The organism is Kitasatospora sp. NBC_00070, from assembly GCF_045041205.1.
Lineage (GTDB): Bacteria > Actinomycetota > Actinomycetes > Streptomycetales > Streptomycetaceae > Kitasatospora.
On the sequence record NZ_CP108247.1, the window covers coordinates 4,437,009 to 4,494,679 of the forward strand.

At 72.1% G+C, this 57,671-nt stretch carries 47 protein-coding genes, 2 tRNA genes and 1 riboswitch (2 of these 50 cut by a window edge); of the genes, 32 read left to right on the forward strand and 17 right to left on the reverse strand.

Going from position 1 to position 57,671, the window contains the following annotated elements; translation table 11 throughout:
* The 3 genes from OHV05_RS20525 to OHV05_RS20535 form a co-directional block, all read right to left on the reverse strand.
* Positions 1-276, reverse strand: the 5' portion of a protein-coding gene (locus OHV05_RS20525) for a MarR family winged helix-turn-helix transcriptional regulator (protein WP_405021504.1). It extends 216 nt beyond the left edge of the window; 276 of the gene's 492 nt are visible here — the first part of the coding sequence; it begins with the start codon at positions 274-276; its stop codon lies off the left edge, out of view.
* Between the two features lie 91 nt (positions 277-367).
* Positions 368-1,078 (reverse strand): TetR family transcriptional regulator, encoded by a 711-nt coding sequence (locus OHV05_RS20530; protein WP_403044326.1) that lies wholly within the window; start codon positions 1,076-1,078, stop codon positions 368-370.
* A gap of 26 nt (positions 1,079-1,104) precedes the next feature.
* Complete coding sequence (locus tag OHV05_RS20535; protein WP_405018976.1) at positions 1,105-2,067, reverse strand: acyl-CoA desaturase; 963 nt, start codon at positions 2,065-2,067, stop codon at positions 1,105-1,107.
* A 180-nt stretch (positions 2,068-2,247) separates the two neighbouring features.
* Here OHV05_RS20535 and OHV05_RS20540 point away from each other — a divergent pair.
* The 6 genes from OHV05_RS20540 (at position 2,248) to OHV05_RS20565 (ending at position 7,039) form a co-directional block, all read left to right on the forward strand.
* A tRNA-Gln gene (locus OHV05_RS20540) sits at positions 2,248-2,318 on the forward strand.
* Positions 2,319-2,466: 148 nt separating this feature from the next.
* Positions 2,467-3,909: a bifunctional UDP-N-acetylglucosamine diphosphorylase/glucosamine-1-phosphate N-acetyltransferase GlmU gene (gene glmU / locus OHV05_RS20545; protein ID WP_405018977.1), complete on the forward strand. Its 1,443-nt coding sequence runs from the start codon at positions 2,467-2,469 to the stop codon at positions 3,907-3,909.
* Positions 3,910-4,111: 202 nt separating this feature from the next.
* Positions 4,112-5,089 (forward strand): ribose-phosphate diphosphokinase, encoded by a 978-nt coding sequence (locus OHV05_RS20550; protein ID WP_403044484.1) that lies wholly within the window; start codon positions 4,112-4,114, stop codon positions 5,087-5,089.
* A gap of 258 nt (positions 5,090-5,347) precedes the next feature.
* Positions 5,348-5,932, forward strand: coding sequence for a 50S ribosomal protein L25/general stress protein Ctc (locus OHV05_RS20555; protein WP_405018978.1), 585 nt, complete (start codon positions 5,348-5,350; stop codon positions 5,930-5,932).
* 101 nt (positions 5,933-6,033) lie between these two features.
* Positions 6,034-6,609, forward strand: coding sequence for an aminoacyl-tRNA hydrolase (gene pth, locus OHV05_RS20560; protein ID WP_403044489.1), 576 nt, complete (start codon positions 6,034-6,036; stop codon positions 6,607-6,609).
* A gap of 181 nt (positions 6,610-6,790) precedes the next feature.
* On the forward strand, positions 6,791-7,039 hold the full coding sequence (locus tag OHV05_RS20565; RefSeq protein ID WP_405018979.1) for a hypothetical protein: 249 nt from the start codon (positions 6,791-6,793) through the stop codon (positions 7,037-7,039).
* A gap of 65 nt (positions 7,040-7,104) precedes the next feature.
* Here OHV05_RS20565 and ppc read toward each other — a convergent pair whose 3' ends face one another.
* Positions 7,105-9,900: a phosphoenolpyruvate carboxylase gene (gene ppc / locus OHV05_RS20570; RefSeq protein WP_405018980.1), complete on the reverse strand. Its 2,796-nt coding sequence runs from the start codon at positions 9,898-9,900 to the stop codon at positions 7,105-7,107.
* A gap of 322 nt (positions 9,901-10,222) precedes the next feature.
* Here ppc and OHV05_RS20575 point away from each other — a divergent pair, with 322 nt between their 5' ends.
* A complete protein-coding gene (locus OHV05_RS20575) occupies positions 10,223-11,497 on the forward strand; it encodes a sensor histidine kinase (RefSeq protein ID WP_405018981.1) in 1,275 nt (424 codons plus the stop codon).
* On the opposite strand, the gene OHV05_RS20580 is transcribed toward OHV05_RS20575, so the two are convergent.
* The 3 genes from OHV05_RS20580 to OHV05_RS20590 all read right to left on the reverse strand — a co-directional run bounded on the left by OHV05_RS20580 (position 11,409) and on the right by OHV05_RS20590 (position 13,633).
* Positions 11,409-12,509 (reverse strand): acyltransferase family protein, encoded by a 1,101-nt coding sequence (locus OHV05_RS20580; protein ID WP_405018982.1) that lies wholly within the window; start codon positions 12,507-12,509, stop codon positions 11,409-11,411. The genes OHV05_RS20575 and OHV05_RS20580 overlap by 89 nt on opposite strands.
* A gap of 118 nt (positions 12,510-12,627) precedes the next feature.
* The gene (locus OHV05_RS20585) at positions 12,628-13,140 is read right to left on the reverse strand and encodes an SUKH-3 domain-containing protein (protein WP_403044627.1); all 513 of its coding nucleotides are present in this window, start codon (positions 13,138-13,140) and stop codon (positions 12,628-12,630) included.
* A gap of 31 nt (positions 13,141-13,171) precedes the next feature.
* Positions 13,172-13,633: a YwqJ-related putative deaminase gene (locus OHV05_RS20590; RefSeq protein ID WP_403044504.1), complete on the reverse strand. Its 462-nt coding sequence runs from the start codon at positions 13,631-13,633 to the stop codon at positions 13,172-13,174.
* Positions 13,634-13,937: 304 nt separating this feature from the next.
* On the opposite strand from OHV05_RS20590, the gene OHV05_RS20595 reads away from it, so the two are divergent.
* The 8 genes from OHV05_RS20595 (at position 13,938) to OHV05_RS20630 (ending at position 24,464) form a co-directional block, all read left to right on the forward strand.
* Positions 13,938-15,116, forward strand: a complete 1,179-nt coding sequence (locus tag OHV05_RS20595; protein ID WP_403044507.1) for a Gfo/Idh/MocA family protein — start codon at positions 13,938-13,940, stop codon at positions 15,114-15,116.
* Entirely contained in the window at positions 15,113-16,090 is a 978-nt protein-coding gene (locus tag OHV05_RS20600; RefSeq protein WP_405018983.1) for an NAD-dependent epimerase/dehydratase family protein, read from the forward strand. The genes OHV05_RS20595 and OHV05_RS20600 overlap by 4 nt, the downstream gene beginning before the upstream one ends.
* Before the next feature lie 71 nt (positions 16,091-16,161).
* Complete coding sequence (locus tag OHV05_RS20605) at positions 16,162-17,292, forward strand: DegT/DnrJ/EryC1/StrS family aminotransferase (protein WP_405018984.1); 1,131 nt, start codon at positions 16,162-16,164, stop codon at positions 17,290-17,292.
* Complete coding sequence (locus OHV05_RS20610; protein WP_405018985.1) at positions 17,289-18,770, forward strand: MBL fold metallo-hydrolase; 1,482 nt, start codon at positions 17,289-17,291, stop codon at positions 18,768-18,770. The genes OHV05_RS20605 and OHV05_RS20610 overlap by 4 nt, the downstream gene beginning before the upstream one ends.
* The gene (locus OHV05_RS20615) at positions 18,767-19,867 is read left to right on the forward strand and encodes a DegT/DnrJ/EryC1/StrS family aminotransferase (RefSeq protein ID WP_405018986.1); all 1,101 of its coding nucleotides are present in this window, start codon (positions 18,767-18,769) and stop codon (positions 19,865-19,867) included. The genes OHV05_RS20610 and OHV05_RS20615 overlap by 4 nt, the downstream gene beginning before the upstream one ends.
* Before the next feature lie 135 nt (positions 19,868-20,002).
* Positions 20,003-21,031: an SMI1/KNR4 family protein gene (locus tag OHV05_RS20620; RefSeq protein ID WP_405018987.1), complete on the forward strand. Its 1,029-nt coding sequence runs from the start codon at positions 20,003-20,005 to the stop codon at positions 21,029-21,031.
* Positions 21,025-23,106 (forward strand): SUKH-4 family immunity protein, encoded by a 2,082-nt coding sequence (locus OHV05_RS20625; RefSeq protein WP_405018988.1) that lies wholly within the window; start codon positions 21,025-21,027, stop codon positions 23,104-23,106. Before OHV05_RS20620 ends, OHV05_RS20625 begins: the two co-directional genes overlap by 7 nt.
* A gap of 212 nt (positions 23,107-23,318) precedes the next feature.
* Entirely contained in the window at positions 23,319-24,464 is a 1,146-nt protein-coding gene (locus tag OHV05_RS20630) for a hypothetical protein (RefSeq protein WP_405018989.1), read from the forward strand.
* An 83-nt stretch (positions 24,465-24,547) separates the two neighbouring features.
* Here OHV05_RS20630 and OHV05_RS20635 read toward each other — a convergent pair whose 3' ends face one another.
* Positions 24,548-25,861, reverse strand: a complete 1,314-nt coding sequence (locus OHV05_RS20635) for a nucleotide sugar dehydrogenase (RefSeq protein ID WP_405018990.1) — start codon at positions 25,859-25,861, stop codon at positions 24,548-24,550.
* A gap of 577 nt (positions 25,862-26,438) precedes the next feature.
* Here OHV05_RS20635 and mfd point away from each other — a divergent pair.
* Positions 26,439-30,053, forward strand: coding sequence for a transcription-repair coupling factor (gene mfd, locus OHV05_RS20640; RefSeq protein WP_405018991.1), 3,615 nt, complete (start codon positions 26,439-26,441; stop codon positions 30,051-30,053).
* A gap of 34 nt (positions 30,054-30,087) precedes the next feature.
* Here mfd and OHV05_RS20645 read toward each other — a convergent pair whose 3' ends face one another.
* Positions 30,088-31,080: an ALF repeat-containing protein gene (locus OHV05_RS20645; RefSeq protein WP_405018992.1), complete on the reverse strand. Its 993-nt coding sequence runs from the start codon at positions 31,078-31,080 to the stop codon at positions 30,088-30,090.
* 208 nt (positions 31,081-31,288) lie between these two features.
* Here OHV05_RS20645 and OHV05_RS20650 point away from each other — a divergent pair, with 208 nt between their 5' ends.
* Together OHV05_RS20650 and OHV05_RS20655 are read left to right on the forward strand one after the other, a co-directional pair.
* On the forward strand, positions 31,289-31,927 hold the full coding sequence (locus OHV05_RS20650; protein ID WP_405018993.1) for a hypothetical protein: 639 nt from the start codon (positions 31,289-31,291) through the stop codon (positions 31,925-31,927).
* A 28-nt stretch (positions 31,928-31,955) separates the two neighbouring features.
* Positions 31,956-32,942: a MazG family protein gene (locus tag OHV05_RS20655; protein WP_405018994.1), complete on the forward strand. Its 987-nt coding sequence runs from the start codon at positions 31,956-31,958 to the stop codon at positions 32,940-32,942.
* Between the two features lie 227 nt (positions 32,943-33,169).
* On the opposite strand, the gene OHV05_RS20660 is transcribed toward OHV05_RS20655, so the two are convergent.
* Positions 33,170-33,577 carry an SDR family NAD(P)-dependent oxidoreductase gene (locus OHV05_RS20660; protein WP_405018995.1) on the reverse strand — a complete coding sequence of 136 codons (408 nt, stop codon included), beginning with the start codon at positions 33,575-33,577 and terminating at the stop codon, positions 33,170-33,172.
* 160 nt (positions 33,578-33,737) lie between these two features.
* Here OHV05_RS20660 and OHV05_RS20665 point away from each other — a divergent pair, with 160 nt between their 5' ends.
* The 7 genes from OHV05_RS20665 (at position 33,738) to OHV05_RS20695 (ending at position 41,554) form a co-directional block, all read left to right on the forward strand.
* Positions 33,738-34,997 carry a cytochrome P450 gene (locus tag OHV05_RS20665; protein WP_403044542.1) on the forward strand — a complete coding sequence of 420 codons (1,260 nt, stop codon included), beginning with the start codon at positions 33,738-33,740 and terminating at the stop codon, positions 34,995-34,997.
* A gap of 211 nt (positions 34,998-35,208) precedes the next feature.
* A riboswitch (cyclic di-AMP (ydaO/yuaA leader) is annotated at positions 35,209-35,359 on the forward strand.
* 5 nt (positions 35,360-35,364) lie between these two features.
* Complete coding sequence (locus OHV05_RS20670) at positions 35,365-36,078, forward strand: transglycosylase family protein (protein ID WP_403044545.1); 714 nt, start codon at positions 35,365-35,367, stop codon at positions 36,076-36,078.
* A 205-nt stretch (positions 36,079-36,283) separates the two neighbouring features.
* Positions 36,284-37,570 (forward strand): phosphopyruvate hydratase, encoded by a 1,287-nt coding sequence (gene eno, locus OHV05_RS20675; RefSeq protein WP_403044548.1) that lies wholly within the window; start codon positions 36,284-36,286, stop codon positions 37,568-37,570.
* A 126-nt stretch (positions 37,571-37,696) separates the two neighbouring features.
* The gene (locus OHV05_RS20680; RefSeq protein ID WP_405018996.1) at positions 37,697-38,137 is read left to right on the forward strand and encodes a septum formation initiator family protein; all 441 of its coding nucleotides are present in this window, start codon (positions 37,697-37,699) and stop codon (positions 38,135-38,137) included.
* Positions 38,134-38,787 carry a DUF501 domain-containing protein gene (locus OHV05_RS20685; RefSeq protein WP_405018997.1) on the forward strand — a complete coding sequence of 218 codons (654 nt, stop codon included), beginning with the start codon at positions 38,134-38,136 and terminating at the stop codon, positions 38,785-38,787. The genes OHV05_RS20680 and OHV05_RS20685 overlap by 4 nt, the downstream gene beginning before the upstream one ends.
* The gene (locus OHV05_RS20690; protein WP_405018998.1) at positions 38,784-39,725 is read left to right on the forward strand and encodes an exopolyphosphatase; all 942 of its coding nucleotides are present in this window, start codon (positions 38,784-38,786) and stop codon (positions 39,723-39,725) included. Before OHV05_RS20685 ends, OHV05_RS20690 begins: the two co-directional genes overlap by 4 nt.
* A 452-nt stretch (positions 39,726-40,177) precedes the next feature.
* Positions 40,178-41,554 (forward strand): NAD(P)/FAD-dependent oxidoreductase, encoded by a 1,377-nt coding sequence (locus tag OHV05_RS20695; RefSeq protein WP_405018999.1) that lies wholly within the window; start codon positions 40,178-40,180, stop codon positions 41,552-41,554.
* Positions 41,555-41,816: 262 nt separating this feature from the next.
* Here OHV05_RS20695 and OHV05_RS20700 read toward each other — a convergent pair whose 3' ends face one another.
* Together OHV05_RS20700 and OHV05_RS20705 are read right to left on the reverse strand one after the other, a co-directional pair.
* Positions 41,817-44,378 (reverse strand): ABC transporter permease, encoded by a 2,562-nt coding sequence (locus tag OHV05_RS20700; protein WP_405019000.1) that lies wholly within the window; start codon positions 44,376-44,378, stop codon positions 41,817-41,819.
* 47 nt (positions 44,379-44,425) lie between these two features.
* Positions 44,426-45,199, reverse strand: coding sequence for an ABC transporter ATP-binding protein (locus OHV05_RS20705; protein ID WP_405019001.1), 774 nt, complete (start codon positions 45,197-45,199; stop codon positions 44,426-44,428).
* 345 nt (positions 45,200-45,544) lie between these two features.
* Here OHV05_RS20705 and OHV05_RS20710 point away from each other — a divergent pair.
* The 3 genes from OHV05_RS20710 (at position 45,545) to OHV05_RS20720 (ending at position 47,065) form a co-directional block, all read left to right on the forward strand.
* Positions 45,545-45,629: transfer RNA gene (locus OHV05_RS20710), tRNA-Leu, on the forward strand.
* 133 nt (positions 45,630-45,762) lie between these two features.
* The gene (locus OHV05_RS20715) at positions 45,763-46,638 is read left to right on the forward strand and encodes a Bax inhibitor-1/YccA family protein (RefSeq protein WP_405019002.1); all 876 of its coding nucleotides are present in this window, start codon (positions 45,763-45,765) and stop codon (positions 46,636-46,638) included.
* A 109-nt stretch (positions 46,639-46,747) separates the two neighbouring features.
* A complete protein-coding gene (locus tag OHV05_RS20720; RefSeq protein ID WP_405019003.1) occupies positions 46,748-47,065 on the forward strand; it encodes a hypothetical protein in 318 nt (105 codons plus the stop codon).
* 92 nt (positions 47,066-47,157) lie between these two features.
* On the opposite strand, the gene OHV05_RS20725 is transcribed toward OHV05_RS20720, so the two are convergent.
* The 3 genes from OHV05_RS20725 to OHV05_RS20735 form a co-directional block, all read right to left on the reverse strand.
* Positions 47,158-48,123, reverse strand: a complete 966-nt coding sequence (locus OHV05_RS20725; RefSeq protein WP_405019004.1) for a hypothetical protein — start codon at positions 48,121-48,123, stop codon at positions 47,158-47,160.
* 280 nt (positions 48,124-48,403) lie between these two features.
* A complete protein-coding gene (locus tag OHV05_RS20730) occupies positions 48,404-49,624 on the reverse strand; it encodes an acetyl-CoA C-acetyltransferase (protein ID WP_405019005.1) in 1,221 nt (406 codons plus the stop codon).
* Positions 49,625-49,710: 86 nt separating this feature from the next.
* Positions 49,711-50,781: an SGNH/GDSL hydrolase family protein gene (locus tag OHV05_RS20735; protein WP_405019006.1), complete on the reverse strand. Its 1,071-nt coding sequence runs from the start codon at positions 50,779-50,781 to the stop codon at positions 49,711-49,713.
* Positions 50,782-51,009: 228 nt separating this feature from the next.
* Between OHV05_RS20735 and OHV05_RS20740 the strand changes: the two genes are divergently transcribed.
* The 4 genes from OHV05_RS20740 to OHV05_RS20755 all read left to right on the forward strand — a co-directional run bounded on the left by OHV05_RS20740 (position 51,010) and on the right by OHV05_RS20755 (position 56,077).
* Positions 51,010-52,410 (forward strand): cystathionine beta-synthase, encoded by a 1,401-nt coding sequence (locus tag OHV05_RS20740; RefSeq protein WP_405019007.1) that lies wholly within the window; start codon positions 51,010-51,012, stop codon positions 52,408-52,410.
* Positions 52,411-52,845: 435 nt separating this feature from the next.
* Positions 52,846-53,181: a hypothetical protein gene (locus OHV05_RS20745; protein WP_403044583.1), complete on the forward strand. Its 336-nt coding sequence runs from the start codon at positions 52,846-52,848 to the stop codon at positions 53,179-53,181.
* Between the two features lie 174 nt (positions 53,182-53,355).
* On the forward strand, positions 53,356-54,612 hold the full coding sequence (locus OHV05_RS20750) for an Ig-like domain-containing protein (protein WP_405019008.1): 1,257 nt from the start codon (positions 53,356-53,358) through the stop codon (positions 54,610-54,612).
* 202 nt (positions 54,613-54,814) lie between these two features.
* Positions 54,815-56,077, forward strand: coding sequence for a hypothetical protein (locus tag OHV05_RS20755; protein WP_405019009.1), 1,263 nt, complete (start codon positions 54,815-54,817; stop codon positions 56,075-56,077).
* A 53-nt stretch (positions 56,078-56,130) separates the two neighbouring features.
* Here the strand turns inward: OHV05_RS20755 and msrA are convergent, their stop codons facing one another.
* Both msrA and OHV05_RS20765 read right to left on the reverse strand, forming a co-directional pair.
* Positions 56,131-56,796 carry a peptide-methionine (S)-S-oxide reductase MsrA gene (gene msrA / locus OHV05_RS20760; protein WP_405019010.1) on the reverse strand — a complete coding sequence of 222 codons (666 nt, stop codon included), beginning with the start codon at positions 56,794-56,796 and terminating at the stop codon, positions 56,131-56,133.
* 86 nt (positions 56,797-56,882) lie between these two features.
* Positions 56,883-57,671, reverse strand: partial view of a hypothetical protein gene (locus OHV05_RS20765; protein WP_405019011.1) — the 3' portion only. The gene runs 258 nt beyond the window's last position; only the last 789 of its 1,047 coding nucleotides appear in the window; the start codon falls outside the window, past its right edge; it ends in the stop codon at positions 56,883-56,885.

A 57,671-nucleotide genomic window follows, 5' to 3' on the forward strand; every position in this document is an offset into this window, starting at 1 on the left:
CCGGTCGATCCGGTTGGTCATGGTGCCGGAGGTGACCAGGGTCTGGGTGAGCAGCTGGCCGGGGGAGAGCTGGTAGGGGGAGCCGGCCCGGCGCAGGGCGGTCAGCACGTCGAACTCCCACGGCTCCAGGCCGTGCTCGGCGAAGGCGGTGCGGCGGGCGCGGTCCAGGTGCCTGGCGAGCCGGCTGACCCGGCTGAGCACCTCAAGCGGTCGCACGTCGAGGTCGGGGCGCTCACGGCGCCATGCAGCGACCAGCCGGTCGACCTCGTCCTCCATGTGGATCAGTGTAGCCACGGGTGTGTCGATATGAAGCCTCTTGACGTCAAGACTTCCTCGGTGAACACCGCGGGCACAGCTGCCGCGAGGGTCAGAGCTGCCGGTCGCCGACCAGTTTGGGGTGCCGCTCCATGCCCTCCAGGCCGTGCCAGGCCAGGTTCACCAGGTGGGCGGCCACCTCGGCCTTGCCCGGGCGGCGGACCTCCAGCCACCACTGGCCGGTGAGCGCGACCATGCCGACCAGCATCTGTGAGTACATCGGCGCCAGCCGGGCGTCGAAGCCGCGGGACTTGAACTCCAGGCCGAGGATGTCCTCGACCTGGGTGGCGATGTCGCTGATCAGCGAGGCGAAGCTGCCGGTGGACTGCGCCACCGGGGAGTCCCGGACCAGGATCTTGAAGCCGTCGGTCGAGGTGTCGATGTAGTCCATCAGTGCGAAGGCGGCCTGCTCCAGCAGCTCGCGGGAGTGTCCCCCCGTGAGCGCGCCGGTGACCATGTCGAGGAGGAGCTGCATCTCCCGGTCGACCACGACCGCGTACAGCCCCTCCTTGCCCCCGAAGTGCTCGTAGACCACCGGCTTGGAGACCCCGGCCCGCTCGGCGATCTCCTCCACCGAGGTGCCGTCGTAGCCGCGCTCGGCGAACACCGTCCGGCCGATGTCGAGGAGTTGTTCGCGGCGCTGCTTGCCGGTCATCCTGACCCGGCCCGCCTTGGTGGTCCGGGCGGGAGCGGCCGACCGGGTACGGGCGGTCTCCGCTCGTGTGGTCCGGCCGTCCGTGGTGTCTCCGTTGCTCCCGTTCACCCTTACATCATGCTGCAGGCGTCGGGTCATGCGGTGCGGCGGGCCGCGATCCGCTCCGCGTCCGGCCACCGCACATCCGTCGCCCAGCCCGCCAGTTCGAACCAGCGGATCAGCCGGGCGGAGGAGTCGATCTGGCCGCGCAGCACCCCGTGCCGGGCCGAGGTGGGGTCGGCGTGGTGCAGGTTGTGCCAGGACTCGCCACAGGACAGCACCGCCAGCCACCAGACGTTGCCGGACCTGTCACGGGACTTGAACGGCCGGGAGCCGATCGCGTGGCAGATCGAGTTGATCGACCAGGTGACGTGGTGCAGCAGGGCCACCCGGACCAGCGAGCCCCAGAAGAAGGCGGTCAGCGCGCCCTGCCAGGACATCGAGACCAGACCGCCGACCAGCGGCGGGATCAGCATCGAGACCAGGGTCCAGACCCAGAACAGCCGGGAGACGGTCCGCAGCGCCGGGTCCTTCACCAGGTCGGGCGCGTACTTGACCTGGGAGGTCTGCTCCTCGTCGAAGAGCCAGCCCATGTGGGCCCACCAGAGGCCCTTGAGCAGCGCGGGCACCGACTCGCCGTAACGCCACGGCGAGTGCGGGTCGCCCTCCTTGTCGCTGAACCGGTGGTGCTTGCGGTGGTCGGCCACCCAGCGCACCAGCGGGCCCTCGATCGCCAGGCTGCCGGCGATCGCCAGCGCGATCACCAGCGGGCGCTTGGCCTTGAACGAGCCGTGCGTGAAGTAGCGGTGGAACCCGACCGTGATGCCGTGGCAGGCGACGAAGTACATCACCGTGGCGATCGCCAGGTCGGTCCAGCCGAGGCCCCAGCCCCAGGCCACCGGCACGACGGCCAGCAGCGCCAGGAAGGGCACCCCGATGAAGAGGCCGAGCGTGATCCGCTCGGCGAGGCCCTGCTTCTCGCCACCTCGGGTGGCGGAGAGCTGGGTGGCGGCGATGGCATCAGCCTCTGGGGGCGCTTCGCTGGCCTGGATCGTCATGGGGTTCCTTGAGGGAAGGGGCTACCTACGTAGCCGTAACCTACGGCATCGTAAGTTCTGCCGCCCCGGTTGGGAAGACGTGTCGGCCACGGCTAGGGGCCCCTAAGGGTGGTGGATGTCAGAGCCCTTACCCCGTAGGCTGTGGACCGCATGCCGGGCGACCGGCACGGTGCAGCTCCTTCCCGGATCGTCTAAGGGCAGGACAGCTGGTTTTGGTCCAGCTTATGGGGGTTCGAATCCTCCTCCGGGAGCGTCCGCGACAGCCCCCGGACCGCGACGGCGGTCCGGGGGCTGCCTGCTGTCCGGGCTAAGCTCGGGGCAGCCCGGGAGCGCGGCCGTGCGGAGTGCCGGCCTTCGGGCGTCCCTCCCCTCCCTGCGCCGAACCGAGGAGCCTCCCGCGTGAGTGCCAACACCCCTGCTGCCGTGATCGTGCTCGCCGCCGGCGGCGGGACTCGGATGAAGTCCAAGAGCCTGCCCAAGGTGCTGCACCCGATCTGCGGCCGCACCCTGGTCGGTCACGCGGTGTCCGCCGCCCAGGAGTTGACGCCGGATCGGCTGCTGGTGGTGGTCGGTCACCAGCGCGAGCTGGTGCAGGCCCATCTGGCCGAGTGCCACCCCGACGTACGGACCGCCGTGCAGCTGGAGCAGAAGGGCACCGGTCACGCGGTGCGCATCGCGCTGGCGGCACTGGCCGCCGAGGGCGGCGAGCCGGACGGCACGGTGGTGATCACCACCGGCGACGCCCCGCTGCTGACCGGCGGCACGCTGGCCGCGCTGGTCGCCGCGCACGTCGAGCAGGGCAACGGGGTCACCGTGCTGACCGCCGTGGTGCCGGACTCCACCGGCTACGGCCGGATCCTGCGGGACGACGCGGAGGCGGTCGCGGCGATCGTCGAGGAGAAGGACGCCACCCCGGCGCAGCGCGCGATCGCCGAGATCAACTCCGGGGTCTTCGCCTTCGACGCCAAGCTGCTGGCCGAGGCGCTGGCCAAGGTCACCACCGACAACTCGCAGGGCGAGGAGTACCTCACCGACACGCTCGGCATCCTCCGGACGGCGGGTCACCGGGTGGGCGCCGTGGTGGCCGCCGACTACCGGGACATCCTGGGGATCAACGACCGGGTCCAGCTGGCCGAGGCCCGCCGGATCCTGAACTCCCGGCTGACCGAGCGGGCGATGCGCGCGGGCGTCACCGTGGTCGACCCGGCCACCACCTGGATCGACGTCCAGGTCAGCTACGAGCCGGACGCGGTGCTGCTGCCGAACACCCAGCTGCACGGCACCACCCACTTGGGCGAGGGCTGCCAGGTCGGTCCGAACTCGACCCTGACCGACACCCTGGTCGGCGCGGGCGCCACTGTGAGCAACACCACGGCGATCGGCGCCGAGATCGGCGAGCTGGCCGGCGTCGGCCCGTACGCCTACCTGCGCCCGGGCGCCAAGCTGGGCCGGAAGGCCAAGGCCGGCACCTACGTGGAGATCAAGAACTCCGAGCTCGGCGAGGGCGCCAAGGTGCCGCACCTGTCGTACATCGGGGACGCCACCATCGGCGAGCACAGCAACGTCGGCGCGGCCTCCGTGACGGTCAACTACGACGGTGTGAACAAGCACCGGACCACCATCGGGGCCCACTGCCGCACGGGTTCGGACAACATGTTCATCGCCCCGGTGACGGTCGGTGACGGTGCTTACACCGCGGCCGGTTCGGTGATCGTCAGCGACGTGCCGGCCGGTGCGCTCGGGGTCTCCCGGGCCCAGCAGCGCAACATCCCCGGCTGGGTGGAGCGCAAGCGGCCCGGCACCGACTCGGCGCGTGCGGCGGCCGAGGCGAACGGGGCCTGAACGGTCCCCTGGGGATCTTGGGGAGTGGGCCCGGGGCGGACGCTTCGCGGCCCAGCGCGTAACCTGGAGTACATACGTGCGCCACTGGGCTCCCTGGCCCGTGTCTGGGCGTACTCCCCATCCCCGTTGACCACCGATCCCGGCCGAGCCGGGGTGCGGCGCGGCGGGTTCATGTGCGTCAGCAACACGAGGAGACGGTGCAGTGAGCGGGATCACGACGTCGGGTGAGAAGAAGCTCAAGCTCTTCTCCGGCCGTGCCCACCCCGAGCTGGCGGCCGAAGTCGCCGCGGCGCTCGGGACCGAACTGGTGCCCACCAAGGCGCTGGACTTCGCCAACGGTGAGATCTACGTCCGCTTCCTGGACTCCGCCCGTGGTGCGGACTGCTTCGTGATGCAGAGCCACACGGCTCCGATCAACCAGTGGATCATGGAACAGCTCATCATGATCGACGCGTTGAAGCGGGCCTCGGCCCGCAGCATCACGGCGATCCTGCCGTTCTACGGCTACGCCCGGCAGGACAAGAAGCACCTGGGCCGCGAGCCCATCTCGGCCCGTCTGGTGGCCGACCTGCTGGCTGCGGCCGGCGCCGACCGGATCATGGCGGTGGACCTGCACACCGCGCAGATCCAGGGCTTCTTCTCCGGCCCGGTGGACCACCTGTTCGCGCTGCCGCTGCTGGCGGACTACGTGGGCCGGAAGGTCGACCGGTCGAAGCTGACCATCGTCTCGCCGGACGCCGGCCGGGTGAAGGTCGCCGACCAGTGGTCGGACCGCCTCGGTGCGCCGCTGGCGATCATCCACAAGCGCCGGGACATGACCCAGGCCAACACCATCCTGTCCGCCGAGGTGGTCGGTGACGTCAAGGGCCGGGTCTGCGTCCTGGTCGACGACATGATCGACACGGCCGGCACCATCTGCGCCGCGGCCGACGCGCTCTTCGACAACGGCGCCGCCGACGTCATCGTGGCCGCCACCCACGGTGTGCTGTCCGGCCCGGCCGCCGACCGCCTGAAGAACTCCCGGGTCAGCGAGTTCGTGTTCACCAACACCCTGCCGACCCCGCAGGAGCTCCAGCTGGACAAGGTGACCACGCTCTCGATCGCCCCGTCGATCGCCGCCGCGATCCGCGAGGTCTTCGAGGACGGCTCGGTCACCAGCCTCTTCGAGGGTGTGCACTGACCCCGCGTCAGCTGTGATCCGGCCCCGGTGCTCAGTCGAGCGCCGGGGCCGATTTCGTGGTTGACGAGCCGTACGGTTAGACTCGTGAGACTGCTCGGCGAGGGATGCTGTGCGCCCATTCGGTGCCGTCTCCGTGATCGACGCGCTGCTGAAAAACCTTCAGCCGTCGTCTGCCGTCGAGCGAACCCCCAGGTATTTGAGGGTGTGGCTTCGGCGGTTTTCGCTTGTCTGCACCCGTTTTCCCCAAGAGGAGCAGACGTGTCCGAGATCCGCCTTGCCGCCGAGTCCCGCACCGAGTTCGGCAAGGGTGCCGCCCGTCGCGCCCGTCGCGCCGGCTTCGTCCCCGGCGTCGTCTACGGCCACGGCCAGACCCCGGTTCACCTGAACCTGCCCAGCCACGCCCTGATGATGGCGCTGAAGACCTCGAACGCCCTGCTGGTCGTGCCGATCGACGGCAAGGACGAGTACGTGCTGCCGAAGGCCATCCAGCGTGAGGCCATCAAGCGCACCATCGAGCACGTCGACCTGCTGCTCGTGAAGCGCGGCGAGAAGGTCACCGTCGAGATCCCGATCCTCACCGAGGGCGAGCTCGCTGCCGGTGGCAACCTGCTCGAGCACGTGCTGAACTCCCTCCCGGTCGAGGCCGAGGCCACCCACCTGCCCGAGTCGGTCACCGTCTCGGTCCAGGGCCTCGAGGCCGGCGCCTCCGTCCTGGCCAAGGACATCACCCTGCCGGCCGGCACCACCCTGGCCGTCGACGGCGACACCGTCGTCCTCCAGGTCATCGGCGCCCAGGCCTCGCAGGCCGACGCCGACGCCGAGGCCGCCGCGGCCCAGGCCTGAGCCTCACCCGTTGCCTGACCGCTGCCCCGGTCACTCCGTTCGGAGTGACCGGGGCAGCGGTGTGTCCGGGATGATGGCGGTATCCGAAGAAGGAGCGGTACATGAACGACTACGACGGTCCGTGGCTGGTCGTCGGCCTCGGCAACCCGGGCGACGAGTACGCCCGGAACCGGCACAACATCGGCTTCATGGTGGTCGACCTGCTGGCCCAGCGGATCGGTGCCAGGTTCAAGACCCACAAGAGCCGGGCCGGGATCGCCGAGGGACGGATCAGCGGGAAGCGGGTCGTGCTGGCGAAGCCGATGACCTTCATGAACCTCTCCGGCGGCCCGACCACCGCGCTGCGCGACTTCTACAAGGCGCCCACCTCGGCGATCGTCGCGGTGCACGACGAGCTGGACCTCGACTACGCCACCCTGCGACTCAAGCTCGGCGGCGGCGACAACGGCCACAACGGCCTGAAGTCGATCACCAAGTCGCTCGGCCCCGACTACCACCGGCTGCGCTGCGGGATCGGCCGCCCACCCGGCCGGATGGACGTCGCGGACTTCGTGCTCAAGGACTTCTCCTCGACCGAGCGCAAGGAGCTGGAGTGGTTCGTGGACCGCTCGGCCGACGCGGTGGAGGCCCTGCTCGCGGAGGGGCTGGAGCGGGCCCAGGGCACCTACAACTCCTGACGGTCCGTCAAGACGCCGCGCTGGGTTTGCACAACGGTCGTGCAACGCTTGCCCGATCGTTCCGGAAACCGTGTGGGAACGACCGGTCCGATCGGATAGCGTCAGTCGGGTACGCAGGGTTGAGGGGTTGGATCTGGGGGTAGGGACCGTGATTCGGTCACAGCGCGTCCGTGTCGGACGTGTGCTGGGTGGTACGACGCTGGTGCTGGCGGCCACGGTGTTCGGGGCGACGGCCGCGCAGGCGGCCGACCCGACGGGGCGGCCCGCCGGGTCGCCGGAGCCGGCCGCCGCGCAGTTCCCCGCCCCGGAGGCGGGTGAGCTGGGCACCTCGTCCGGGCTGTACGCCGTGGGCGGCGGCCTGGTGGTGGTCGCGGGCGGGGCGGCGATGTGGCTGCGCCGCCGGAAGTCCGGCCGGGTGACGGTGCACTGAGCGGGCGTCGGCAGACGACGGAGGGGCGGTCCTTGCGGACCGCCCCTCCCCGCGTTCCGGCCGGGTCAGCCGGTGTTGCGCAGACCGGCGGCGATGCCGTTGACGGTCAGCAGCAGCGCCCGGGCCCGCAGCGGGTCCTCCTCGCGGCCCTGGGCGACCAGCTCGCGCTGGCGGCGGAGCAGCGCCACCTGGAGGTAGGAGATCGGGTCGAGGTAGGCGTCGCGGACCGTGAAGGTCTGCTTCAACACCTCGTTGTGCTCCAGGAGTTCGCTCTCGCCGGTGAGCCGGAGCACCTCCTTGAGGGTCAGCTCGTGCTCGGCCACGATCTGGTCGAACACGTGGTGCAGCTCGGCCGGGACCAGCTGCTCGACGTAGTGCCGGGCGATCCGCAGGTCGGTCTTGGCCAGCGTCATCGCGACGTTGGACAGGAAGTTCTGGAAGAAGTGCCACTGGCCGTGCATCTCGGCCAGCACGTCACCCAGACCGGCCGCCCGGGCCGCCGCCAGGCCGGAGCCGACGCCGTACCAGCCGGGCACGATCTGCCGGGACTGGGTCCAGCCGAAGACCCACGGGATCGCCCGCAGACCGTCCAGGCCGGCGCCGGAGTCCGGGCGGCGGGACGGGCGGGAGCCCAGGTGCAGCGAGGCCAGCTGGTCCACCGGGGTGGCCGCGAAGAAGTACTTCGGCAGGTCCTCCTGCTCGACCAGCGCGCGGTACGAGGTGTGCGCGGCCTCGGAGACCTGGTCCATCACCTGGTCCCAGCGGGCCAGCTCCTCGGGCGCCTGGCGCGGGGCGGTGTGCAGCGCGGAGGCGGCCAGCGTGGCCGAGATGGTCAGCTCCAGGTTCTCCCGGGCCAGCGAGGGGAGCAGGTACTTGTCCGAGATCACCTCGCCCTGCTCGGTGACCTTGATCTCGCCCTCCAGGGTGCCCCAGGGCTGGGCCAGGATCGCCTCGTGCGAGGGGCCGCCGCCGCGGCCGACGGTGCCGCCGCGGCCGTGGAACAGCCGCAGCCGGATGCCGTACCGGTGGGCCACGTCGCGCAGCCGGCGCTGGGCCCGGTGGATCTCCCACTGCGAGGTGGTGATGCCGCCGAACTTGGACGAGTCCGAGTAACCGAGCATCACCTCCTGGATGTCGCCGCGGAGCGAGACCAGCAGGCGGTAGGACGGGTCGGAGAGCATCTCGTCCAGGATCCGGTCGGCCTCCTGGAGCTCGTCGGTGGTCTCCAGCAGCGGCACGATGCCGATGGTGGCGATGCCCGCGTGCAGGTCGATCAGGCCGGCCTCACGGGCCAGGACGGTGGCCGCGAAGACGTCGTCGGCGCCCTGGCACATCGAGATGATGTAGCTCTCGACGATCTCGTCGCCGAACCGCTCGAAGCCCTCCCGGATGGTGTTGAAGACACCGAGGGTCTTGGTGCCCGCCGCGTCCAGCGGGGCCGGGGTGGGCGCCAGCGGGCGGCGCGAGCGCAGCTCCTTGGCGAGCAGCTTCTGCCGGTACTCGCGCGGCATGTCCGCGTAGCGCCACGCCTCCTCGCCGAGCCGGTCGAAGAGCTGGCCGAGCGCGTGGTGGTGCGCCTCGGCGTGCTCGCGGACGTCCATGGTGGCGAGCTGGAGGCCGAACGCCTCCACGGTGCGGATCGCCCGGGCCAGCCGGCCATCGGCGATCAGCTCGCCCCGGTGGGCGCGCAGCGAGTCCTGAATGAGCTTCAGGTCGGCGACCAGCTCGCGGGTGCCCAGGTAGTCCCGGCCGGGGACGTGCGGGGTGCCGGCGGCGAGCCGCTCGCGGGTGTTCTCCAGCTTGAGCCGGACGCAGGTGGCCTTCAGCCGGTACGGCTCCTCGGCGTTCATCCGCTTGTAGCGCGGGCTCAGCTCGGGCAGCAGCTTGAGGTCGGCCTCCAGCGAGGCGAGCAGCTCCTCCGAGGCGCCGGCCAGCCGGACCGAGGTGGAGAGCGAGTTGCGCAGGTCGTCGACGGCGGCCAGGGCGTCCTTGATGCCGTACTCGTGCTGCAGGTTGAGCACGTCCCAGGTGACCTGCGGGGTGACGTTCGGGTTGCCGTCCCGGTCGCCGCCGATCCAGGTGCCGAAGGTCAGCGGTCGGACGCCCTCGGGCAGGCTCAGCCCGACCCGGGCCAGCTCCTCGTGCAGCTCCTCCAGCACCTCCGGGACGGCCTCGCGGTACAGCTCGTCCAGGTAGTAGACGGCGTTCCGGGCCTCGTCGGTGGGCTCCGGGCGGGCGATCCGCAGCTCGTCGGTCTGCCAGAGCAGGTCGATCACCTCGGCGAGGCGGCGGTCGGCCTGCCGCTTGGCCGAGGAGTGCCGGACCGGGTCGGTGGTGGAGAGCCCCGAGGCGGCGTGCTCGCGGTGGATCCGCTCCAGCAGCTCGCCGATCCGGCGCAGCTTGTTGAGCACGCTGCGGCGGGCGGCCTCGGTCGGGTGCGCGGTGAAGACCGGACGGACCGCCAGGTGCGCCAGCGTGTCGGCCAGGTGCTTCGGGTCGGCGTCGGCCAGCTGGTCGGCGGTCTGCGCCAGCAGCGAGCCGTGCTTGGCCCGGCGGGTGGCGAACTCGCGGCCGCGGTGCACCTGCTCGGTGACGTTCGCCAGGTGGAAGTAGGTGGAGAAGGCCCGGACCAGCTTGGCCGCCGTCTCCAGGTCGATACCGGAGAGCAGCTCGGCGGTCGCCTCGCCGTCGGTCCGGCTGAGCAGGCGGACCTGCTCGACCAGGCCGAGCAGCTCGGCGCCCTCCTGGCGGACCAGGGTCTCGCCGAGCAGGTCGCCGAGGCGGCGGATGTCCGCGCGGAGCGCGGCGTTGTCGGCGATCGGCGTGGGGCTCTCCGCCGGAGTGGGGACCGGAGCGGTCACGGCTGGCTCCCTGTGGTGGTGGGGTTCGGCAACGGCTCTCGCCGCCTGGGTAGAGGCGGTGTGTGCGGACCGCGCTGTCCGACGCGACCAGCATAGGTGGCACCCGGTGCCGTCTCGGCGAGGTAACCGCATCGCGGACAGTCTTTAGGGGTCCACTGCCCGCAGGGCTCGGGCACTGTGTTCCGAGCCCCTGGGTAGTCGACCGCTGAGCGCCTGCCGACAGTGCGGCCCCGATCCCCTGGACCGTAGCCCCGGAACGCCTGCCGACAGTGCGGCGAAATGGCCCGTCGTGACGGCGGGCCGCTCGCATAGGCTGGCCTCCATGAGCAACTCGCCGGACGGGGGCGGGCCGGGCCGATCACTCTGGTGGTGGGGGCGGCGCCGCAGCGTGGTGCTGGATGTCGGACTGGCCGGGCTGGCCGGGTTGGAGTGTGCGTTCGGGGCGTTCTCGACCGTTCGGGTGCAGTTGGAGTGGGCGCTGCCGGTCGCGGTGCTGGCGGCGGTGCTGGGGGCGCTCTCGGGCGCGAGCCTGGTGGTGCGCCGCAGGTGGCCCGCCGTACCGGTGGTGGTGGCGCTGCTGTTCGTGCCGGGGTCGTTCGGCGTGGTGCTGCTGATGGTGTCGCTGTACACCCTGGCGGCGACCTGGGAGTGGCCGAGCCGGCGGTGGCGGGTGGTGGCGCTCTGGGCGGTGGCGTTCGTCGAGACCACCGTGGTGGTGCTGTTCTACATGTTCCTGCCGGAGGGCCGGACGGCCGATCAGCAGCTGCCGCCGACCTGGGTGTTCGTGGTGATGGCGGTGCTGATCGCGATCGGGGTGACCGTCCCGCCGGTGGTGACCGGGCTGTACCTGGGGGCGCGCCGTCGGCTGGTGGAGAGCCTGAAGGACCGGGCGCACGGCCTGGAGACCGAGCTCGACCTGCTGGCCGAGCAGGCGCAGGAGCGGGCCCGCCGGGCCCGGTTGGAGGAGCGCACCCGGATCGCCCGGGAGATGCACGATGTGGTGGCGCACCGGGTGAGCCTGATGGTGGTGCACGCCGGGGCGCTGGAGCGGGTGATCCCGAAGGACCCGGCGAAGGCGCAGCAGAGCGCCAAGCTGATGGGCGAGGTGGGCCGGCAGGCGCTGAACGAGCTGCGCGAGATCCTCGGGGTGCTGCGGATGTCCGAGGAGCCGGCGGCCGGCCCGGCCGGGCTGGCGGAGCTGACCCGGTTGGTGCAGCAGTCGGAGGCGGCCGGGATGCTGGTCACCCTGACGGTCAGCGGGGCCCGGCGGCCGTACGCGCGGGAGGCCGAGCAGACCGCGTACCGGGTGGTGCAGGAGGGGCTGACGAACGCTCACAAGCATGCCGGCGGGGCCCGGGTCTCGGTCCTGCTGGCGTTCGTGCCGAACGGTGTCCGGGTGGCGGTGCTGAACGACTGCCCGGGCGGTGGCGAGCGGGCGGCGGGTCTGCCGAGCGGGGGCAACGGGCTGGTCGGGATGCGCGAGCGGGTGCTCGCGCTGGGCGGCAGTTTCAGTGCCGGACCGGAGCCGGACGGGGGGTTCCGGGTGGAGGCGGTACTGCCGTCCCGGCTCGCGGTGCAGGACGGTCCGCTGGCGTAGCGTCAGGCGCCGGTGCCCGCAGCAGCAGCCGGCCGACCGGCGGCTGCACCAGCGGGCCGAACAGCCGGACGCTGACCGGCAGGCTGAGCAGCACCGCGAGCCCGAGTGCGAACCCGCCGTAGACCGGCAGCGCCGTCCAGGAGTGCTGGAGCGAGCGGGCGTGGTAGACGCCGCTGGCCTGCAGCAGTTTGAGCGGCAGGCCGTGCAGCAGGTAGACGTACAGCGAGGCGGCGCCGAGCGAGGTCCAGCGCTGCCGGCCGGCCGGCAGCAGGGCCAGGAAGGAGGCGGCGGCGACCAGCGAGAGCAGGCCGAGGGCGGCCTTGACGGCCAGCCAGACCGGGTAGCCGACGCCGAGCTGGGCGGCGGTCTCGGTGTACTCGACCCAGGCGGTGTTCAGCAGCTTGGGGTAGGCCAGCCAGATCGCGGCGAACGCGGACAGCAGGCCGAACGGGGCCAGCGCGCGGACCGTCCGGTGCCGGAGCAGCTCGAAGTGCCGGGGCCGGAGCACCAGGCCGAGCACGAACCAGGGCAGGAAGCCCAGGGTGCGGCCGAGCGCGAGTTCGGCCGGGTAGGCGTGCACCGCACCGGAACCGGCCGCGACCAGCACGGCGATCGGCAGCGGGTGGCGCAGCGCCGTCCAGAGCGGCACGCTGAGCCGCCAGATCAGCAGCGACAGCAGGAACCAGGTGAGCCAGCGCGGCTCCAGCAGCCGGATCGGCTGGAGGTCCTGCTCCAGGGCCATCCCGACCAGGTTGTAGAGGAGTTGGAAGACCAGGTAGGGCACCACGAGCTGGGAGATCAGCCGCCCGCCGTCGACCTGGGGGCGGCCGGTCCTGGGCCGGGAGAAGTAGCCGCAGAGCACGATGAAGACCGGCATCGAGAACGCCGCGATGGTCAGCACCACCGCGCCGACCGTGCGGTTCTTCTCCAGCAGCGGCATCCAGGTGTGGGCGCAGACCACCAGTGCGACCGCCGCGAACTTGGCGTTGTCGAAGAGCGGTTGGCGTTCCAACGCGAATCCTCCTGCTGTTCCCCGCGAAAGCTCCACAATCGGGCTGGGGGTCAGTGTGGACTCAACGGGTGCTCGGCGGCAGTGGATTGGCGAAAGTGTCACGTGCCGGAGAGAGCCGTCACACCGTCGGCGCGGGCAGCCGTTCGGGTTGCAGGCCGAGCACCAGGGTGGCCACCGCCTGGTCGACCGAACGTCCCAGGTACCACTCGCCGGTGTGGTCCAGGCTGTACACCCGGCCGTCCTCGTCGAGGGCCAGCAGGGCCTGGCCGTACGCCTCCTCGCCGAGCGGGGCGACCCGGCTGCCCAGCGCCCGGCCGAGGTCGGCCAGGGTGCGGGGCTGGTGCAGCCCGCAGCGCGGGTCGAGCAGGAAGGGTGTCCGGGCGATCTCCCGGCCGGCGCCGGTCAGTTCGACGGCCAGCCCGCCGAACTCGGCCCAGGCCTCGATCGCGGCCGGGAAGACCGCGTGCTGGACCCCGTCCGGAGCGCCGTGCGCGACCAGGGCGTCGGCCCACTCCTCGGCCTGCCGGATCTGCCACCGGCCCGGGTGCCAGCCGGCCTGCTTGAGCGCGGCGGCGACGTCGGCCGGGAAGCGTGGCTGGGTGCGGAGGGCGGAGTTCAGTGCGGGCTCCAGTCGTACGGGGTCGGGGTGGGAGGGGACGTGGTCAGGAGGCTGCGGGGCCGACCGCGACGCTGGCCACCTGGAGGTGGCCGAGCAGTGGCTCGCAGGAGCGGCAGGGCGGTGCGTGGGTGCCGTGCGCCGGGTCGCCCTCCTCCCGGATCCGGACGGTGGTCAGCCGGGAGCCCTTCAGCGCCTTGCGGGCGTCCGGCAGGGTGAGCGGCTTGCGGGCGGACCGCTTGGACCGGGTGGTGTCCACCTCGGTCAGGTACCGGGACAGCAGCTCCGCCTCGGGGCAGCGGCCGACGAACCGCTCGCGCTGCTCGGCGGGCAGCCCGGCCAGGAAGTCGGCGACCAGCGGGTGCAGCTCCGGCACCAGGTCGGGCTTGTGCCCGGCCAGGGTGTGCACGGTGCCGTTCTTCAGGGAGAGCGCGGCCGCCACGGCGGGGAGCAGGCTGTCCCGGTGGTGGCGCAGCGCCGGAAGGGGCGACGGGTCGGTCTGCTCCATGGCGGCTGCTCCTCACCTGTGTCGACGGTCCGGCGGACGGTGCTGTCCGACGGTAGGGGTCAAGCGTGCCAAACGCCGCAGACATTGCCGAAACCGGGGGCTGATCGGGTGGCTGACCCGCCGTCCGCTGATCAGGCTTCACCATTCCCCCACGTTTTCCCGATTCGGCCCCCGCCCGCTGACGCCAGCCGATACCGTTCCGGCAGCAGGGCCGGGTCGACCGTGGGGGAGCGGGCGGAGTCGGCCGAATGCGGGGCAGCCGACGGCGAAGGGGCCGCCGGTACCGAGCAAGGGGGGTCTTGCGATGACGTCGTCCGGAGCGGTCTCGTCCGACGCAGTGGCGCACGAGGCACCGGGTGAGCACGTACCGACACCCGGGGTGCCCGAGCCCAGGGTGGCCGAGCGGATCGGCATGGCCGTGGTCGGCGCCGGGTACTGGGGGCCGAACCTGGTCCGGAACGCGCAGCAGACGGCCGCGCTGCGGCTGCACTGGCTCTGCGACCTGGACGAGGCCAAGTCCCGCCGGGTGCTGGGGGAGTACAGCACGGTCGGCTCCACCACCTCCTTCGAACAGGTGTTGGCCGACCCGCGGGTGCGGGCGGTGGCGATCGCCACCCCGGCGGCCGGGCACTACAAGCTGGTGCGGGCCGCGCTGGAGGCCGGCAAGCACGTCCTGGTGGAGAAGCCGATCACCACCTCCGCCGAGGAGGCCGCCGAGCTCTGCGAGCTGGCCGAGGCCCGCGGGCTGGTGCTGATGTGCGATCACACCTTCTGCTACACGCCGGTGGTGCGCCGGATCAGGGAGCTGGTGCACGGCGGCGAGCTGGGCGACATCCAGTTCTTCGACTCGGTCCGGATCAACCTCGGGCTGGTGCAGCCCGACGTGGACGTGCTCTGGGACCTGGCCCCGCACGACCTGTCGATCCTGGACTTCGTGCTGCCGCCGGGCGTCGAGCCGGTCGGGGTGAGCGCCCAGGGGGCCGACCCGATCGGGGCCGGCCGGGCCTGCGTGGCGTACCTGACGGTGCGGCTGAGCAACGGCGCGCTGGCGCACTGCCACGTCAACTGGCTCTCCCCGACCAAGGTCCGGACCACCATGATCGGCGGCTCCCGGCGCACCCTGGTCTGGGACGACCTCAACCCGCAGGCCCGCCTCGCGGTGCACGACCGGGGCGTGGACCTCACCCCGCCGGACGAGCTGACCGACGCGATCCGGCACCAGGCGCTGATCTCCTACCGGGTCGGCGAGATGGTCGCCCCCGCGCTGGTCGAGCAGGAGGCGCTGCGGAACGTGATGGCTGAGTTCGCCGCCGCGATCACCGAGGGCCGGGCCCCGCTCACCGACGGCCGGTCCGGGCTACGGGTGCTGCGACTGCTGCACGCCGCCTCGCGCAGCCTCGAACTCGGCGGCGCCACCGTGCCGGTGGAGACCACCGGCGACGTAGAACTGATCACTGCTCAGGAGAGGGCCACCGCCCGATGAACGCTGTCCCGATCGAGGGTTCCCGCTGTCTGGTCACCGGTGGTGCCGGGACCATCGGCTCGACCGTCGTCGACCAACTGCTGGTGGGCGGGGCCCGCGAGGTGGTCGTGCTCGACAACTTCGTCCGGGGCCGGATGGCCAACCTGGCGCACGCCGAGTCGATCGCCGCGCCCGGGCAACTCCGGGTGGTGGACGGCGACATCCGCGACCGCGCGTTGCTCCGCGAGCTGCTCGGCAGCGACACCGACCTGCTGTTCCACCTGGCCGCGATCCGGATCACCCAGTGCGCCGCCGAACCCCGGCTGGCCCTGGAGATCATGGTGGACGGCACCTTCGACGTGGTGGAGGCCGCCGCCGAGTGCGGGGTGAAGAAGGTGGTCGCCTCCTCCACCGCCTCGGTCTACGGCCTGGCCGACACCTTCCCGACGCCGGAGACCCAGCACCCGTACCACAACGACACGCTGTACGGCGCCGCCAAGGTCTTCAACGAGGGCCTGCTGCGCAGCTTCCACGCGATGTACGGGCTGGACTACGTGGCCCTGCGCTACTTCAACGTGTACGGCCCCCGGATGGACGTGCACGGCCGCTACACCGAGGTGTTCATCCGCTGGATGGAGCGGATCAACGGCGGGGAGCCGCCGCTGATCTTCGGCGACGGCGCGCAGACCATGGACTTCGTGCACACCGAGGACATCGCGCGGGCCAACCTGCTGGCCGCCGCCGCCCCGGTCACCGACCGGGTCTACAACATCGCCACCTCCACCGAGGTCTCGCTGCGCGGCCTGGCCGACGCGTTGCTGCGTGCGATGGACTCCGAGCTGGACGTCGAGCACGGCCCGGCCCGGGGCACCGCCGGCGGCGTGGTCCGCAGGCTGGCCGACATCTCGGCCGCCGAGCGCGAGCTCGGCTGGAAGCCGGAGCTGGGCCTCGACGAGGGCCTGCGCCAGCTGGTCACCTGGTGGCGCGAGCAGTAGCACCGCCGTCCGTCGTAGACCCCGGGGCAGCGGGCCCCGGGGTTCCGTACCGCGCACCCGGGAGCAGCCCCGTGTCCACCATCCCTGTCATGGTCCCCTGGCTCGGCGAGGAGGAGGCCCAGGCCGCCGCCGAGGCCGTCCGCTCCGGCTGGGTGGCCCAGGGCCCCCGGGTCGCCGAGTTCGAGCGGGCCTTCGCCGAGTACCTCGGGGTGCCGCACGCCGTCGCGGTCTCCTCCTGCACCACCGCGCTGCACCTGGCGCTGATCGGCGCCGGGGTCGGCCCGGGGGACGAGGTGGTGGTGCCCTCGCTCTCCTTCGTCGCCACCGCCAACGCGGTCACCTACGTGGGTGCCGTCCCGGTCTTCGCGGACGTCGAGCTCGCCACCGGCAACCTGACCGCCGGGACGGTGGCGCCGCTGCTCACCGAGCGGACCAGGGCGGTGATCGCGGTGGACCAGGGCGGCGTGCCGGTCGACCTGACCGCGATCGAGGCACTGGCCGGGCCGCGCGGCATCACCGTGATCGAGGACGCCGCCTGCGGGGCCGGGTCGCTGCTGCGCGGCCGCCCGGTGGGCAGCGGGGCCGCGATCGCCGCGTACTCGTTCCACCCGCGCAAGCTGCTGACCACCGGCGAGGGCGGCATGGTGACCTGTCAGGACGGTGAACTCGCGGCCCGGCTGCGGCGGTTGCGCGAGCACGGGATGAGCGTCTCGGCTGCCGACCGGCACGCCGCCAGTGGCGGCGCCGGAGTGGTCGAGACGTACGACGAGATCGGCTACAACTACCGGATGACCGACATCCAGGCCGCGATCGGCCTGGTGCAGCTCGGCAAGCTGCCCGCGATGGTCGCCCGGCGCCGCGAACTCGCGGACCGCTACCGGTCGTTGCTCGGTCCGCTGGGCGAGCGGCTGGTGGCCGACCCGGCGCACGGCACCGGCAACTTCCAGGCCTGCTGGCTGCTGCTGCCCGAGGACGCGCCGGACCGCACCGAGGTGCTCACCCGGCTGGCCGCGGCCGGGGTGTCCGCCCGGCGCGGCATCATGGCGGCCCACCTGGAGGCGCCGTACAAGGACGCGGCCCGGGTGCCGCTGCCCAACACCGAGCTGCTGACCGGGCGTTCGCTGATCCTGCCGCTCTTCCACACGCTCGCCGAGCAGCAGCAGGACACCGTGGTCGGTGCGCTCCGGGCGATCCTCGGTTGACCGAGATCAGGCATCTCGGTCACGCGGGATTCGTGGTCGGGCACGCCGGTCTGCGGATCCTGATCGACCCCTGGTTCCACCCCGCCTTCCTGGACGCCTGGTTCCCCTACCCCGACAACCGGGCGCTGCTGCCCGAGGTGGTCGAGGGCCGGTACGACTTCCTGTACGTCTCGCACACCCACGAGGACCACTTCGACGAGCGGCTGCTCGGCCAGCTCTCCCGGGACGTCACGGTGCTGGTGCCGAGGTTCCGTTCGCACGGGCTGCGCAGACGGCTGAACCGGCTCGGCTTCGGCCGGCAGGTGCTGCTCGGCCACCGGGAGACGCACCTGCTCGGGCCGGACGCGACCGCCACCATGCTGCTGGACACCAGCCACAAGGAGGACAGCGGCCTGCTGCTCGACCTCGGCGGCTACCGCTTCCTCGACCTGAACGACTGCAACACCCCGATGTCCGAACTCCCGGACGACATCGACCTGCTGGCCGCGCAGTACTCCGGCGCGATGTGGTACCCGAACGCCTACGACTACCCGCCCGAGGCGATGGCCGCCAAGACCGCCGCCGTCCGGGCCGACCTGCTGGACACCCTGGTCCGCAAGGTGAAGCTGACCGGTGCCCGGGCCTACCTGCCCTCGGCCGGTCCTGCCTGCTTCCTCGACCCGGAGCTGGACCGGTTCAACGACCGGGCGGCCACCATCTTCCCGCACTGGGAGGACGTCGCCGGGGCCTTCGCGGACGCCTGCCCCGACACCGAGGTGCTCCGGACCGCCCCCGGTGACCTGGTCGACTCCCCGTCCGAGCCCGGTGGTTGGGCCACCGACCCGGCCGGGTACCTGGCCGCGTACCGGGAGCGCCGCCGGGACGAGTGGGAGGACTACCACCGGGGTCCGGCCCCGACCGTGGACGCCGCCGAGGTGGCCGAGCACTTCGCCAGGCTCCAGCAGCTGAACCGGCCGCTGCTCGCCGACTACCGGCGCGACCTGCGGCTGGAGACCGACGGCACGGTCTGCGCCCTGCCGCTGGGTGAACTGGCCGAGCGGGTCGAGCTGGAGGACGAACCGGTCGACCCCGCCTACACCATCCGGGTACCGGCCCGGGCGCTGCGCGCGGTGCTGGACGGCCGGGCCGGCTGGGAGGAGGCGCTGCTCTCCATGCGGCTCAGCCTGCACCGCGACCCGGACGTCTTCGACCTGACCCTGCTCAGCCTGCTCCGCTACGGCCACCAGCCCGCCCAGACCCGGCAGTTGGTCCGGGAGCGGACCGCCGCCGCCGAACAGCTGGTGGAGCGGGACGGCCTGCGGTTCCAGCGCCACTGCCCCCATGCGGGCGAGGACCTGGTGCACGCCGTGATCGCGGACGGCGTGATCGAGTGCCCCCGGCACCACTGGAAGTGGGACGCCCGGACCGGCCGCTGCCTGGCCGGCGGCTCCCTGCCCCTGCTCGTCGAACACCTCTCCCTGGAAGGGCCCGTCGGATGAACCCGATTCCGCTCGTCGACCTGCAAGCCGCCCACGCCGAGGTCGCCGAGGAGGTCCGGGCCGGTTTCGACCGGGTGCTGACCTCCGGTGCCTACATCAAGGGCCCGGACGTGACCGCCTTCGAAGCCGAGTACGCGGCCTTCTCCGGCGTCGCCCACGCGGTCGGCACCGCGAACGGCACCGACGCGATCGAGATGGCCCTGCGCGCCCTCGAACTCCCGCCCGGCGCCCGGGTGGTGCTGCCCGCCAACACCTTCGTGGCGACCGCCGAGGCGGTGGTCAGGGCCGGGCTGTACCCGGTGCTGGTGGACGTCGACCCGGACGCGCTGCTGATCGACCCGGCCCGGGCCGCCGAGGCCGCCGCCGACGCGTACCTGCCGGTGCACCTGAACGGCCAGCTCGCGCCGATGGAGCAGATCCTGGAGCTGGCCGAGGGCCGTCCGGTGATCGAGGACGGCGCCCAGTCCCAGGGCGCCACCCGGCACGGCCGTCCGTCCGGCTCCTGGGGACTGCTCGGCGCCACCAGCTTCTACCCCGGGAAGAACCTCGGCGCCTACGGCGACGCGGGCGCGGTGGTCACCGACTCGGCCGAACTCGCCTCGCTGGTACGGGAGATCGGTGACCACGGGTCCAGCCAGAAGTACGTCCACGAGCGGTTCGGCTTCAACTCCCGGCTGGACACCCTGCAGGCCGTGGTGCTCCGGGCCAAGCTCCGCCACCTGCCCGGCTGGAACGTCGCCCGCCGGGCCGCCGCCGTCCGCTACCACCACCTGCTGGCCGGGCTGCCGGGCCTGACCCTCCCGGTCACCCTGCCCGGGAACGAGCACGTCTGGCACCTCTACGCGGTCCGGGTGCCCCGGGGGCGGGACGAGGTGCTCGGCGCGCTGCACGCGGCCGGCATCGGCGCGGGCATCCACTACCCCGTCCCGGTCCACCTCCAGCCGGCGTTCCAGTACCTCGGCCACCCCGAGGGCAGCTTCCCGGTCACCGAGCGCGCCGCCCGGGAGATCCTCACGCTTCCGTTGCACCCGCACCTGACCGAGGACCAGCAGACCTTCATCGCCGAGACGCTGGCCAAGGCCCTGGCCAGGATCTGACCGGACGGGATCTGACGGAGCAGCAGTGGCCCGGGTGGTCCGCGTCCGGACTGCCCGGGCCGGGGCCACCCGTGCCCCGTCGCACCCCCTAGGCTGTCTGCAGCAATCGTCGCAGCAGCCAGTGGGGGCACCCAGATGACGACAGGTCGGCCCGGTACTGCCGCCGCGCCCAACGGGGCGTACGCGGGGCAGGTGGTGCAGTTTCCCGATCCGGTCCGGGCCGGGAAGTACCCGGCCGGGGTACGGGTGGACGAGGCGGGGCTGCCGGACTTCGGGCCGTACGCCGCGGCGGTGGCCGAGGTGGCCGACCCGCCGGACGGCTTCGGCGTGGACGAGCTGCGGCTGACCGACTACGTGTCGGCGAACGCCGCGCTGTACACCCTCGGGCACGAGCTCTGGGCGGACCAGGACACCGCCGTGGCCACGCCGCCCGGCTGGACCTGGCACCACGTCAGCGGCCGGGCCGCACCCGGCTGGCGCCGGATGGAGCTGGTCCCGGTCGAGGTCAAGGCGCTGCTCCGGCACCACGGCGGGCTGGCCCACTCCGGCGCCGACCACGGCCGGCGCGGCACCAGGCCGCTGCAGGAGCACCGCCCCGTGCACTTCCCGCTGGCGCGGGACGGCGGCGACCCGCTGGCGGTCACCGAGGATCTGGTGCAGCGCGCCGAGCAGCGGCTCGGCCACCCGCTGCCGCCCGCCTACCGCGACTTCCTCAAGCTCGCGGGCGGCCGGGCCCCGGTCGGCGTCGCCCTGGACACCGAGCTCGGGCTGCTGCTGGACCAGCCGTTCCTGACTCTCAGTGAGGAGTACGGCGTCCACGACCTGGTGTACGCCAACAAGTGCCTGCGCGACCACCTGACCAAGGACTACCTGGGCATCGCCTACGTGCAGGGCGGCCTGCTGGCGCTCAAGGTGCGCGGTGCGGACGCCGGTTCGGTCTGGTTCTGCCTGTACGACGACGCCCGGGACGCGGGCGACCCGGGCGAGCCGCCCGAGCAGCGGGTGGCCAGGCTGCTGCTGCCCTGCGGAGCGGACTTCGACCAGTTCCTGCTCCGACTGGCGGGCAGCCCGCAGGAGTTGGAGACGGTGGCGGCGATGATGGTGGACGGCGGGTTCGTCCGCGCCGTCCCGGTGACCGGGGAAGGGGCGCAGCAGGCGTGGTGACGTACGCGCAGGCGCAGGAGCTGGCCGAGGACTGGATCAACGCCGGGGTGCCGCGCGCCCTGCAACGCGAGGCCCGGGTCCGGGAGTTCGACCTCGGCTTCGTCTGCTGGGCGGAGCAGCGCGCGGAGGCGCCGTCGGCCGACCCCGGTGCGGCGCCCGGGCCCCGGCTGGTGATCGCCCGGGACAGCGGGGCCAGCACGCTCTGGCCGGCCCTGCCGGTCAACGAGGTGGTCAGCCGCTACGAGGCCGCCTACGGCGGTCCGACCGAGCCCAACCCGGCGGGGGCGGCCAAGCCCGTACAGGGTGCGGTGGAGGCGACCTCCTTCCTGCTCAGCCCGCCGCAGTGGCTCAAGGACGCGGGCGAGGCGGCGATCGCGGCCGAGCACGCCCGGCTCGGCGAGCCAGGTCCGGCCAAGGGCCCGGACCTGGTGAAGGGCTCGGCCCCGGAGGCCGTCGCCCCGACCCCGACCCAGACCCAGCTCCCGACCCCGCCGGTGCCGGCCGGGGCGACCCCGGTCGTCCCGGTGGCGTACCTGCCGGAGCCGGGAGCGGCCGACGGTCCGTCGACCCCGCCGCCCGCCGTGTTCACCACCCCGGCGGCCTCCGGCCGGCCGGTCGGTGACGCCCCGACCATGCTCGCCCCGCCGCCGCCCGGGACACCGCCGTACGGCGGCGCGCCGGTGCCGCCGCCCGCCTCCCCGTACGCGCCGACCCTGCTGGCCGCCGACGGCCTGCCCGGGCTGCACGGCCTGCCCGGCGCCCCCCAGGTGCCGCCGCCCGCCGCCGTCCCGCCGCCGGGGCACCCGGCCGGGCCGCCGCCCCCGCCGCCGGTGGAGCTGCGTGGCCCGGCGACCCCGCCGCCCGCCGCACCCGGCGTCGGCCGCGCCCCGAGCGCCCCGCCGCCGCCCCCGCCCGCCGAGCTGCGCGCCCCGCAGGCTCCGCCAGCCCAGCCCGGGCCGGGCTCGGTGCCGGTCCCCGGGGCACCGCCGGTCGGCTACGGCTACCCGGACGCCGCCTCGCTGGGCGCCCCGGCCCCGGCCGCACCCCCGGCGCCGGCGCCGGTGCCGGTCGCACCGCCGGTGAACCCGGGCGTCCCGTCGATCGGCCCCGGCAGCAGCGCGGTGGTCCGCTACCGGGGGCCGGACGGCTCCGAGCAGACCCTGATCCAGCGCAGCGAGCCCGGCACCCCGCACCCGGAGTGGAAGGCGCTCCAGGAGCTCCGCCGGCTCAACGTCCCGCCGGACCAGGTGCTCGAACTGCACACCGACCTGGAGTGCTGCGACCTGCCCGGCGGCTACTGCCTGCGGATGGTCCGGGCGGCCTGGCCGAACGTCCGGCTCAGCCACACCGCCCCGTACGGCCGCGACCAGCAGGCCCGGCAGGCCGGCATGGCGGTGCTGCTGGACCACGTGGACCAGCTGCACCAGCTCGCGGCCGCCCCGCAGCGCCCCCGGCCGGTCCGCGCGCCGCTGCCGCAGCCCGGCGCGCCCTCGGGCGCGCCGGTGCCGCTGCCGCCGGCCGCGCCGCAGCAGCTGGCGGCCGAGCTCGGCCAGGTGTTCGGGCCGAGTGTGTTCCGGTTCGAGCAGCGCGCGGTCTCCCGGCAGGGGGTGCCCGAGCCGGTCGCGCAGACCCTGATGTGGGCCGGGCTGCCGCGCGACTTCGCGCCGTTCTTCTGGGCCCAGGCCCAGGAGGGCCGCCCGATCCCGACGCTGGCCGAGCTGGCCGCCGAACGCGGGCTGCCCGCCGGTCCCGACTTCGGCGGCTACCTGGTGCTGGGCAACGACTACGGCCGCCAGCTCTGCGTCCAGTACGGCACCGCCGCCGTGGTGGCGGTGGACCTGGAGAACCCGGGTGAGACCCCCCGGTTCGTCAACACCGGCGTGCCGGAGTTCGTCCGCTCGCTCGCCCTGCTGGGCCGGATGTGGCGCCTGCGCTACGGGCTGACGCCCGATCAGGCGGGCCGCTGGACCACCGACTTCCAGGCTCAGCTGCTGGCCGTCGACCCGGCCGCGCTGCAGTCCCCGGAGACCTGGTGGGCGGTGCTGCTGGAGCAGTTCTGGGACGGGCTGTTCTGATCCTCCCGCTCGCCCGAATGTGTACCGCGACCGAGTGAGCAGGGTCACGGAAGCCGGGGTACGACGACAACTGTCGGACGTACCCCGGCTCCGTCTTGTTTGGGTTTCGATCCCATCTGCGCAAAATAGGTCAAGAGGAACGTCGTACCGGCGCTCCTCCTACAGGTCCGCCACCGGGGCTCCGCAGCCCGCGAGCACGAGGGGAAGAGCCCATGAGCGACGCAGTCTCCCAGCACGGCTTCACCGCTGCCCGACGGGGCTATGCGCCCGAGCAGGTCGATCGGGCGCTGGCCGCACTCACCGCCGAACGGGACCACGCGTGGGAGCAGCTCAGCGTGCTCGGCACCGGTCTCCGCGAGATGGAGAAGCGGCTGGACGAGGTCACCCGGGCCGCCGCCGACGCGCCCGATCCGGACTTCGCGCTGCTCAGCGAGCAGGCCGTCAAGCTGATGGGCATCGCCCAGGCCGAGGCGGTGGCCGTCCGGGAACTGGCCGAGCGGGCCGCCGAGGACGCCCGGGACGACGCGTACGAGGCCGGGCAGGCGGCCGCCGCCCAGGCCAAGGAGTTCGCCGCCACCACCCGGGGGGACGCCGACCAGGCCGCCCGCCGGACCGACGAGCGGTCCAGGGCCGAGGCCGAGTCGCTCCGCGCGGCCGCCGACCGGGAGGCCAGGAGCACCCGGGACGGCGCGACCGCCGAGGCGGCCAAGATCCGGGTCGCCGCGGCCGAGGCCGAGGAGCAGGCCGAGGACAAGCTCGCCGAGCTGCGCCGCCGGGCCGACGAGAGCTTCGCCGCCGAGGAGGCCAAGGCGGACGCCGAGGACGCCAAGATCTCCGCGACCGCCGAGCGCCGGCTCAAGGAGGCCGAGCAGCACCGCGAGTCGGTGCTTGCCCAGATCAAGCAGGCCGACGCCCAGGCGAACGCCAAGGCCGAGGAGCTGATCGCGGGGGCCCGGCGCGAGGCGGAGAAGATCCACGCCGAGAGCGAGCGCGGGCAGCGGGAGTGGGCGGCCGAGATGGAGCAGGTGCAGCAGCACCTCGACCACATCAAGCAGACCCTGGCCGCGCTGACCGGTGCGGTGGTCGGCCAGATCGAGAAGCCGCCGGTGGCCCCTGAGCCCGAGCCCGAGTCGGGGGTGGCGGCCGAGGCCGCAGCACCGCAGGACGCGCCCCGGGACCGGCCCACCGAGGTGCCCACCGCCGTGCTCCCGGTGACCCCGGCCGTCCCGCCGAAGCCCCCGGCCCCGCCGGCCGCTCCGGCCGGTCGGCCCGGCGAGGCCGAGACCCGGGTAATCCCGAAGATCGTGATCGTGGACGAGGGCCACGAGTACCCCAGCGAGGTGATCCGCCGGGGCTGACGGACCGTCGGCACGGACGACGGTGCCCCGGTCTCCACCTCGGAGACCGGGGCACCGTGCCGTCCGGGGCCGACCAGGTCGGCTCAGAGCACCTCGACGGTCGCACCGGTGAGCCGGCGGCGGCAGTCCAGGATGTAGCGGGCGTGCGTGGTGACGGCCTCGTAGTCGAAGTCGTCGTGGTCGGCGAGCAGCACCACGGCGTCGGCGGCGGCCAGCTCCTCGGGGGTGGCGTCCACCCGGCGGACGGCGGCGAACGGGTCACCGTGGCTGTCCGGCTCGGCGGCCCGCTGGCCGGGGATCACCGGGTCGGGCACGTGCACGCCGACCACCACGTGCGGGTCGGCGGCCCGGACCTCGGCCCCCATCCGGACCAGCAGTTCGGCCACCCGGGCGGCCGGGGTCTCCCGGGCGTCCCCGGTGTTCTTCTTGTACGCCAGGCCGAGCAGCAGCACCCTGGAGCCCTTGACCGACCGCTGACGGTCGTTCAGCGCCTCGGTCAGCCGCCGCACCACGTAGTCCGGCATGTGGCTGTTCACGTCGTTGGCCAGCTCGACGAACCGGAACGACTGGCCGAGTGCCCGCTCCACCCGCCAGGACAGGTAGGACGGGTCGATCGGCAGGCAGTGCCCGCCGACACCCGGCCCCGGGGTGAACCGCAGATAGCCGAACGGCTTGGTGGAGGCGGCGTCGATCGCCTCCCAGACGTCGATCCCGAGGTCGTGCGCGAACATCGCCAGCTCGTTCACCAGGGCGATGTTGACGTGCCGGAAGGTGTTCTCCAGCAGCTTGGTCAGCTCGGCCTCCTTGGTGGAGGAGACCGGGACGGTGCGCTCGACCAGCTGGGCGTAGAAGCCGTCCACCGCCGCCAGCCCGGCCGGCGAGGTGCCGGAGACCACCTTGGGGGTGTTCTCCAGCTTCCAGGTCGGGTTGCCCGGGTCGATCCGCTCCGGGCTGTAGCCGAGGTGGAAGTCCTGACCGGCCGTCAGCCCCGAGCCCTGCTCCAGCAGCGGTGCGAGCAGCTCCTCGGTGGTGCCGGGATAGGTGGTGGACTCCAGGACCACGGTGGCGCCGGGCCGCAGGTGGCGGGCGAGCAGCCGGGCCGAGGACTCGATGTACGAGAGGTCGGGCACCCCGTCCCGCAGCGGCGTCGGCACGGTGATCACCGCGATGTCGAAGCCCGCCACCTCGGCCGGGTCGGCGGTCGGCTGGTAGACCCCGCTCTCCAGCAGCGGCCGCAGCCGCTCCGCCGGGATGTCCTCGACGTACGACTCACCGAGGGCCAGCCGCTTGATCCGCCGCTCGTCCACGTCGTACCCGACCACCTGGTGCCCGACCTCGGCGGCCCGGACCGCCAGTGGCAGCCCCACGTACCCCTGGCCTGCGATCACGACGCGCATGACGAAGTACCCCCTCCATCGCGGTTCACGGTGTCCCCACACCGCCTTCACACGAGAGAGTACGGAGCCCGGCCGGGCCGCGTGGGCCTTCGGGCAAAGTGGCGGGAACGGGTCCGGCCCGGCGAAAAGCCCCCGGAAAAGCCAGGTGCCGTGGCGCCCTTCAGGAAAGGGCACCACGGCTCCTCGAATGGGCGCGGGCGCCCCCACCCAGGGCCGCCCGGCCACGCACTCCGACCCCCATCGGGGTGCGTCTGCGCCACCACAGCCATCCCCCACGGTTGGGTGCGGCGGGCACGAACACCATCCTGCTCGACCACCATGGACGTGCAGTGACAGCAATATGTCGAGTTCGTGATCTGTGGGGCTCGGGCACCTGCGCTCCCGGCTCCGCCGGGCACGCGCCAGAGCCCCGAGCCGCTCGGTAGTCAACGGCTGATCGCCTGCCTACGGCGCAGCCCTGCAAAAGGTTGGTCACGGCGTAGTGTGGACACCCCCGGGCGCTCCGCGTTTCGGGCCGTTCGCGTTGCCCGGCCGGTCGCTCCGGTGACGGGGCATTCCAGCCGTGGAGCCGAGAAGTATGAGCCTGTCCGGACTGCTCGATGTCGTCGTACGGGACGCCGCCCTCGCCGAGGCGATCGAGGCCGCGGCTGCCGGGCAGCGGCACCACCTCGACCTGGTGGGGCCGCCCGCCGCCCGCCCGTTCGCGATCGCCGCGCTGGCCCGGTCGCTGGCCGGGAAGGCGGGGGAGCGGGGTCGCCCGGTGCTCGCGGTGACCGCCACCGGACGGGAGGCGGAGGACCTGGCGGCCAGCCTGCGTTCGCTGCTGCCGCCGGACGCGGTGGCGGAGTTCCCGGCGTGGGAGACGCTCCCGCACGAGCGGCTGTCGCCGCGTTCGGACACCGTCGGCCGCCGCCTCGCGGTGCTGCGCCGAATCGTCCACCCGCGGGCCGACGACCCAGCGGCCGGCCCGGTGCAGGTGATCGTGGCGCCGGTCCGCTCGGTGCTGCAGCCGCAGGTGAAGGGCCTGGCCGAGCTGGAGCCGGTGGCCCTGGTGCGGGGCGAGCAGCACGACCTGGAGCAGGTGGCCCGCAAGCTCGCGGCGGCCGCCTACTCCCGGGTCGAACTGGTCGAGAAGCGCGGCGAGTTCGCCGTCCGCGGCGGGATCCTGGACGTCTTCCCGCCGACCGAGGAGCACCCGCTGCGGGTGGAGTTCTGGGGCGACGACGTCGAGGAGATCCGGTTCTTCAAGATCGCCGACCAGCGCTCGCTGGAGATCGCCGAGCACGGGCTCTGGGCGCCGCCCTGCCGCGAGCTGCTGCTCACCGACGAAGTGCGGCTCCGGGCCGCCGAACTGGCGGAGCGTCACCCGGAGCTGGCCGAGATCCTGGACAAGATCGCCCAGGGCATCGCGGTCGAGGGCATGGAGTCGCTGGCGCCCGTCCTGGTGGACGAGATGGAGCTGCTGCTCGACGTGCTGCCGCAGGGCTCGGTCGCGGTGGTCTGCGACCCCGAGCGGGTCCGTACCCGGGCCGCCGACCTGGTGGCGACCAGCCAGGAGTTCCTGCACGCCTCCTGGGTGGCGGCGGCGAGCGGCGGCGACCGTCCGATCGACATCGAGATGATCGACGTCTCGGCGGCCTCGCTCTGGTCGCTGGCCGACGTCCGGGAGCACGCGGCCGAGGTCGGCCTGCCCTGGTGGTCCGTCAGCCCGTTCGCCACCAGTGACTCGTCGGTCACCGAGATCCTTGAGTTCGATGCCAACACATTGACCCTCGGCATGCACGCCGTCGAGGCGTACCGGGGCGACACCGCCCGCGCCATCGCGGACGCCAAGGAGCGGCTGAACGCCGACTGGCGGGTCGTCATGGTGACCGAGGGCCACGGCCCGGCGTCCCGGCTGGCCGAGGTGCTGAGCGGCGAGGGCATCCCGGCCCGGCTGGTGGCCGACCTGGCCGAGGCGCCGACCCGGGACGTGGTGTACGTCTCCTGCGGCTCGATCGAGCACGGCTTCGTGGACGAGCAGCTCAGGCTGACCGTCATCACCGAGACCGACCTGTCCGGCCAGAAGTCCTCCACCAAGGACATGCGCCGGATGCCGTCCCGGCGCCGGAACGCGATCGACCCGCTGGCGCTGGCGGCCGGCGACTACGTGGTGCACGAGGCGCACGGCGTCGGCCGGTACGTGGAGATGGTGCAGCGCACCGTGCAGGGCGCCACCCGCGAGTACCTGGTGCTGGAGTACGCCCCCGCCAAGAAGGGGCACCCCGGCGACCGGCTGTTCGTGCCGACCGACCAGCTGGACCAGGTGACCAAGTACGTCGGCGGCGAGGCCCCGACCCTGCACCGGCTCGGCGGAGCGGACTGGGCGAAGACCAAGCAGCGGGCCAAGAAGGCGGTCAAGGAGATCGCCGCCGACCTGATCAAGCTGTACTCGGCCCGGATGGCCGCGCCCGGCCACACCTTCGGCCCGGACACCCCCTGGCAGCGCGAGCTGGAGGACGCCTTCCCGTACGCGGAGACGCCCGACCAGCTGACCACCATCGCCGAGGTGAAGTCGGACATGGAGAAGTCGGTCCCGATGGACCGGCTGATCTGCGGCGACGTCGGCTACGGCAAGACCGAGATCGCCGTCCGGGCGGCGTTCAAGGCGGTGCAGGACGGCAAGCAGGTGGCCGTCCTGGTGCCGACCACGCTGCTGGTGCAGCAGCACTTCTCCACCTTCGCCGAGCGGTACGCCAACTTCCCGGTGGTGGTGAAGGCGCTGTCCCGGTTCCAGAGCGACTCCGAGGCGAAGGCCGTGCTGGAGGGCCTGTTCGAGGGCTCGGTGGACGTGGTGATCGGCACCCACCGGCTGTTCTCCTCGGAGACCAGGTTCAAGGACCTCGGGCTGGTGATCGTCGACGAGGAGCAGCGGTTCGGCGTCGAGCACAAGGAGCAGCTGAAGAAGCTGCGGGCCAACGTGGACGTGCTGACGATGTCCGCCACCCCGATCCCGCGCACCCTGGAGATGGCGGTCACCGGCATCCGGGAGATGTCCACCATCACCACCCCGCCGGAGGAGCGGCACCCGGTGCTGACCTTCGTCGGCCCCTACGACGAGAAGCAGATCTCGGCCGCGATCCGACGTGAACTGCTGCGCGAGGGCCAGGTGTTCTACATCCACAACCGGGTCGAGTCGATCGACAAGGCGGCCGCCCGGCTGAAGGAGCTGGTGCCCGAGGCGAGGATCGCCACCGCGCACGGGCAGATGGGCGAGAACCTGCTGGAGAAGGTGGTGGTCGACTTCTGGGAGAAGGAGTTCGACGTGCTGGTCTCCACCACCATCGTGGAGTCGGGCATCGACATCTCGAACGCCAACACCCTGATCGTGGAGCGCGGCGACACCTTCGGGCTGTCCCAGCTGCACCAGCTGCGGGGCCGGGTGGGCCGTGGCCGCGAGCGCGGCTACGCCTACATGCTGTACCCGCCGGAGAAGCCGCTCACCGAGACCGCGCACGAGCGGCTGGCCACCATCGCCCAGCACACCGAGATGGGTGCGGGCATGTACGTGGCGATGAAGGACCTGGAGATCCGCGGCGCGGGCAACCTGCTCGGCGGCGAGCAGTCCGGGCACATCGCGGGCGTCGGCTTCGACCTCTACATGCGGATGGTCGGCGAGGCGGTGGCCGAGTTCCGCGACTCGCTGGCCGGCGGCGGGGCGGAGCCGGAGGAGGAGCCGCTGGAGGTGAAGATCGAGCTGCCGGTGGACGCCCACGTGCCGCACGACTACGCCCCCGGCGAGCGGCTGCGGCTGCAGGCGTACCGATCGATCGCGGCGGTCAACTCCGAGGACGACATCGTCCAGGTCCGGGAGGAGCTGACGGACCGTTACGGCAAGCTGCCGGAGGCGGTGGAGAACCTGCTGCTGGTGGCGGCGCTGCGGCTGTACGCCCGGCGGTGCGGGATCGGTGACATCACGCTGGCCGGGGCGAACGTCCGGTTCGGGCCGGTGGAGCTGCGCGAGTCGCAGCAGCTGCGGCTGAACCGGCTCTACCCGCGCAGCCAGGTCAAGGCCACCGCCCAGCAGCTGCTGGTGCCCCGGCCGTCCACCGGGCGGATCGGCGGCAAGCCGCTGGTCGGGCGTGAACTGCTGGACTGGTGCCGGGAGTTCCTGAGCACGATGTTCGACGACCTGGCGGGCGCGAGGAAGTAGGCCCCCGGCCCGCCCTCGGTCGTCGTACGGGCGGTCAGCCCTCGGCGCCGGTCCGGCGGCGGGTGGCCAGCACCAGCGCGGCGCCGGCCGCGAGGGCGGCCGCACCGCCACCGACCTGCCACGGGAGCCCTGCGCCGCCACCGGTGGCGGCCAGCTCGGCCGCCGGGGCGGTGGTGGTCGTGGTGGTCTCCGTCGTGGTGACGTTCGCGGGCGTGACGGTGCCGGGCTTGTCCTTGGCGGCTGCCTTGTCCTTCGCGGCCTGCTCGGCGGCGGCCCGGTCCTTCGCCGCCTGCTCCTCGGCGGCCTTGTCCGCAGCGGCCTTGGCGTCCGCCTTGTCCTTGGCGTCGGCCTTCGCCCAGCCGGTGTTCAGGAAGGCGGCGATCAGCTCGTACGGACCATTGAGAGCCTTACTGGCTCCGGCCTGCACGGCGGGGCCGCCGACCCCGGAGCGGCGGGCGGTCTCCACCCGGTCGTCCACCTCGGCCTTGTCCCGGCCGCCGTTGAAGAACGCGCCGATCGCCTGGTGGTCAACGGACTCCAGCGCGGCCAGGGCGGCCTTCCGGACGGCCGGCCCCTCGGTCTCGGCGAGCCGGCTGACCGTCACCCGGTCGGCGCTCCGGGCCTTTCCGAGGCCGGTGGTCAGGAACTCCTGGATGGCCGCGGCGGTGTTCACGTCCAGGGCGGCGCCGGCAGCCGCCTGCACCGCCGGGCCGCCCTCGCCGAGGGCCCGGGCGACCCGCACCCGGTCGTCCGTCAACTGGGCCGCGTACCGGCCGGTCCCGAGGAACTCCACCCGGTCCGCCGGGGTGCCGTCCATGGCCTTCTGGGCTGCCGCCATCAGGTGGCGTCCGGTGCTCTTGTCGCCGATGATCCGCAGGATCGCGACCCGGTTGTCCTCGTCCGCCTGGTCCGGCGCCGAGATCCCGGCCGGTGCCGGGGTGTCGGCGGCCGAGGCCGTGGTCGGGAAGAGGATCGCCGGGGCGAGTGCCACTGCCGTCAGGACGGTCGAAACACGGGACAACTTCATTGAACGGAACCCCACCTGCACGCGATGATCAGAGGATCGAATGATAGTTCGCCGACAGTTCGAGTCGACAACCGGTATTCGACGTCCGGAATGCCGGGGAAAGAAGTCTTTTGGCTCGCGCCGACACCCTTGGCCAAACGCCCCGGAGATTGGAGACTGAGCACCGACAGGAGAACCACGCGCACCCCACAACTCCCGGGAGCCCCACGTGATCCGCACCCGCTCTGCGCTCCGCCACGGCCGAACCGCCGTCGGTGCCCTGCTCGCCGGGGCCGCCCTGGCCGCCTGCGGTGGGGCGCCCCACCAGGGTTCGGCGGCCGTGGTCGGCGGCGCGCAGATCACCATCGCCTCGGTGGAGTCCCGGGTGGCCGGACTCCGGGACGCCGTCGCGGCCGAGTCGGGCGGCGAGCAGACCACCGAGCGGGCCGGGCTGGTCCGGCGCACGGTGGCCGAGCTGGTGCTCAACCAGGTGGTGGACCGGGCCCTGGCGGACCGTCAACTCACCGTCACGGACGGGGAGATCGACGAGGCCAAGGCGGGCGAGGCCAAGCTGCTCGGCGGCACGGCCGAGCTCGAACGCGAGCTGCTGTTCAAGCAGAGCGTCCCGGCCGGCGACGTCTCCGCCTTCTACCGTCAGCAGTTGGGCATCCAGAAGCTCGCCGCCGCCCAGGGCAAGGACGCCCGCACCGCCGAGGGCGACGCGGCTATCCGGGCCGCCCTCACCGATGCCGGGGCCAAGCTGAAGATCGAGGTCAACCCGCGCTACGGCCGGTGGGACGTCCAGCAGATCGGCCTCACCAACACCGTCTCCGACTGGCTCAGGCAGCCGGTGGCCGGCGGCGCCTGACGCCGGCCCGGCCAGGTAGGTTCGAAGGGTGGACACTCCGAAGCTGATCCTGCTCACCACCACCCACCGGGTCGCCCCCGGCCTGCTCTCCTGGCCCGCCTGGCAGGCACTGCACGGGGCGACCCGGGTCCTCGCCGGGGACCAGGACCACCCCCAACTCCCCGCCGTACGCCAGGCCGGCGTCGAGGTGGAACTCGTCGAGCGCGACACCGCCCCGGCGCTGGCCCGGCTGTTGACCGGCGCCGAGGGCACCGTGGTCTGGCTCGGCAGCTCCGACGGCGACCCCGGGCTCACCGACGCGCTGGCCCGGATCGCCGTCGAGGAGGCCGGCCGGGTGCCGGAGATCGAGCTGCTGCCCGGCTCCTACGACCTGCCCGGCGCCCGACTGCTCGACCTGGTCTCGGTGATGGACCGGCTCCGCTCGCCCGGCGGCTGCCCCTGGGATGCCGAGCAGACCCACGACTCGCTGGTGAAGTACCTGGTCGAGGAGACCTTCGAACTGGTCGAGGCGATCGAGGAGGGCGACCGCGAGACCTTCCGTGAGGAGCTCGGCGACGTCCTGCTCCAGGTCTTCTTCCACTCCCGGATCGCCGAGGAGGACACCGAGGAGCCGTTCTCCGTCGACGACGTGGCGGGCGACATCGTGGACAAGCTGATGTACCGCCACCCGCACGTGTTCGGCGACGTCGAGGCCACCGGGTCCGCCCAGGTCGAGGCCAACTGGGAGCAGCTCAAGGCCGCCGAGAAGCAGCGCGACTCCATCCTGGACGGCGTCCCCGCCGGGCTCCCCTCACTCGCCTACGCGGCCAAGCTGGTCTCCCGCGTCCGCCGGGCCGGCTTCACCGCCGTCCCCGACGCCCCGTACGCCCTCCCGACCGAGCTCACCCCGGAGTCGGCGGGCCGACTGCTCCTCGCGGTCGCCCAACGCGCCTACGACGCCGACGTGGACATCGACGCGGCCCTCCGAGGGGCGGCTCGCGCCTACCGCGACGACATCCGTTCCGCCGAGAAGTAGGCAGTCGCCGACTTTTTGGCAGGTGCTTCAGCTCTACGGTCAGGGGCTCGGGGCTCTGCGACGCCGGCCTCGTTCAGGGTGATCGTTGCGTAGGTGGTCAGGCACTTTCGCAGTGACCCGAACGCCAGATCTCCTCGCAGTTCCCCGAGCCCCTGGGTAGTAGACGGCTGAGCGCCTGCCAACAGCGCAGCCCCGAGCCCCTGGACCGTAGATGCCCGAGGGCCTGCCTAGTGCGGGACGTGGACCCCGCGTTGGCGGGGGATGACCTCGCTGATGGCGTCGCCGATCTGGGCCAGGAGTTCGGCCAGCGGGTCGAGGTGGTCGGGGAGTTCGGCCAGTGGGAGGATGCGCTCGCCGTCGGGGCCCGCCACGCAGAACAGGTCGATCGGGCCGAGGTGCTCCGCGGCGGTGGCCACCAGCGCGGCCACGTCACTGGGCTGCCGGGCGTCGCCGCTGACGCCGACCACGGGGCAGCCGGGCCGGTCGAGTTCGGTGGCGAGGTCCTCGGCGACCCCGGGGCGCTGGTCGGCGATCAGCATGCCGGCGGCCCCGGCCGCCGCGAACCGGCGGGCCAGCTCGATTCCCGAACCGCCTTCGAGCACCGCGATGACCACCACTGCCCCGGCTACCCGCATGGCCTGCTCCTCCCAAAGAGCTACGCCCGGTGGAGCACGCCGCACCGGCGTCCACCGAGACCGTATCGGAGGATCGTAAGCACGCCACGATCCTCCGCAAGAGCAATTACCCGCCAGGTGACCCAGCTCACTCCTCTTGTGGCAGGTTACGGTGCACGACATGCCGGACACGTACCGAACCACCCAGCCGGAACTCTTCACCTGGGAGTTCGCCGCCGACCCCTATCCCGCGTACGCGTGGCTGCGCGAGCACGCGCCGGTGCACCGCACCACGCTGCCCAGCGGGGTGGAAGCGTGGCTGGTCACCCGGTACGCGGACGCCCGGCAGGCGTTGGCGGACGGGCGGCTGTCGAAGAACCCGGCGCACCACAGCGGGCAGGCGCACAAGACCGGCCGGGTCGGCATCCCGGGCGAGCGGCAGGCGGATCTGATGACGCATCTGCTGAACATCGACCCGCCGGACCACACCCGGCTGCGGCGGCTGGTGTCGAAGGCGTTCACGCCGCGCCGGGTGGCCGAGTTCGAGCCCCGGGTGCAGCAGCTGACGGACCGGCTGATCGACGACTTCGCGGCCCGCGGGTCGGCCGACCTGATCCACGAGTTCGCCTTCCCGCTCCCCATCTACGCGATCTGCGACCTGCTCGGGGTGCCGCCGGAGGACCAGGACGACCTGCGGGACTGGGCCGGGGCGATGATCCGCCACCACGGCGGGCAGCGCGGCGGGGTGGGCCGGGCGGTGAAGCGGATCCGGACCTACCTGCTGGAGCTGATCCACCGGAAGCGGGCCGACCTGGGCGACGACCTGATCTCCGGGCTGATCCGGGCGAGCGACCACGGTGAGCACCTGACCGAGAACGAGGCCGCGGCGATGGCCTTCATCCTGCTGTTCGCCGGCTTCGAGACCACCATCAACCTGATCGGCAACGGCACCTACGCGCTGCTCCGCAACCCGGCCCAGCGCGCCCTGTTGCAGGAGTCGGTGCAGCGCGGCGAGACGGCGCTGCTGGCCACGGCGGTGGAGGAACTGCTGCGCTACGACGGCCCGGTGGAGCTGGCCACCTGGCGGTTCGCCACCGAGCCGCTCACCATCGGCGGGGTGGACATCCCGGTCGGCGACCCGGTGTTGGTGGTGCTGGCGGCGGCCGACCGGGACCCGGCCAGGTTCGCCGCGGAGAACACCCTGGACCTGGCCCGCAAGGACAACCCGCACCTGGGGTTCGGGCACGGCATCCACTACTGCATCGGTGCCCCGCTGGCCCGGCTGGAGGGTCAATTCGCCCTGGCCACGCTGCTGACCAGGCTGCCCGACCTCCAACTGGCCGCCGAACCGGAGGAGCTGCGCTGGCGGGGCGGGCTGATCATGCGCGGGCTGCGGGAGTTGCCGGTCTCGTTCACGCCGGAGGTCACCGACCCGCACTGACGGCGTGTCGGTCAGATCTGATCAGGCGTGATCTGAGTACACATCAATCCGGACATACCAGTATGGTTTGTGGACGACCCGCAGCGGAGCGTGATTTCTGTGTGATCTGTTCGACATAAGCTTGTGATCCATCGGGTCATCTGCTTACTCTCCCTGGTGTTCGCAGCTGCGAACCCCGAGCGCGGAACGCCGAATCCTGCCCGCCGCGCTGCCGGGACACCGACCAGACCCTTGGGCAGGGGCGGGGGACCCAGGTAAGTCGCCGTCCCCCACGGCTTGGGGTGAAGCCGCCAGCAGTGGCGGCCGGGCCACCTCCCGGTCCGAACCCGACAGCTCACCTCGCAGGCGTGCGGAGAGGGACTTCTTCATGCTCTTCACCGGTTCGGGCCGTCATCGTCGTCGTACGCAGACCGAGAAGGCCATCGCCGTGGCGGGTGTCGCGGGCGTCGGCCTCGCACTCCCGCTGCTGACCGCCACCGGCGCGCACGCCGCCCCGGTCGACACCTGGGACAAGGTCGCCCAGTGCGAGAGCGGCGGCGACTGGGGCATCAGCACCGGCAACGGGTTCTACGGTGGCCTCCAGTTCACCCCGAGCACCTGGAAGGCGTTCGGCGGTCAGTCCTACGCCCCGCAGGCCAACCAGGCCAGCAAGGGCCAGCAGATCGCGGTCGCCGAGAAGGTGCTCGCCTCGCAGGGCCCCGGCGCCTGGCCGGTCTGCTCCGTCAAGGCCGGCCTGAGCAAGGGTGGTTCGGCCGCCCAGGTCGACACCTCGGCCGGCAAGTCCTCCCGCTCGGAGACCCGTACCCCGGCGCCGAAGGCCACCCCGAAGGCCGCCGCACCGAAGCAGGAGACCGCGCCGAAGCCCGCCACCCCGAAGGTGGACGCGCCGAAGGTCAGCACGCCGAAGCACGCCGCCCCGGCGCCCGCCACCGGCGGATACACCGTCAAGTCCGGCGACACGCTCTCGGACATCGCCGCCGCGCACGGCCAGGACTGGCAGCAGGTCTACCAGGCCAACCGGTCCACCATCGGTGGCGACCCCGACCTGATCCTGCCGGGCCAGCTGCTCAAGCTCGGCTGACGCGGAACTCCCGCGACACTCCGTCAGCAGGGGCCGTACCACTTCCGGGTGGTACGGCCCCGTTTGCGGTCATTCAGGTGAACTACCGATGAGTAGCCGGGCCACACGGTGAGACGGGACCAAGGTCAGCGTGGCCCCGGGCTCCGGTGCGGTTAGGCTCTGGTCGTAACGACAACACATCCCGCTTCCGTCAAGGAGATGCCACGTGCCGTCCATTGATGTCGTCGTAGCCCGTGAGATTCTCGACTCCCGTGGCAACCCCACGGTCGAGGTCGAGGTCGGTCTGGACGACGGCAGCACCGGCCGTGCCGCCGTCCCGTCGGGCGCCTCCACCGGTGCCTTCGAGGCCCTCGAGCTGCGTGACGGCGACAAGAACCGCTACTTCGGCAAGGGTGTCGAGAAGGCCGTGCTGGCCGTCATCGAGCAGATCGGCCCGGAGCTGGTCGGCTACGACGCCACCGAGCAGCGCCTGATCGACCAGGCCATGCTCGACCTGGACGCCACCCCGGACAAGTCCTCGCTCGGTGCCAACGCGATCCTCGGTGTCTCGCTCGCCGTGGCGCACGCCGCCTCCGAGGCCAGCGACCTGCCGCTGTTCCGCTACCTCGGTGGCCCGAACGCGCACGTGCTGCCCGTCCCGATGATGAACATCCTCAACGGTGGGTCGCACGCCGACTCCAACGTCGACATCCAGGAGTTCATGATCGCGCCGATCGGCGCGGAGTCCTTCTCCGAGGCCGTCCGCTGGGGCGTCGAGGTCTACCACACGCTCAAGGGCGTGCTGAAGGAGCGCGGCCTCTCCACCGGTCTGGGCGACGAGGGCGGCTTCGCGCCGAACCTCGACTCCAACCGCGAGGCGCTCGACCTCATCGTCGAGGCCATCAAGAAGGCCGGCTACACCCCGGGCAAGGACGTCGCGCTCGCCCTGGACGTCGCCGCCTCCGAGTTCTTCAAGGACGGCGCCTACCAGTTCGAGGGCAAGGCGCTCTCCTCCGCCGAGCTGATCGCGTACTACGCCGAGCTGGTCGCCGCGTACCCGCTGGTCTCGATCGAGGACCCGCTGGACGAGCAGGACTGGGACGGCTGGAAGGCCATGACGGACGAGCTGGGCGACAAGGTCCAGCTGGTCGGTGACGACCTGTTCGTCACCAACCCGGTCCGCCTGGCCCGTGGCATCGAGACCGGCACCGCCAACGCGATGCTGGTGAAGGTCAACCAGATCGGTTCGCTGACCGAGACCCTGGACGCCGTCGAGCTGGCCCAGCGCAACGGCTACCGCTGCATGATGTCGCACCGCTCCGGTGAGACCGAGGACGTCACCATCGCCGACCTCGCCGTCGCCACCAACTGCGGCCAGATCAAGACCGGCGCCCCGGCCCGCTCCGAGCGCGTCGCCAAGTACAACCAGCTGCTGCGCATCGAGGAGATCCTCGACGACGCCGCCGAGTACGCCGGCCGCGGCGCGTTCCCGCGCTTCAAGTCGGCCGAGTAGTCACACCAGGACGTCGGGCCCGCCGGTCGGCGGACTGACACACAGGCGTCTGCACCGGTGCCCCGGCTCCCACCCCGTAGGGTGGAGGGCCGGGGCACCGGCATGTGATCAGGAGGGGTACCAGCGATGTGGAAGATTCCGGGCTTGGCGGCGCGACCGCGCTTCACCAGCCGGGCCACCGTGCTGGTGCTCGTCCTCTGCTCGCTGGTGGCGATCCTCGCCTACCCGACCCGGCAGTTCATCTCGCAGCGCTCGGAGATCTCCGCCCAGCGGGCCAAGGCCGAGCACGCCAGGCAGCAGGTCGAGCAGCTCCGCCGGGAGCGGGCCCGCTGGCAGGACCCGGAGTTCGTCAAGGCGCAGGGCCGGCAGCGACTGCACTACGCGATGCCCGGCGAGACCCCCTTCATCTCGGTGGACCCGAACCCGCCGAGCAGCAAGTCCTCCTCGGCCGACGCGGGGGCAGCCCCGCAGGCCAAGGCCGCCCAGCCCTGGTACGCCAGTGTCTGGGACTCGGTCGACCAGGCCGACTCCACCCCCGTACCCGCCAGAGGCAGCACATCCCCATGACTGAGAACCCGACCGTCCCGGACCAGGACGTCGCCGCGATCGCGGCCCAGCTCGGCCGCGTCCCGCGCGGCCTGCGCGGGGTGGCGCACCGCTGCCCGTGCGGCAACCCCGACGTGGTGGAGACCGCGCCCCGGCTGCCGGACGGCACGCCGTTCCCCACCCTCTACTACCTGACCTGCCCCAAGGCCGCCTCGCTGATCGGCACCCTGGAGGCGGACGGGGTGATGAAGGATCAGACCGCCCGGCTGGCCGAGGATCCCGAGCTGGCGGCGGCGTACCAGAAGGCGCACGAGGACTACGTCGCGCGCCGGGACGCGATCGAGGTGCTGGAGGGCTTCCCGAGCGCCGGCGGCATGCCGGACCGGGTGAAGTGCCTGCACGTGCTGGTCGGCCACTCGCTGGCGGCCGGTCCGGGGGTCAACCCGCTCGGCGACGAGGCGATCGGGATGCTGGAGGAGTGGTGGGCCAAGGGCCCCTGCGTCTCGCCCGAGGAGGTCGAGGCGGCCGGTGGCCGGGTGGCCAGGAACCGGGCCAAGAACCAGGACCACGCGGCCGTGATCGCCGCCAAGGAGCAGCTGGCCGCCGAGCGCGCCGCCAAGAAGCGCGCCGAGGCGGAGCAGGACGCCGAGCAGACCGGGGAGTCCGCGTGAGCACCACCCGGGTCGGCGCGATCGACTGCGGCACCAACTCGATCCGGCTGCTGGTCGCCGATCTGGACCCGGAGACGGGGGAGATCACCGACCTGGACCGCCGGATGGTGATCAACCGCCTCGGCCAGGGCGTCGACCGGACCGGACGGCTGGCGCCGGAGGCGCTGGAGCGCACCTTCGCGGCCTGCCGCGAGTACGCCGCCGTGCTGGCCGAGCACGGGGTCGGCCCGGACCGGCTGCGGTTCGTCGCCACCAGCGCCTCCAGGGACGCCGAGAACAGCGCCGAGTACGTCGCCGGGGTGCGGGAGATCCTCGGTGTCGAGCCGACCGTGGTGAGCGGCGACGAGGAGGCCCGGCTGTCCTTCACCGGCGCCACCAAGGAGTTGACCGGTGGTCAGTTCCCCGGTCCGTACCTGGTGTTCGACCTGGGCGGCGGCTCGACCGAGTTCGTGCTCGGCGGCGAGCGGGTCGAGGCGGCCCGCTCGGTGGACATCGGCTGCGTCCGGCTGACCGAGCGGCACCTCGCCGGTACGGAGCTGCCGACGCCCGAGCAGCAGGACCGGGTCAGGGCAGACGTCCGGGCCGCGCTGGACGTGGCGGCCGAGGCCGTCCCGCTGACCACCGCGGCCACCCTGGTCGGCCTGGCGGGCACCGTCACCACAGTGGCGGGCATCGCGCTGGAGCTGCCCTCGTACGACTCCGAGGTCATCCACCACGCCCGGCTGACGGTGGACCAGGTCCGCGAGGTGTCCGGCCGGCTGCTGACCATGACCCACGAGCAGCGGGCCGCGATCCCGGTGATGCACCCGGGCCGGGTGGACGTGATCGGGGCCGGTGCCCTGGTGCTGCTGGAGATCATGGAGCGGACCGGCGCCGCCGAGCTGGTGGTGAGCGAGCACGACATCCTCGACGGGATCGCCTGGAGCCTGGTCTCCTGACCCTCCGCCCGACCCCCTCGAAGACCCCTGCCGGACCCCGTCCGGACGGCCCCGGGACGCCGCTGTGGCACCCGGGGCCGCGCGCTGCACGGCGTGCCGCGAGAAACTTCGTGAATTTCTTCACATGGCGATCCAGTCATTCGTCGCACTCCGACGCCCGCTCCGTCCGGAATGCGGGACCGAAGGTCGACTCCGGTGGGTGTCCATCGGATCGCAGGCAGGCTTCGGGGTCGGTAATGGAATCGAAACACCAGTGCGGGAACCCGCTCGTTCCGGGGATCGTTGCTGCTCAGGGCCGCCCGATCGACGGGGTGCCAGGCGGGAGCCGGCCCGGCGGCGCGGCCTGACACCCGGGCCGGGAAAGTGTGGCCGGGCAGTGTAGCAGGTGCTGTCCAGTGGCTTGTGACGGGCCTCACGAAGGTGCCCCCAACCGGGGGTGGATACTTTCGGATATGAGCACCACGGAGCGTCCTCGCATCCTGATCGTCGGCGGTGGTTACGTCGGCCTGTATGCCGCGATGCGCATCCTCAAGAAGATGCGCTACGGCGAAGCGACCGTCACGGTCGTCGACCCGCGGTCGTACATGACGTACCTGCCCTTCCTCCCCGAGGCGGCCGGCGGCAACGTCGCGCCTCGCAACCTCGTTGCCCCGCTGCGCAGCGCCCTCAAGAAGGCGGAGGTGCTCACCGGTCACGTGACCGGCGTGGACCACGCCCGCAAGGTCGCGACCATCCACCCCGCGGCCGGCGACGCCTACGAGCTGCCCTTCGACTACCTCGTCGTGGCCACCGGCTCGGTCTCCCGCACCTTCCCGATCCCCGGCCTGGCCGAGCACGGCATCGGCATGAAGACGGTCGAGGAGGCGATCAGCCTCCGCAACCACGTCATGGCGCAGCTGGACAAGGCCGAGTCCACCACGGACGAGGCGATCCGCCGCAAGGCCCTGACCTTCGTGGTGATCGGCGGCGGCTTCGCCGGCGTCGAGACCATCGCCGAGGTCGAGGACATGGCCCGGGACGCGGCGAAGATCTACAAGACCGTCAGCCGCGACGACATGCGCTTCATCCTGGTGGAGGCGGCCAACCGCATCCTCCCGGAGATGGGCCCGGACCTCGGTCTGTGGACCAAGGAGAAGCTCGAAGAGCGCAACATCGAGATCTACATCGAGACCTCGATGGACTCCTGCGTCGACCAGCACGTGGTGCTGAAGAACGGCGTCGAGGCGGACGCCTCCACCATCGTGTGGACGGCCGGCGTCAAGCCCAACCCGATCCTCAACCACTTCGGTCTGCCGCTCGGCCCGCGCGGTCACGTGGACACCGCCCCGACCCTCCAGGTCCAGGGCTTCGACTACGTCTGGGCGGCCGGCGACAACGCCCAGGTGCCCGACCTCGCCGTCGGCGAGGGCGCCTGGTGCCCGCCGAACGCGCAGCACGCGGTCCGTCAGGCGATCGTGCTCGCCGACAACGTGATCTCGGGCATGCGGGGCTTCCCGCAGGCCCAGTACAAGCACAAGAACCTCGGTGCGGTGGCCGGTCTCGGCCTGCACAAGGGCGTGGCGATCCTCTTCGGCAAGTACAAGCTGAAGGGCCGTCCGGCCTGGTGGTTCCACCGCCTGTACCACGGCAGCCGGGTGCCGACCATGAACCGCAAGGTCCGGGTCTTCACCGACTGGACGCTGGCGATGTTCCTCAAGCGCGAGACCGTGGGTCTGGCCGAGATGGAGAAGCCGTTCGAGGCGTTCCAGGAGGCCGCGGCCCCCGCGCCGAAGCCGGTGGCGGTCGCCGCCCCCGCCGAGCCGGTGAAGGAGCTCGCGAGCAGCAAGTAGGACGACTGGCCCCGGGACGACCCGGGGTATGAGTCGGAGGCTCTCCGCCCGGCAGCGTCGCCGGACCACGACCTCCGTGGTGCTCAGCCGGCCGTGCGACCGGGCGGAGTACAGCAGTTCAGAGCGAAGCAGAGCGGGCCCCCACCGGAAACCCTCCCGGCGGGGGCCTGCTGCGTTGCCCGCACCGGCCCGTCGGGGCCGGGAGCGGCGGCAGGCCCCCACCCAAGGTCACGGGTGGGGGCCTGCGGCGTCCTACGGACCGTCAGTCGGTCTTGATGCTCTCCAGGATGTCCAGCTTGGACGCCCGGCGGGCGGGCCAGAGCGCGGCCACCAGGCCGACCAGCCCGGCCAGCAGCAGGAAGAGCAGCAGCTGACCGTACGGCAGCTCGGTGACCAGGCCGGGGATGCTGGAGCCCAGGGTGCCGTTCACCGCCCAGGCCAGGAAGACCCCGAGCAGCACGCCGATGGTCGCGCCGAACAGCGAGATCACCACCGACTCCAGCCGGACCATCCGCTTGATGCCGCTCCGGTCCAGACCGATCGCCCGCAGCATTCCGATCTCCCTCTTCCGCTCGAAGACCGACATGGCCAGGGTGTTGACCACGCCGAGCACCGCGACCAGGACGGACATCGCCAGCAGGCCGTACATCATGTTGAGCGCGAAGGAGATGATCTTGCTGAACTCCTCCTTCATGTCCTCCTGGCTCTTCACCTCGATCACCGGGTTCCGGCCGGTGGCGTCCTTGATGGACTGCTGGAGGGCGGCGGTGGCACCGTCGGTGCCGCGGACCAGGACGTCCCTGATGTCGGTGTCGCCCTTGGCGTGCTTGGTGATCTCCGCGTTGGACATCACCGTGCCGGAGAGCAGGTCGATCGGCTGGAAGACGCCGCCGACGGTGACCGTGCCGGTGCTGCCGTCGCCGTAGGCGACCTTCATCGTGCTGCCGACCGAGAGGTTGGAGCTCTTCGCCTGCTCGCTGCTGACCAGCACCTGACCCTGGCTCAGCGCGGCGGCCGAGCCGCTGTCCATGGTGAGGTCGAGCAGCTTGTCCAGGCTCTGGGCGTCGATGCCGCTGATCGCCCGGTTCCGGCCGTCCAGCTCCCAGTAGACGTTGGTCAGCGGGCTGGAGGCGGCCACGCCGGGAGCCTTGGCCACGTCGGCCGCCAGCTCGGGCGACATGCCCATCCGGTTGGCGGTGGTCACGTTGTAGTCCGCGACCATGCCCTTGGTGACGATCCGGTCCACCGCGCCGCCGACCGAGGCGCCGAGCACGGTCATCGCGGAGACCAGGGTCAGCCCGATGGTCAGCGCGGCGGCGGTGGTGGCCGTCCGGCGCGGGTTGCGGACCGCGTTGCGGCGGGCCAGCTTGCCGGGGGTGCCGAACAGCTTGGCCAGCAGCGGGCCGACCAGGGCGATCACCGGGCGGGACAGCAGCGGCAGCAGGACGAAGATGCCGATCATGGCGAACGGTGCGCCGCCGCCGATCAGGTACCGGCCGTTCTCCCCGCCCGCGGAGGCGCCGCCGAGGATCAGCGCGAAGCCGCCGGCCGCGATCACCGAACCGATGATGTTCCGGATCAGCAGGCTCTTGTGGGTGCTGGGCTGGTCACCGCTGCTCATCGCGGCCACCGGGGCGACCCGGGAGGCGCGGATCGCGGGCAGCACCGCGGACAGCACGGTCACCAGGACGCCGACCAGCAGGGCGACCGCGACGGTCACCGGGGCGACCACCAGCGACCCGGTGGGCATGCCGGTGTCCAGTGCGGTCATCAGCGTCTGCATCCCGGCGCCGATCCCGATACCGGCCAGCAGACCGGCCACCGAGGCGGTCAGGCCGATCACCAGTGCCTCGATCAGCACCGACTTGGTGACCTGCCAGCGCCCGGCGCCGACCGCGCGGAGCAGCGCCAGCTCCTTGGTGCGCTGGGCGACCAGCATGGTGAAGGTGTTGGCGATGATGAAGATGCCGACGAACAGCGAGATCCCGGCGAAGGCGAGCAGCATGGTCTTCATGCCGGACATGCCGTCGGAGATCATCTTGGTCTCGTCGGCGGTCAGCTGGTCACCGGTCTGGACGATGAACTGGGTGCCCTTGGGGAGCACCGTCTGCACCTCGCCGAGCAGCGCGCTCTGCGTCACCCCGGGCTTGGCCTGCACCGTGACGGTGCTGAACCGGCCGGGCGTCAGCAGGAACTGCTGGGCGCTCGCGGTGTCCATCAGGGTGAGCGTGCCGCCGGAGGTGACCTGCGGGTCGTCGGTGGTGAAGACGCCGGTCAGCCTGGCGTCGACGGCCGGGCCGTTGCCGGCGATCCGGACGTTGTCGCCGACCTTGTAGCCGCCGCTGCTCGCGGTCTCCTGGTCCAGCGCGATCTCGCCGGACTTCTGCGGGCCGCGGCCCTCGGCCATCGGGTAGCGGCTGTCCTTGCCGTCGGCGCCGGGGCTGAAGTTCGAGCCGCGGGCCTGGAAGGCCTGGCCGATCAGCACGCCCTTCCGGTCGGCCACGCCGGTGAAGCCGCCCACCACGCCCAGGGCCTTGGCGGTGCCCGGCAGGGCGGCGATCCGGTCCACCGTCGTCCTGGTCAGCTCGGCCTCGGTGGCGTCGCTCCGGTCCCGGGCCGAGGCGTCGGAGCCGGCGGCGTTGTCGGTGACCAGGACGGAGACGTCCGAGTAGCTCTTCGAGTAGCTGTTCTTCATGGCCTGGCCGAGCGTGTCGGAGAAGACCATGGTGCCGGCCACGAAGGCCGTGCCGAGCATGACGGCCAGCGCCGTCATGAGCAGACGGCCCTTGTGGGCCAGCACATTGCGCAGTGCGGTGCGGAACATGGGGTGTCCTGGGGGGAGTTGGGTTCGGGCCGGCGGGTGGCGGAGCGTCAGCTCGTGCGGCCCTTGGCGTCGAAGCGGCGCATCCGGTCCAGGACGCTGTCGGCGGTGGGGTTGGCCAGCTCGTCGACGATGCGGCCGTCGGCGAGGAAGATCACGCGGTCCGCGTAGGAGGCGGCGACCGGGTCGTGGGTGACCATCACGACGGTCTGGCCGAGCTCGCGGACCGAGTTGCGGAGGAAGGAGAGGATCTCCGCGCCGGAGCGGGAGTCGAGGTTGCCGGTGGGCTCGTCGGCGAAGACGATGTCCGGCCGGGAGGCCAGTGCGCGGGCGCAGGCGACCCGCTGCTGCTGGCCGCCGGAGAGCTGCGAGGGGCGGTGCGAGAGCCGGCCGGAGAGGCCGACCGTCTCGACCACCTGGTCGAGCCAGGCCTGGTCGACCTTGCGGCCGGCGATGTCCATCGGCAGCGTGATGTTCTCCAGGGCGGTCAGCGTGGGCAGCAGGTTGAACGCCTGGAAGACGAAGCCGATGTGGTCGCGGCGGAGCTTGGTGAGCTGCTTGTCGCGCAGGCCGACCAGCTCGGTGTCGCCGATCATCGAGGAGCCGGATGAGACCGTGTCGAGGCCCGCCATGCAGTGCATGAGCGTCGACTTGCCCGAGCCGGACGGGCCCATGATCGCGGTGAACTGGCCCTGCGGGAACACCACGCTGACGTTGTCCAGCGCGACCACCTTGGTCTCGCCCTCCCCGTAGACCTTGTTCAGGCCGGTGGCTCGGGCGGCCGCCTGGCCGGTCTTGACGGCGGATGCGGTCGTGGTGGTCACGGGGGACTCCTTGCGGACGGGGCGTGCGGAAGTGGTGTGGACGGTCGGTGCACAGGGCGCCGACCGTGACTCCATCGTCCGCTGGACGATCATGGAATCCGTCGCCCCCGGGGACGGTTGGCAGCACCGCCGCTGGGCGTACGCGGGGTCCGGCCATCTCCTCCTGCGGTATGACACAACCCCTGAGACCGGTGCCGTGGCCGATTCCGGATCGGGGTTGGCCGAATCACCGACGATTCGTCAGATGGCAAGGAAACATGACAAATTAGCTGGCGGAGAGTGTGCGAAAGGGCGCACCGGGCGACTAGTCTCGGGGGTAGCCCGACAGGGGCGGATGGGGTTCCCGCCCGGGTGGTGGAACGCAGACACGGGCAGCTTAAAACTGCTTGGCCGCGAGGCCGTGCCGGTTCGAGTCCGGCCCCGGGCACCACTCCGCGTACGTCGGCCGGCCGCGTGATCCGCGGCGACCGGAGAGATCATCCTCGCGGCGTAGGCCGTTCCCTTTGCCAAGGCATTACCCTGGAGCGGTGCGGGCGGCACCATGCCGCCCCGGAGGGAATGACATGAGAAGCAGTAACCCGGTCTTCTCGCGGGAGGGGTCCTTCACCCGCGACAACGGCACCGGCTACGCGGGGTTCAACACGGGCCGGCCGCAGGCCGGGGCGCCGAGCGCGGGCAACCCGTACGGCAACAACCCCTACGCCCAGCCGCAGGCCGGTCCGGTGACGGACGAGCAGCTGGTCGAGATGTACCAGGCGCCGTCCGCCGGCCCGCTGCAGACCGGCCGGATGACCATGGACGACGTGGTCGCCCGGACCGCGCTCACCCTGCTCACCCTGGTCGCGGCCGGTGCGGTCGCCTGGTTCCTGCTGCCCGCGGCCAACTTCGGCCCGGCCATGGTCGCCGCCTTCGCCGCCTTCGCGGTCGGCATGGTGATCAGCTTCAAGCGCAGCGTCAGCGCCCCGCTGATCATCACCTACGCGGCGCTGGAGGGCTTCTTCCTCGGCGCCATCAGCCACGCCTTCAACGAGATGTGGCCGGGCATCGCGATCCAGGCGGTGCTGGGCACGGCGGCGGTCTTCGCGGCGATGCTGATCGCCTACAAGTCCGGCCGGATCCGGGTCACCCCGCGCTACACCAGGATCGGCATCGCGATCGCGATGGGCTTCGTGCTGCTGATGGTGATCAACCTGGTGGCCTCGCTGTTCGGCGCCGACATGGGCCTGCGCTCGGGCCCGCTCGGCATCCTGGTCGGCATCGTCGGCATCGCGCTCGGTGCCTTCTTCCTCTCGCTGGACTTCGCCGAGATCGAGGCGGGCATCCAGGGCGGCGCCCCGCAGCAGGAGTCCTGGCGGGCGGCCTTCGGGCTGACCCTCTCGCTGGTCTGGATCTACCTGGAGATGCTCCGGCTGATCGCGATCCTGCGCGGCGACGACTAGTCCCGGACGGCACTGCCGGACACCCATCTCCGGAGGCGCGGCGGACCACCAGGTCCGGCCGCGCCTCCGGCGTTTCCGGGGGGTCGGCACCAGGGCCTAGGCTCGCGGCATGGCAGATGCGCAGACCTTGCTGGCCGCCGTGGACCGGCTGGCCGACCGCTTCCGTTCGATGCCGCAGAGCCGGCTGCTCGGGCCGGTGCCCGGGCATCCGACCCGGGCCGCCGCCGTGCACGCGCTGGCCGCCCGGCTGGCCGGGCGGGCGCTGGCGGCGGCGGGGGAGCAGGACCGGGTGTTCCCGGACGCGGGGGCGTTCGCGGTCGGGGACCAGCTGGCGGTGGCCGGGCGCGAGCTGGCGGCGGTGGCGGACGCCCCGGCCCTGGCCGAGGCGGTGGCCGAGGTCCGCGACGTCGACGAGCTGACCGGCTGAGACCGGACGGTCACCGAGGGCGACGGCCCCGGGCACGCGAAAGGCCGGTCGAGTCGGCAACCCCGGGGACTCGACCGGCCTTCGGCGTCGGATCAGATGCTGGCGACCACCCGGTCGGCCAGCACGTAGACGGTCTCCTCGTCGGTGGAGAAGGTCAGCGAGTACGAACCGGAGAACCGCGAGCCACCGAGCAGCCGGACGTCCTCACCGGCCCGGACGGCGTCGATCAGGCGGTAGGCCGCCTCCCGGTCGCCGGGGGCGACGCAGAGCGTGGTGCCGTCGGCGAAGGCGTACACGTCCAGGGTGCCGAGCGGGCCGGGCCGGACGTCGGTGAGCGCGACGGCCTCCTCGGCCAGCGAGGCCAGCCGGGTGTCGGTCCACTCGTGGGACGGGGCCTGGCTCGGCACGAAGTCGGGGTGCGAGGGGTGGCGGCGCGGGTCGGGGGCGGCGACCGGCTCGGCCTCCTGGGCGGGCTCGGTGTCGAGCAGCCCGGCCTCCAGACCGGTGGCCAGCAGGTCGGCCTCGCGGCGGGCCCGGGCCTCACCGGCGGTCTCGCCGCCGAGGGCGGCACCGGCACCGGACGGGTGGCCGCCGGCGGGGTGGCCGCCGCCGGCCGGACGGGCCGGGGTGCCACCGTCCTCGTTGATCAGGTCCTCCAGCGCGGAGCGCAGTGCCTCGCCGAACTCCGGGTCCATCGTGCCGGAGTGGTCGGCCGCGTCCTGCGGGCCGGTCGGCCGCGGGAAGAACAGCGGCCACTCCTCGCCGGGGTTGACCCCGGCGCTGGTGAAGGGGGAGTCGAAGAGCGGGGCGTCCTCGGCCGCCCTGGCCTCCTGCTCGGCCCAGAACGCCCGGGCCTCGGCTATCTCCCGCTCACGGTCGGCGGCCAGCGCCTCGTTGACCGCGCGGCGGATCACGGCTTCGTCAACCGGCGCCGGGGCGGCGGCAGTTGAGGGTTCGGACGGGACGGCGAGCCGACGGGCCAGCCCGCGCAGCTGCAGCAACACAGCGGCGCAGAGGGCGATCAGGACCAGCAGCAGGGAGATGTACACGGCGCTCACGGAACGTACTCCTAGCGAGGAGTGGAACGGGGTTACCTCTCCACACTGCCGCATGGTGGGGAGTTGCTGCAGTGGCAGATGTCCGATTTGTCCGTGACTTTCGTCCTTGTCCCCAAATTGTTAGGTAGTACCGTTCTACGCTGCGGAGTTGACCGACTTCGGGGCGTCGACAAAACGGCCTCCGGAGGGCATTCGAGGGGCCGGATCACGATCGCGATGTGATCCGGCCCTCAGTCACACAGGGTCACTCCGAACGGGTGGTGCGGACCGCCACCGTCACTCAGCTGAGTCGCTCGATCACCATCGCCATGCCCTGGCCGCCGCCGACGCACATGGTCTCCAGGCCGAACTGCTTGTCGTGCCACTGCAGCGAGTTGATCAGGGTGGTGGTGAGCCGGGCACCGGTCATGCCGAAGGGGTGGCCGACCGCGATCGCGCCGCCGTTCACGTTCAGCTTCTCCAGCGGGATGCCCAAGTCCCGGTAGGACGGGATGACCTGGGCCGCGAAGGCCTCGTTGATCTCCACCAGGTCGATGTCGTCGATGGTCAGCCCGGCCCGCTTGAGGGCCTGCCGGCTGGCCTCGACCGGGCCGTAGCCCATGATCTCGGGGGAGAGGCCGCTGACCCCGGTGGAGACCACCCGGGCGAGCGGGGTCAGGCCGAGCTCGCGGGCCTTGGTGTCGGACATGATCACCAGGGCGGCGGCGCCGTCGTTCAGCGGGCAGCAGTTACCGGCGGTAACCGTGCCGTCCGGGCGGAACACCGGCTTCAGGCCGGAGACCGCGTCGAGGGTGACGCCCGCGCGCGGGCCGTCGTCGGTGCTCACCACGGTGCCGTCGGGCAGCGTGACGGGGGTGATCTCGCGGGCCCAGAAGCCCGACTTGACGGCCGCCTCGGCCAGGTTCTGCGAGCGGACCCCGAACTCGTCCTGCTCGGCCCGGGTGACGCCCTTGAGCGCGGCCAGGTTCTCGGCGGTCTGGCCCATCGCGATGTAGGCGTCCGGCAGCAGGCCGTCCTCACGCGGGTCGTGCCACTCGCCGCCGCCCTTGGCGGCCCGGTCGGCGGTGCGCGCCACGGCGTCCGCGAACAGCGGGTTCTGGGTGCCGGGCATGCCGTCCGAGGTGCCGTTGACGCTGCGCGAGACGGTCTCGACGCCGGCCGAGATGAAGATGTCGCCCTCGCCCGCCTTGATCGCGTGCAGTGCCATCCGGGTGGTCTGCAGCGAGGAGGAGCAGTACCGGGTGACGGTGGCGCCGGGCAGGTAGTCCATGCCCATCTGGACCGCGATGATCCGGGCCAGGTTGTGGCCCTGCTCGCCGCCGGGCAGGCCGCAGCCGAGCATCAGGTCCTCGATGTCGCGCGGGTCCAGCTCGGGGAGCCTGGCCAGCGCGGCGCCGATGATCTGGGCGGTCAGGTCGTCCGGCCGGATGTCCTTGAGGGAGCCCTTGAAGGCCCGGCCGATCGGCGAACGGGCGGCGCTGACGATGACGGCTTCGGGCATGACGGGCTCCTCGCTGAGTGTCTCCGGGCTGCTGGGCCTGCACATCCGACCGTACTCCGGCCCAAGCGGTCGGCCCGGGAGGAAAGTTACCGCTTGGTAGCTCTGACGTCACCCGTCTCCGGGTGTGAGTTGGCCGACGCCGACCCCGGTTCGGGGACGCGCTCGGAGCTCTCCGGCAGGCCCAGCCGCAGCCGCAGCTTGACCTGCGCCCAGCGCCGGCCGAGGTCGCCGAGCCGCTCGGCGGCGGCCACCTCGGTGCCGGAGCGCCCGGCGGCGGCCGCGGCGGCCACCGCCATCGGCAGCACCTGCTCGGCCTCGATCCGCGGGCCGGACTCCTCCGGCCAGAGGTCCAGCGCGGCGCAGAGCGAGGGCAGCAGGGCCATCGCGGCGGTCGCGTAGCCCTGCGCGGAGGGGTGGTAGCGGTCGGCCGCGAACATCTCCGGGCGGGCCGCGAACTCCGGGCCGAGCAGTGAGCCGAGCGAGACCGTCCGGCCGCCCTGCTCCACCACCGCGATGGTCTGGGCGGCCGCCAGCTGCCGGCTGAGCCGGCGGGCCACCCAGCGCAGCGGCGGCCGGACCGGCTTGATGGTGCCGAGGTCCGGGCAGGTGCCGACCACCACCTGGCAGCCCGCCGCGCGCAGCGCCCGTACCGTCTCGCCGAGTTGACGGACGGCCAGCGGGGCCGGGGTGTGCTTGGTCACGTCGTTGGCGCCCACGATGATCACGGCCAGCTCCGGCCGGTGCGGCAGGGCCAGCTCCACCTGCCCGGCCAGCTCCACCGACTGGGCGCCGGACCTGGCCACGTTCACCAGCCGGACCCGGCGCTCGGCCACCGAGGCGAGCCCGGTCGCGAGCAGCGCGCCGGGGGTCTCCTCGCCCCTGGTCACGCCGAGCCCGGCGGCCGTCGAGTCACCCAGAAAGGCGAGCACCAGCGGCGGCTGGTCACTCGTGGGGTCGGCGAAGGCCGCCCCGTACACGCCGTCGGCCGGCGGCGGGTCGCCCTCCAGCAGCCCGACCGCGCGGACCGCCAGCCTGCTCTCGGTCACCAGCAGTCCGATCAGTCCGACCCCGAGCAGCCCGATCCCGCCGCCCCCGTACGCGGCCGCCGTGGCGATCTTGCGGGCCACCCGGGCCCGTGACACCTGTGACGCTGTCATCCCGGCCCCCCTTCACCCGGCCCCTGCCGGGGCACCAGCTGTGCTCTGTCCCTGTTAGGTACCCACCGGGCCGGGGGCCTATCGGGGCGGATCGTCCATCCGGTGGGTGAACGGCCGGGATCGAACCCGCCGGATCGGAGGCCCGGCGCGGGTGCGTCCATTCCTTGAGACGCCCTAGGCTTTGAAGTACCCATAACTGTCGTAGCGTCCCAGACCGGGAGGACCCCCGTGCGGTACCACAATTCGATCATCGACCTGGTCGGCAACACGCCGTTGGTGAAGCTCAACAAGGTCACCGAGGGCATCAGTGCCACCGTGCTGGCGAAGGTCGAGTACTTCAACCCCGGGGGGTCGATCAAGGACCGCATCGCGATGCGCATGATCGAGGCCGCCGAGGCGTCCGGCGCCCTGAAGCCGGGCGGCACCATCGTCGAGCCCACCTCGGGCAACACCGGTGTCGGCCTGGCGATCGTGGCCCAGCAGAAGGGCTACCACTGCATCTTCGTCTGTCCGGACAAGGTCTCCACCGACAAGATCAACACGCTCCGGGCCTACGGCGCCGAGGTGGTGGTCTGTCCGACCGCGGTCGCCCCCGAGCACCCGGACTCCTACTACAACGTCTCCGACCGGCTGGTCCGGGAGACCCCGAACGCCTGGAAGCCGGACCAGTACTCCAACCCGGACAACCCGGCCTCGCACTACCACTCGACCGGCCCCGAGCTCTGGGAGCAGACCGCCGGGAAGATCACCCATCTGGTCGCGGGCGTCGGCACCGGCGGCACCATCTCCGGCACCGGCGGCTACCTCAAGGAGGCCTCCGGCGGCGCGGTCAAGGTGATCGGCGCGGACCCGGAGGGCTCGGTCTACTCCGGTGGCACCGGCCGGCCGTACCTGGTCGAGGGCGTCGGCGAGGACTTCTGGCCGACCGCCTACGACCGGAACGTGGCGGACCAGATCGTCGCGGTCTCCGACAAGGACTCGTTCCAGATGACCCGCCGCCTCGCCAAGGAGGAGGGCCTGCTGGTCGGCGGCTCCTGCGGGATGGCCGTGGTGGCCGCGCTCGAGGTGGCCAAGGGCCTCGGCCCGGACGACGTGGTCGTGGTGATCCTGCCCGACGGCGGCCGCGGCTACCTGTCGAAGATCTTCAACGACGACTGGATGGCCGACTACGGCTTCCTGCCCTCGGGCACCGACGAGGCGCACATCGGCGAGGTGCTGGCCCGCAAGGACGCGATCGAGCACGAGGGCATCCCGCAGTTCGTCCACATGCACCCGAGCGAGACGGTCGCCGAGGCGGTCCGGGTGCTGCGGGACTTCGGCGTCTCCCAGATGCCGGTGGTCTCCGCGGGGGCCGCGCACCCCGACGTGATGGCGGGCGAGGTGATCGGCTCGGTGGTCGAGCGGGAGCTGCTGGAGGGCCTGTTCGCCCAGCGGATCGCGCTCACCGACACGCTGGAGAGCGTGATGTCCAAGCCGCTGCCGGTGGTCGGCTCCGGTGAGACGGTGACCAGCCTGATGACCGTCCTGGAGAAGGCCGACGCCGCGGTGGTGCTGGTCGAGGGCAAGCCGCAGGGCATCGTGACCAGCCAGGACCTGCTGGCCTTCCTGGCCAACCGGGCCGGTCACTGACCTGTCGTCAGCCGGAGGGTGGCGCCGGACGGGTGAGGATTCGTCTCCTCACGAAGTGGTACACCGGCGTCACCTCCGCGCATCACGCGCTTAACACGGCTCGGGCAATGTATGAGTCACGGCAAGACGCCGAGCATGGTGACAGCAACGGTCGGGAGCGGCTCCCCGGCACCGCCGTCACCACGGACACGTCGGTCGGCCCTGACCCGGCCCACCGTGTCCGCCCGTAGGGGTTGCCGTCGTCCCGCCCCTGGCACCGGTCTCGGCCGAGGTCAGGGTGCGGCGGCTCCTGCGGCACCTACCGCGCCGCGAGGCGCGTCTCCGTGACTCCCGGGTGGGGGAGTCCGACGGAGAACGGCAGGGCCGGTCCCCGGTTTCCGGGGGCCGGCCCTCCCTGTTTCCCGGGAGGGCCGCGACTCGCCTACGCTCGCACACATGACCAGCACTGACCTGCCCGAGCAGGACGCCCCGCGTTACGTACGCCTCAGCATCGAGATCATCGCCGAGATCACCGACGAGCAGGCCCTGAAGGCCGCCGCCCTCGCCCAGGTCGAGAGCGACGAGTACCTGGACGACGAGGAGCGCACCCAGTCGGTGGAGGCGATCGAGGTGGACCCGTCCGGTTCGCTCGCGCACTTCATCGACCCGGTGGCGCTGCTCGGCGAGGTGCCCGGCATCGAGCTGACCTCGGCCACCTGGGAGTCCGCCCAGACCGAGTTCGACCCGACCGACGAGAACTGGGACGAGTACGCCGTCGAGGCGGCCGAGTAGTCCCCTGCGCACCACCGATCGCCCGTCCGGCTCCCCGGGCGGGCGATTCGTCCGTTATGGCGGCATCTTCAGTAGTCTCATACGATCTCAACCGTTTGGTGACGGAACCGGTTCGTCCTGGATTGCGTTGTTTGTATCCGTAACGCCCGCAGGTGAAGAGCAGGGAGACCCACCGTGACGTCAGCCGATGAGCAGCGCCCCACCCCCGGCGGCAGCTGGACCCGACGCGGCGTGCTGGGCGGCCTGCTGGGCGCCCCGGTGCTGCTGCTGGCGGCCTGCAGCGGCGACTCCGACAAGGGCGCCGGCGGCGGCGCCAGTGGCAGCACCGGGGCCGGTGGCAGCGCCTCGCCGAAGACCTCGGTCGCCAGGATCACGGTGACCCCGGCCGACGGTGTGACGGACGCCTCCTTCGCCGAGCCGGTGAAGGTCACCGTGGTCGACGGCAGGCTCGGCTCGGTCAAGCTCACCGGCGAGGACGGCAAGGAGATACCCGGGCAGCTCGCCGCCGACGGCGCGAGCTGGGTCTCCACCGGGCCGCTGACCAGCGGCACCGAGTACACCGTGGCGGCCGTCGCGACGGACGCGGCCAAGCTGGAGGCGGACGCCAACACCAAGTTCGGCACCGCCTCGCCGGCCAACACCTTCATCGGCTACTTCACCCCCGAGAACGGCGCGACCGTCGGGGTCGGGATGCCGGTCTCGATCAACTTCAACAAGCCGGTCACCAACCGGAAGGCCGTCCAGCAGGCGATCACGGTGACCGCGCAGCCCGGCGTCGAGATCGTCGGCCACTGGTTCTCCAGCACCCGGCTGGACTTCCGGCCGCAGCAGTACTGGGCGAAGGGCACCCGGGTCACCCTGCAGCTCCGGCTGAAGGACGTGGAGGGCGCCAAGGGCGTCTACGGCACCCAGTCCAAGGACGTGGGCTTCACCATCGGCCGCAGCCAGACCAGCGTCGCCGACCTCTCCGCCGACACCCTCACGGTCACCACCGACGGTCAGGTCACCGCGACCTACCCGATCATCGGCGGTGCCCCCGAGCACCGGACCTGGGCCGGCAAGCTGGTCATCTCCGAGCAGTACCAGCAGACCAAGATGGACTCCGCCACGGTCGGCCTGGGCGACGAGTACAACATCCCGGACGTGCCGCACGCGCAGCGGCTGACCACCTCGGGCACCTTCATCCACGGCAACTACTGGTCGCCCGCCTCGCAGTTCGGCAAGGCCAACACCAGCCACGGCTGCATCGCACTCAGGGACGCCAAGGGTGCTTCGGACCCGAACACCAACGGGGCCAAGTTCTATGCGAGTTCGATGGTGGGCGACGTGGTCGAGGTGATCAACTCCGGGGACCGGACGGTCGATCCGTCGAACGGCCTGAGCGGCTGGAACATGGACTGGGCCGGCTGGCAGGCGGGCAGCGCGGTCTGACCCCCCGGCAGTCGGACTGTCGTAAGAACCGGATAAGTTATGGGGCACGTCCCGATTCCGCCACGAGCGGCGAAATCGGGGTGCCCCGGCGGGTGAAAGCTGCTTGTCTGGGGACGTATCCAGCAGCAGTCAAACCTTGCGGCCCGGTTGCACACACCACCAGGGCGCAGCCTCACGGGGGAGAAGTTCCATCAACACCACCATGCGCCGCGCGGCCCGGGGGGCCCTCGCCGCGACCGCCTGCACCGTCGTCCTCGCCACCGGCCTCGCGGCCTGTGGCACCGTCAAGCAGCTGACCGCCGCCGAGAAGGTCTCCGACGCGTTCGGCAAGATCACCGACGGCAAGACCCTCAAGGCCGAGCTCTCCTTCGGGGCGACCGCCGACGAGATCATCGCGTTCGACAAGCTCGCCAGCGCCAAGGGCGACAACCTCGACCGCAAGACCGCCGAGCTGATGGCCGAGCTCAAGATCTCGGTCGCGGTCAGCGCCGACAAGCCGCTGAAGGACCTCGACTCCTTCAAGAACGCGCAGTCCGGCGCCGACCCGCTCAACTCGCTCGGCCAGGACCCGGGCTTCGACGTCGCGTACGCGCTGGCCGGCAAGAGCGGCAAGAGCTACGCCGAGCTGCGCTGGGTCGACGGCAACTTCTACCTGAAGGCCGACGTGGACGGCGTCGCCCAGCTGGCCGGCGAGGACGCCGGTGAGCTCAAGGACGCCGCCTCGGCCTTCCCGAAGGTGATCCAGGACGCCGTGGCCGGCAAGTGGGTCGAGGTCGAGGGCAAGGCCCTCAAGGACCTCGCCGAGCAGGCGACCAAGGCGGCCGGCAGCAAGGCCGGCGGCGCCTCGGCCGCTCCGTCGGTCGACCCCAAGGTCGCCTCCGGCCTGGTGAACACCGTCAAGGACGTCCTCTCCCGCAACGTCACCTTCGAGGACAAGGGCAAGCAGGACGGCGCCGAGCACATCTACGTCTCCGCCCCCGCCAAGGCCCTCGCGGACGACCTGCTGAAGAGCGTCAAGCCGGTGCTCAAGGACATCCCGGGCATGGAGAAGCTGCCCGGCAGCGCCCCGACCGACATCCCGGACAAGAAGGTCGGCCTGGACGTCTTCATCAAGGACGGCTCGGTCTCCGCGATCTCCTTCGACCTGGCCCAGATCGACTCCAAGCTGCCGGCCGACGCGCACCTGCCGGTCAAGGTGACCTTCAGCAAGGACGCGGCCGAGGCCCCGAAGGCGCCGGACGGTGCCACCAAGTTCGCGATGGCCGACTTCGAGCAGATCGTCACCTCGATGATGGGCAGCAAGGCCGGCGGCAAGATCGGTGGCGGCGGCACCGCGGCCGCGCTGACCGACGCCCAGCTCAAGGAGCTGACGGCCAAGGGCATCCCGGAGGCGCAGATCAAGGTGCTGAACCAGAGCGGCATGAGCTACGAGCAGATCAAGCAGCTGCTCGACGCCACCAGCTGACACCCTGTACGTGACGAAGGCCCCGCCGGAACCGGCGGGGCCTTCGCGCGTGCTCAGCCCTGGGTGCGGGCCACCCCGATCGGGCAGCTGGCACCGGTGCCGCCGAGGCCGCAGTAGCCGTTCGGGTTCTTGGCGTCGGACAGGTACTGCTGGTGGTAAGGCTCGGCCGGGTAGAACGGGCCGGCCGGGCCGGTCTCGGTGGTGATCGGGCCCAGGCCGATCGCGGTCAGCGCGGGCTGGAAGGCCGCCTGCGAGGCGGCCAGCTCGGCGGCCTGCGCCGGGGTGTGGGTGTACGCGGCGGAGCGGTACTGGGTGCCCTGGTCGTTGCCCTGCCGGAAACCCTGGGTCGGGTCGTGCGCCTCCCAGAAGGTCTTCAGCAGCGTCCCGTACGAGACCAGCGCCGGGTCGTAGACCACCCGGACCGCCTCGGTGTGCCCGGTCAGACCGCTGCACACCTCCTCGTAGGTCGGGTGCGGGGTGTGCCCGCCCTGGTAGCCGACCAGGGTGGTCCACACCCCGTCCAGCTCCCAGAACTTCCGCTCGGCGCCCCAGAAACAGCCCATCGCGAAGTCGGCCGTCTCCAGCCCGGCGGGGTAGGGGCCGGCCAGGGCGGTGCCGAGCACGGTGTGCGGCTCGGTCAGGGCGAACAGCGGGGCCGCCCGGCCGGGCAGGGCCTGCTCGGCGGTGACCAGCTCGCTCTTGTGACGGTTGAACAGCACGGCTGCTCCCAGTGCTCAGGGGACGGTGCCCTCTGCAACGCCCGGCGGCCGCCCGGGATTCCACCGGGACGGCCGCCGGGCGGCGGTCAGCGGGAGAGCGCGACCACGGTCCTGGCCCGGAGCTCGACGAACTCGTCCGGGTCGCCCAGGAACGGCATCGGGATCACCGGGCCGAGCGCCTGGAACTGGGCCAGCGCCTCGGCGTGCCGGCCCTGGCCGGCCAGGAAGCGGACCACCCGGCCCCGGGCGGCGGGCAGCTCCGGGTGGTCCGGCCGGGCGGCCGCGATGTCGGCCAGCACGGCGTCGACGGCGGCCCGCAGCTCGGCGGAGGTCCGGCTCGCGGCGTCGTCGTACTGCTCCTCGTACGCGTCCAGCTTGAGCGTGCCGAGCAGGCTGCCGGCCGGGGCGGCAGCGATCGCCTCGTCCACGAAGGCGTGCATCAGCTCGTTGCTGCCGTGCCACTTGCGGCACCAGTACTGCATCGCCTGCCAGTACGCGTCCCGGTTCAGCGGGGCCCGCTTGACCGCCTTGGCCCAGAACATCCGGAAGTCGTCGTTCGACCAGTTGTCGCCCCGGGCCAGCGCGAGCTGGGCCAGGAACGGGCTCGGGTCGGCGGGCGCGGCCAGCGCGACGGCCTCGGCCGCGGCCTCGGTGGCCTGCTGGAGCTTGCGTCGGAAGCCGTCCCGCATCTCGTCGGTGACCGTGTTGGCGTAGCCCGAGCCCCGGATCGCCCAGCCGGCGTGCACCAGGGCGACCACGTGCAGCGCGGCGGCGTCGGAGTTCTCCGGCTGCTCCATCCGCCAGGCGTTCAGCCAACCGTCGTCCTGGGCGGCCGGGTTGACGAAGAGTTCGGTGCGCTCCCAGCGCTCGTCCCA

Coding starts and splice junctions, on each gene's coding strand:
- OHV05_RS20535 (WP_405018976.1), bottom strand. CDS start 2,067: ATGACGATCCAGGCCAGCGAAGCGCCCCCAGAGGCTGATGCCATCGCC.
- pth (WP_403044489.1), top strand. CDS start 6,034: ATGAACGACTACGACGGTCCGTGGCTGGTCGTCGGCCTCGGCAACCCG.
- OHV05_RS20575 (WP_405018981.1), top strand. CDS start 10,223: ATGAGCAACTCGCCGGACGGGGGCGGGCCGGGCCGATCACTCTGGTGG.
- OHV05_RS20590 (WP_403044504.1), bottom strand. CDS start 13,633: ATGGAGCAGACCGACCCGTCGCCCCTTCCGGCGCTGCGCCACCACCGG.
- OHV05_RS20595 (WP_403044507.1), top strand. CDS start 13,938: ATGACGTCGTCCGGAGCGGTCTCGTCCGACGCAGTGGCGCACGAGGCA.
- OHV05_RS20600 (WP_405018983.1), top strand. CDS start 15,113: ATGAACGCTGTCCCGATCGAGGGTTCCCGCTGTCTGGTCACCGGTGGT.
- OHV05_RS20615 (WP_405018986.1), top strand. CDS start 18,767: ATGAACCCGATTCCGCTCGTCGACCTGCAAGCCGCCCACGCCGAGGTC.
- OHV05_RS20620 (WP_405018987.1), top strand. CDS start 20,003: ATGACGACAGGTCGGCCCGGTACTGCCGCCGCGCCCAACGGGGCGTAC.
- OHV05_RS20630 (WP_405018989.1), top strand. CDS start 23,319: ATGAGCGACGCAGTCTCCCAGCACGGCTTCACCGCTGCCCGACGGGGC.
- OHV05_RS20635 (WP_405018990.1), bottom strand. CDS start 25,861: ATGCGCGTCGTGATCGCAGGCCAGGGGTACGTGGGGCTGCCACTGGCG.
- mfd (WP_405018991.1), top strand. CDS start 26,439: ATGAGCCTGTCCGGACTGCTCGATGTCGTCGTACGGGACGCCGCCCTC.
- OHV05_RS20645 (WP_405018992.1), bottom strand. CDS start 31,080: ATGAAGTTGTCCCGTGTTTCGACCGTCCTGACGGCAGTGGCACTCGCC.
- OHV05_RS20660 (WP_405018995.1), bottom strand. CDS start 33,577: ATGCGGGTAGCCGGGGCAGTGGTGGTCATCGCGGTGCTCGAAGGCGGT.
- OHV05_RS20665 (WP_403044542.1), top strand. CDS start 33,738: ATGCCGGACACGTACCGAACCACCCAGCCGGAACTCTTCACCTGGGAG.
- OHV05_RS20670 (WP_403044545.1), top strand. CDS start 35,365: ATGCTCTTCACCGGTTCGGGCCGTCATCGTCGTCGTACGCAGACCGAG.
- OHV05_RS20680 (WP_405018996.1), top strand. CDS start 37,697: ATGTGGAAGATTCCGGGCTTGGCGGCGCGACCGCGCTTCACCAGCCGG.
- OHV05_RS20685 (WP_405018997.1), top strand. CDS start 38,134: ATGACTGAGAACCCGACCGTCCCGGACCAGGACGTCGCCGCGATCGCG.
- OHV05_RS20695 (WP_405018999.1), top strand. CDS start 40,178: ATGAGCACCACGGAGCGTCCTCGCATCCTGATCGTCGGCGGTGGTTAC.
- OHV05_RS20700 (WP_405019000.1), bottom strand. CDS start 44,378: ATGTTCCGCACCGCACTGCGCAATGTGCTGGCCCACAAGGGCCGTCTG.
- OHV05_RS20715 (WP_405019002.1), top strand. CDS start 45,763: ATGAGAAGCAGTAACCCGGTCTTCTCGCGGGAGGGGTCCTTCACCCGC.
- OHV05_RS20720 (WP_405019003.1), top strand. CDS start 46,748: ATGGCAGATGCGCAGACCTTGCTGGCCGCCGTGGACCGGCTGGCCGAC.
- OHV05_RS20730 (WP_405019005.1), bottom strand. CDS start 49,624: ATGCCCGAAGCCGTCATCGTCAGCGCCGCCCGTTCGCCGATCGGCCGG.
- OHV05_RS20735 (WP_405019006.1), bottom strand. CDS start 50,781: ATGACAGCGTCACAGGTGTCACGGGCCCGGGTGGCCCGCAAGATCGCC.
- OHV05_RS20745 (WP_403044583.1), top strand. CDS start 52,846: ATGACCAGCACTGACCTGCCCGAGCAGGACGCCCCGCGTTACGTACGC.
- OHV05_RS20755 (WP_405019009.1), top strand. CDS start 54,815: ATGCGCCGCGCGGCCCGGGGGGCCCTCGCCGCGACCGCCTGCACCGTC.